The sequence below is a fragment of the Aliarcobacter lanthieri genome, from assembly GCF_013201625.1.
Taxonomy (GTDB): Bacteria; Campylobacterota; Campylobacteria; order Campylobacterales; family Arcobacteraceae; genus Aliarcobacter; species Aliarcobacter lanthieri.
In genome coordinates this window covers 692,059-749,239 of sequence record NZ_CP053839.1, presented here as the reverse complement: position 1 = coordinate 749,239, position 57,181 = coordinate 692,059, and the positions used below count along the sequence as shown (strand labels likewise).

The following is a 57,181-nucleotide window of genomic DNA, read 5'->3' as shown; positions in this document are numbered from 1 at the left end:
AATAATAGTACCGTACCCATTTTTAAAGTTTTTAATTTCAGAAGCTGGTTTATAAACTCTTCTTCCTGGTTTAGAAACTCTTACAATTTCATTAATTACTGATTTTTCATTTTCATCATATTTTAATTCAACTTGAATTGTTTTTTTATTATTTGTTCCATCGATAACTTTGAATCCAGTAATATACTCTTTTTGTAAAAGTACATTCATCACACCAACAACTGTATTTGAGTGTAATAATGTTGCAACTTCTAATCTTCTCATTGCAGCATTTCTAATTCTAGTCAAAGCATCTGCGATTAAATCATTCATCATAGCTTTTTTCTCCTACCAACTAGCTTTTCTAACACCTGGTAATAAACCTTCGTTAGCCATTTTTCTTAAACAAACTCTACATAAACCAAAATCTCTGTAAACAGAGTGTGGTCTTCCACAAACAGAACATCTAGTATATGCTCTTACAGCAAATTTTGGAGTTCTTTGTTGTTTAGCGATCATAGATTTTTTTGCCATTACGCTCTTCCTTTTGTAAATGGAATTCCAATTAATTCAAGTAATCTAAAAGATTCAGCATCACTTGTTGCACTTGTAGCAATTGAAATATTCATCCCGTGTGTTTTAATGATGTTATCATAAACTACTTCTGGGAACATTAATTGCTCATCAAGTCCAAAGTTAAAGTTTCCTCTACCATCAAAACCATTTTTATTTAAACCTCTAAAGTCTTTAACTCTTGGTAATGCAACATTGCATAGTTTGTCTAAGAAATGATACATATTTTCACCTCTTAAAGTAACTTTAACACCAACAGGCATTCCTTCTCTTACTTTAAATCCTGCAACAGATTTTTTAGCAATAACTTTAACTGCTTTTTGTCCAGCAATTAGAGAAATTGTATCTTGAATATTTTGAATTAACTTAGTATCTTTCATAGCTTCACCAGCACCAACAGAGATTACAACTTTTTCAACTTTAGCTGTTAAAGTTTTGTTTTTTGGAAACTCTGTTTCAAGTACAGGCTTGATTTCAGCTTTATATCTTTCTAATAATCTTGATGCCATATTATTCACCTTCTACTTTTGCCACATTTGAAATATCAATTGGCATCTCTTTGTTTACAAATCCACCATCTGGATTTCTTTCTTGATCAGGTTTAACAGTTTTTTTAGCAACTTTGCAATCTTTAACGATTACTTTGTTAGCTTTAGGTAATACTTTTAAAACTTCTCCAGTTTTACCTTTATCATCACCAGCGATGATTTTTACTGTATCACCTTTTTTTATTTTTAATTTAATAGCCATTATAATACCTCCGGTGCAAGTGAAACGATTTTCATAAAACCTGAATATCTAACTTCTCTGGCAACTGGTCCAAAAATTCTAGTTCCAACAGGCTCTCTTTTTGCATCAAGAATAACTGCTGCATTGTCATCAAATCTGATTAATGAACCATTTTCTCTTTGAACCTCTTTATGAGTTCTAACAATAACAGCTTTTACAACTTGACCTTTTTTAATTTTACCAGTTGGTAAAGCTTTTTTAACAGAAGCAACAATAACATCACCAACAGTTGCATATCTTCTTTTAGAACCACCTAAAACTTTGATACACATAATCTCTTTAGCACCTGTATTATCAGCTACATTTAATCTTGTAAAACTTTGAATCATTATTTAACTCCTGTAGCAACGATTGTCTTTAATCTAAAAGATTTAGTCTTTGACAATGGTCTACACTCAACTGCAATAACACTATCACCAACATTTAATTCATTTTTTTCATCATGAACTAAATATTTTTTAAATCTTTTTACAGTTTTGTGATATTTTGGGTGTAAAACTGATCTTGTAACTAAAACAGAAGCTGTTTTATCACCTGATCTTTTTACTACTACACCTTGAATCTCTCTTTTATGTGTCATACTAGATCCTTAGTTAGCTTTTGATGCAGTAATAGCTGTTTGAATTCTAGCAATATCTTTTTTTGCTACTCTTAATTCAGATGTGTTAGTTAACTGCATAGTTTTTAGCTTAGCTTTTAATTCAAAAAGAAGCACCTTTTTCTCTTTTAATAACGCTTGTAATTCACTCAAGCTTTTATCTTTAATATCAGTATAGTTCATTTTCGCTATCTCTTGTTACAAATTTAGTTTTAAATGGTAATTTATGCATAGCTAAAGCTAAAGCTTCTCTTGCTAACGCTTCATCAACACCAGCCATCTCAAAACAAATTCTTCCTGGCTTAATGTTCATAACCCATTTATCTACAGAACCTTTACCTTTACCCATTCTTGTTTCTAATGGTTTAGCAGTAAGTGGTTTGTCAGGGAATACCATAATCCATACTTTCGCTTGTCTTTTTACTTTTCTAGTCATTGCAACCCTAGAAGCTTCGATTTGTCTAGAATCTACTCTTCCATGTTCAACAGCTTTAATTCCGAAATCTCCATAAGCCAAAGAGTTACCTCTATGAGCTTGACCTCTATTTCGGCCTTTCATCATTTTTCTAAATTTTGTTCTTTTAGGCATTAACATAATTATTTACCTCTTTTCTTAGCTGGTCTTCTTTTTGGTTTTGAAGCAGTATCTTCTGATTTCTCAGCAGGAATTCCTTTAGCTAAAACTTCACCTTTGAAAATCCAAACTTTTATACCTATACAACCATAAGCTGTATGTGCCTCAGCAAAACCATAATCAATTCTAGCTCTTAAAGTATGTAATGGAACTCTTCCCTCTAAATACCACTCAGTTCTAGCCATTTCAGCTCCACCAAGTCTTCCAGAAACAGATACTTTAATACCTTTTGCTCCACCTTTTAATGCATTTTGCATAACTCTTTTCATAGCTCTTCTAAATGCAACTCTTCTTTCTAATTGTTGAGCAACATTTTCAGCAGATAATTGAGCTGATATTTGAGGTTTTCTTTCCTCTTTAATATTAACTGCAATCTCTTTTCCTACTAATTTTGATAAAGAATCTTTTAGTTTTTCAACATCTGCACCTTTTTTACCAATGATAATTCCAGGTCTAGCAGCAACTACTGTAACTCTTACTTTTTTAGCAGTTCTTTCAATAACTGTTTGAGCAATTCCAGCATAATATAACTCTTTCTTAACAAATTTTCTAATTTTGTCATCTTCAGCTACATTTGCAGGCATTGTTTCAAATTTTGGGAACCATCTTGAATCCCAATTTCTATTAATACCTAATCTTAAACCTATTGGATTAACTTTTTGACCCATTATTTGTCTCCTTTTGTTGCAGCAGCTACTTCAATCATAATATGTGCAGTTGGTTTATGCTTTGGTGAAGCTGAACCTCTTGCTCTTGGAGTAAATCTTTTAAGAACTGGACCTTTATCCACTCTAGCCGATGTGATAACTGCATCAACAGGATCTAAACCAGAATTTGCAACAGCAGAAGCTATTACTTTAGAAATAATTCCAGCAGCTTTATTTGGAGTAAATTGTAAAGATGCAATAGCATACTCTGCATTCATTCCTTGAACTTCTCTTGTAATAAGTCTTGCTTTAATTGGAGAAACTCTAATAAATTTTAATATTGCTCTTGCCATTATTACGCCTTTCTCTGAACAGAACCTTTATGGCCCTTAAATGTTCTAGTTGGTGCAAATTCACCTAATTTATATCCAACATGATTTTCTGTAATATTAACTGGTACAAAATTTCTTCCATTATGTACATTGAATGTTAATCCAATCATATCTGGTAATATTGTCGATCTTCTTGACCAAGTTTTAATTGGTTTTTTGTCTTTTGAACTATTAGCAGCTACAACTTTTTTTAATAAGTGTGCATCTATAAATGGTCCTTTTTTTACTGATCTTGCCATCTTAAACCCTTACTTCTTTCTTCTTGAAATGATTAGTTTATCACTAGCTTTTTTCTTTCTAGTTTTATAACCTTTAGTTGGCATACCCCATGGAGTAACAGGATGTCTTCCAGAGTTAGTTTTACCTTCCCCTCCACCGTGTGGGTGATCAATAGGGTTCATCGCAGATCCTCTAGTTTGAGGTCTAACTCCTAAGTATCTATTTCTACCAGCTTTTCCAACTACCATATTAATATAATCTTCATTACCAACTACACCTATTGTAGCCATACAAACACCAAGGATTTTTCTCATTTCTCCAGAAGGTAATCTTAAGATAACATATTTGTCTTCTCTACCCATAATTTGTGCATATCCACCAGCAGATCTAGCAAACTGTGCACCTTTACCTGGTTTTAACTCAACATTGTGAACCATTGTTCCAACAGGGATGTTACTTAATCTCATAGCGTTACCTGGTAAAATATCTAGTCCAGACTCAGCTGATTGAACTTTATCTCCAACTTTTAACCCAGATGGTTGAATAATATATCTTTTATCTCCATCTAAGTATGAAACTAAACAAATTCTGCAGTTTCTATATGGATCGTATTCAACAGTTGCAATCGTACCTTCTATTCCAAACTTATCTCTTTTAAAATCGATAATTCTATATAGTTTTTTAGCACCTGCTTCTTTGTGTCTTGATGTTATTCTACCATTATTATTTCTACCAGCATTTGCTTTTACTCTTACAAGTAAAGATCTTACTGTTGGTTTTGAAGTAATATCAGAACTCTCAATAACTGACATAAATCTTCTAGCAGGAGTTATTGGTCTAAATTTTTTAATTGACATTCTTTACTCCTTATGCTGATAGGTTCGCAATAGCTGCGCCTTCTGGTAATGTTACATAGAATTTTTTGAAATCAGCTCTTTTACCAATTTTTCCTCTAAATCTTTTAACTTTACCATCTTGTCTTAAAGAATTAATTTTTGATGGAGTTACTCCAAAATATTCTTTAAACACTTCTTTTAAACCGTTTTTAGTCATTTTTGGACTAGTTTGAACAACGATTACACCATTTTCTTGAAGCTCAATTGTTTTTTCTGTATATAAAATTGATTTAATATCTGTAATATCTGCCATCTTAAGCCTCTTTAGTTAATACTTCTAGTACTGATTTTTCAATTAGTACAGAGTGGTAAACTGCAATTAAGTAAGCATTTACTTCTTGCTTTTCAACCATATAACAGTTTTTAATATTTCTAAATGCTAAATAAGTTTTTTCATCAATTGTATCAACAACAATTAATGTATCTCTTTTATTTAATTTATTTAAAACTGCAACTGCATCTTTAGTTTTACCTGATTCAACTTTAAATGAATCCACAACAAAAAGTGAACCATTATTAGCTTGTGCATTTAAAGCATATTTAAGTGCTAAAGCTTTTTGTTTTTTATTTACTTTTTGATCATAGTTTCTTTTAGTAGGTCCAAAAGCTTGTCCCCCACCAACAAATAAAGGAGATCTTTTAGAACCCCATCTAGCAGCACCACTACCTTTTTGAGCTTTAGGTTTTTTACCACCACCACTCACTTCAGCTCTAGTTTTTGCTCTAGCAGTATTTGCTCTTAAAGAAGCTAAATATGATTTAACATATAAATATAAGTTATGTTTATTAATTTCTTCATAACTTGCTGGTAAAACTACTTCACCATTATTTTCAAATTTTTCATTTAATACTATTGCTTTACTCATTTAGCAACCTTTACTTTACCTAATGTTCCATTTGCACCAGATACTGAACCTTTTAATACTAAAATTCCAGTTTCAGCATCAAATGAAAGAACTTCATTTTTTACAGATACATTTGTATTTCCGTATTGTCCTGGCATTTTTTTACCTGGTTGAACTCTTCCTGGAAATTCACAGTTACCAATTGAACCTGTTCTTTTTCCCATTCTATGTCCGTGAGAACTTCTACCACCAGCAAAATTCCATCTTTTTACAGCACCAGAGAAACCTCTACCTTTTGTTTTAAAAGTTGTTTTAACTACTTTTGCTTCACCTAAACCAGAAACATCTAAATCTCCAGCTTCTGAATTAGCTACACTAATTGTTGCAAATCTATTAAACTCTTTTGATAGATTATATTTTTTTTGTTGTCCCTCGATAGCTTTGTTAAATTTTTTACCATTGCTATAAGATACAAGTGCTACACCTTCAGTAACTTGACATACCTTTGTATCAAGAACTTTTAAAAGTGTAACCGCTGTACTTGGAACAGATACTGTTCTACTCATACCGATTTTTTGAACTATAAATTCCATCTTGTATTACCCTTTCTTAATTATTCTTGACCCATTGATCTTACTTCAACATCAACTTCAGGAGCTAAGTCTAATTTCATTAAAGAATCAACAGTATCTGCAGTTGCAGAGATGATGTCAATCATTCTTGAATGAACTCTAATTTCAAATTGCTCTCTTGAATCTTTGTTTACGTGAGGACCTTTGATAACTGTATATCTTCTGATTTTTGTAGGAAGAGGGATAGGACCTCTTAAATCAGCACCAGTTCTTTTAACAGCTTCAACAATTGAAGCAACACTTCTGTCTAAAACTCTATGATCATAAGCTTTAAGCTTTAATCTGATTTTTTCCATATATTTTTTCCTTTAAAGAACTCGTTAGACACCAAAAAAATGGCTCTAACCACATTAAGTGGACGCGGATTATAACTTAATTCATCTAAAATGTCAATATTTATGGTAGTTTTCAGAAAATATTCTAAAATTTATTTCCTTACAACAAGGAATATATTCTAATATAATCATATAAATAAGTATTTCTTAAGATTATACATTTTAAAGATAAATAAAATGATTTTATGTATAAATATTGTATATTGCTTATTAATTTTGCTTCAAAAAGGAGTTAATAATGAAACGAGATATTATTGTAATTGGTGCTGGAATTATGGGTTTAACTACAGCTTATGAGCTTTTCAAAGCAGGTAGAAAAGTTACAATTATAGATGAAAGCGATATTACAAATTCAACATCTTTTGGAAATGCTGGTTTGTTATCTGCTTTTGACAAAGGTCCACTTGCAAATCCTGGGATTGTATTTAATACATTAAAACTAATGATTAAAGGTCAATCACCTGTAAATATACATCCTACTTTAGATATAACAATATATAAATGGTTATGGAAATTTATTAATAGTGCAAATAAAGATAGATTAAAAAGGACACTTGCATTATTTGAAAAATATGGGGATATTTCAAATAATATTTATGAAAATATGCAAAGTGTTGATAGTTTAGATTTAGACTTTCACAGAAATGGAATGCTATCTATTTTTACAGAACAAAAAAGTTATGATAAGAAGCTAATTGATTATTCAGTCAAAAATGATGATATTTTTGAAATTATTGAAAAAAATAAAATTAAAGATTTTATTCCTTGTGTTACAAATGATATTAAAGGAGCCATTCATTTTAAAAGAAATACACATTTTGATCCTAAAAAAGTTATGTTAGAATTAAAAAGATATTTAAAAGAAAATGGAGTTGAATTTATATTAAATGAACGAATTTCAAATATTGTATATTCTGATAAAAAAATAGAATCAATTAGTTCTGCTCTAAATACTTATGAAGCTGATACATATATATTATCAACTGGTTTTCAAACTAATTTAGTAGATAAATTAAAACAAAGTCTTATGATGACTCCAGCAAAAGGATATAGTTTAACTTTTAAAATGCCTAAAGAATTACAACCTATTACTTCAACACTATTTTCTGATTTATTTATTGTTATGACACCAAGAAGAGATGATGTAAGAATTACATCAAAACTAGAAATAGGTTCTACTAACCATAAAATAGTAAAAAAACAAATAGAAAGTATAAAAGAGAATTTTAAAAAATATACTATTCCTTTTGAAATGGAAAATATTACTGAATGGACAGGATTTAGACCATTAACCCCTAATGATATGCCACTAATAGGAAGAGATGAAAAGTATAAAAATTTAATTTATGGAATGGGATTAGGATGGTTAGGAATGACATTTGGTCCAGCACTTGCTTCTATAATAAAAGATTTAATTGTAAATAACCTAGAAAATAAAAATTGTGATGATATACTTTTATTTTCAGGATTTTATCAAGGTAAATACTAATAAATGTAGGTTATTTTCCTACATTTATTCCACAATTTAGGCAATACTCTAAACCTTTTATACTACTTTTATGACAATTTTCACACTCAATTTTTAACTGATGTTGGCAACAAGGACAATAATTCATAACATTATAATCTACTCTATTAGCACAATTATTACAAATATTTTTATTATAAGATTCTATTTTTGTTATTTTATTATCTTTTAATTTTTCATTACTCTCTTTAAATCTCTTTTGTATTTTAATTATAATAAATACAAAAATTACAACAAAGACTACAATTAAAAGATAGTAAACAACAAATGGTATTTCAATATTATAAAAAAATTCAATTAATTTTGCTATAAATACTTTCGGTAAGAATTTATAAATTATCATAAATATTGTATATAAAGTTGGTATAAGTGTAACAATTAAAAGATTTTTAAATACAATATATAATATATATTTTTCATTTTTTATAAATCTTTTCATTAAATAAAAGAATATAAGAAGCATTGGTAGTAAAAATAATAAAGTTACAATATCAATTTTATAATAATACATTTTGTATGTATCTTCTTCATCTTTTAAATAATTTTCTTTTATATTATTTACATATGAAAAAAGAGATTGAATACTTTTCGAGTTTTCAAAAGAGTTTAAAAGTTCAGTTCTTTGTTGCTTAATATTTTCTAATATTTTTAAATTATTTTCATAATTTTCTTTAATATTTTCACTATTTATATTATTTTTAATAATAGATTTATCACTATCTTGTGTAGCTATTTTCTCAAATAAAACCGTATTATAATTATTTTTTATATAGCTTATTTGTTCTTCAATGTTATATTCTTCTCTTGCGAGGTCTCTATCTTTTTTAATAAGTTCTTCAATATCAAACTCATCTTTTATATTTTTTATTAAGATAGATAACTCTTTACATCTATTATCTAATAACTCATTATTTCTTTTATATTTATCATACCTTGAATAGTAATAATCAGATTGTATACTATAATTTTTACTATAAACATAAGAATTGAAACTTTTTAAATCTCCTCTTATAGCATTTGAACAAGAACTAGAAAAAACTTGGCTTGGATGATTTACAAAATTTGTTTGAAAACTTATACCTTCAACAAGTATATAATATACGATAAGATTAAGTACTAAAATAGCTAATATTGTAATTTTTGATAATTTCTCTTTTGTACCATAGACAAAATTATTTTTATAAAATTTTTTAATAAAGTTTTTCATAATTTTCCTTACTTTGTTAAATTAGGAAGATTATATCATATAAAATATTGATTTATATTATTTTTTAATTTATTGAAAATATCTTTAAAATTAGCTGGATAAACCCTACTTCCACCAATAGTAGAGATAAAGTTAGTATCACCTATCCATCTTGGAACTAAATGGTAGTGAATATGTTGTTCTATTCCAGCTCCGGCTGCTTTACCTAAATTCATACCTATATTTACACCTTCACAAGGCATCACATCTTTTAAAAGTTTAATTGACTGTTTTACTCTTATACTCATTTGTATCCATACAATCTCATCCAAATCTTCAACATTACAAGTATGAAAGTGTGGTATCACCATAAAATGTCCAGGACTATATGGAAATTTATTCATTACAATAAAACAATATTCATCTGAAAATAGTACTTCTAGTTTTTCATCATTTAAATTTTTACTTATATGACAAAAAATACAACCTTCAATTTTTTCTTCACTTACATAGTTGTATCGCCAAGGTGCATATAAATGTTCCATAAAAAACCTTAAATAAAGTTAGGTGCATCATTTGCAAAAAGAATTAAATCACCACTTCTTGTCGTTCTTGCTAGAGTTGTTTCAAGCATTGTTTTATCTTTTAATACAAAAACTTTTTCTTCATCTATATTTGCTTTTAAAATATTTGCATTTAAACTTCCAGTTATTATAACAAAATCAAAAACTTTATCAATTTGTTTTGCCAAAAGAATATTTGCACTATCAGTTGATTCTACAAGTCCTGGAGTTATGATAACTTTTCTTCCAATATAGTTTGAACAAATATTTATAGCTTCTAGCATTCCTTCTAAATTTCCATTAAAAGAATCATCTATTATTACTTTTCCATTTGCTTCAATTCTTTGTAATCTATGTTCAACTTGAGGTAAAGTTGTAAATGCTTCATTTATTTCTAAAACACTCATTCCTAAGTAATTTGCTGTTAAAACAACTGCAGCTAAATTTATAGCATTAAAGCTTCCTAAAATAGGTGCATAAAAATGCTCAATTTGTCCATTTAGTTCCATATCAAACCAAAGTCCAGACAAATCACTTTTTACTATATAAAGATTATTTGGAAACTCTTCTATTCTTTCACTTAATACAGCATTTGCGCTACTATGTACAAATGCTTTTTCAAGCCTAGGAGACAATAAAAGTTCTTTTTTTGTATTTTTAATATTTTCTAAAGTCTTAAAATACTCAATATGTTGTTCTCCAACACTTCCAATAATAGAAATTTGTGGTTCTAAAAAGTTTGCTATAGTTTTTATATCTCCCTTTACTCTTGCTCCTGCTTCAGCTATATAAATTTTAGTATCAATTGGTAAATCTTTATTCACATCTAAAACTAACCCAGCAATAGTATTTACACTTCTTGGTGTTTTATAAGTCTTAAATCTATTTTTTAACACATGATATAAAAAGTTTTTTATTGATGTTTTTCCATAAGAGGCTGTAATAGCAACTATTTTTAAATCTTTATTTGAAGCTAATTTGCTTTTTGCTTTATTTTTATATATTAAAAAGAATATTTTTTCTAAGCTATTTGCCAAAACCAAAGCTATAAGAAGAGTAAAAAACAAAGATACATTTGAACAAAAACTATCATCTAGACAAAATAGAATTTGAATAAATAATATTATAAGTAAAATAGCTAAAAATCTTTTAACTCTTGAAGTTAATACCAATTGTCTATCTAGCTTTTTATTCCATAAAATAAAACTTACTAAATATATAACAAAGAAATATATCTCAAAGTATGGACTTGGTATTAAAAAAAATAGAACTATTGGAGATAGAAAAAATGTTAAATGCCACTGCCATTTATGATGTTTAAATATAACTCTGCTTAATTTATAATTGTACCACTGTAAGTTGGTAATCAAGTACCAACCCAAACTCATAACTAAAACTATTTTTGTAACAATATTAAGATATTCCATTTTCTATTCTCTCACAGATATTTTTTGAATGCTTTAAAAAAAAGTAGTGGTCACCACTATAAGAAGTAAATTTTGAATTTTTTATCAATCTTGATATTTTTTCTCCAGATTTTAAAGAAGTTGCATTATCTTTTTCTCCCCAAAAAATCAAAGTGTTATTTTTAAAATTTGAAAAATATGTTGAAAAATCTTCATCTACAACATTTTTAAAAGTTGCATACATATTTTCACTCATTTTATCTACATCTTTGCTTCTAAAAACTTTTGTAAAGTTTTTTAAACCTAAACTATTTAAAAGTTTTGCAAAAAATATTTTTAATTTTACACTTAAAGGTTTTTTTTCTAAAATACCTGCACTACTAAGCAAAACTAGATTTTTTGGATTCAATAAGGTTGCCACTTTTCCACCAAAAGAGTGTCCAACAATAATATCTTTTGAACTATCAAGCAATCTTAAAAATTCATCACAAATTTTTGCATAATCTTTTGTTGTTAAAATATAGTTATTTGGACTCTTCCCAAATCCAGACATATCCAAATAAATATGTCTAAAATCTTTTAAATAGTTTGAAAAAGCATTTTTCATAATTTCTTTATTTGAACCCCAACCATGTAAAAAAACTATATCTTTTTTAGAATTAGGATTTACAATATCGTAAGAAATTTCAAAGTTTTTATTATCTAAAGTAAAGCTTTTTAGTGCCAAAAGACTATTTTCCCTTACTTGCTTGGATTTTATTTACATATTCATAAGTTATAGGGATATGTTTTTTTATTGGTAAATTCTTTGCTAAATCATTAAATATTTTATTGAAATCTTCAAATAAATAGTTTGCCATAGAACCTGGAATTGAGTTAATCTCATTTAGATAAACTTTATTATCAATCACAAAAAAATCACATCTAATTATAGAGCCTTCAAATAAAGTATTGTAAAGTTTTTTGAAGCTATCTTTTATTTCATTGTTTAGTTTTTCACCTAAATCAACCTCTTTTGCTTTTGAAGTTCTTGAGAAATCTAAATATTTTTTATCAAAATCTAAAAATTCAGCTTTTTGTGGTTCTTCTATAATTGAAAAAATAAACTCTCCATTTATCTTCGTTCCAGCTAAGTTATACTCTTTTACTCCACTTACAAATGGTTCAATAATAATTGCATCATCAAACTCAAAAGCTACATCTAAAGCATATTGTAGCTCTTCTTGATTTTTTACAATAGATACTCCAATAGAACTTCCCAATTTTACGGGTTTTAAAATAACTGGGAACATATCAACTTTTATATTATCATTCTTTGTAAAATATTTATAATCAAGTGTATTTACATCAACACTTGAAGCATAGCCTTTTGTTAAAAATTTATTTGAGCTAATAACACAAGCTTCTGTTCGAGGAGCAATAAAAGGAATACTATAAAAATCTAGAACTGAAGATAAAATACCATCTTCTCCATCTCCTCCATGAGAAAGATTTAAAACGATATCAAAATCTATATTTTGCTCTTTCTTAAATAATCCAGAAATTTTATAAAAGCCACCTTTTTTTAAAAAAACTTTATCAAATTTTTTATATTCACTACTACTAAAAAGTTTTGAATTTATTTTTGAAGCTGGAATTTCATATAAATCTCTATCTTTATCTATAAAAATATATGCTAATTCATTTTTTAAAACATCTTTCATTGCTATTGAACTAACTATTGAAATTTCATGTTCAAAGCTCAAACCACCAAAAACTATTGCTATTTTCATTAATTTCCCTTTTATAATCTATTTTTGTAATTTTTTTAAAGCTTCTCGTACAAGTTCACTTGTAGTTGTAGAACTACAAGTTTTAAGTACATTTGCAACTAAATCTTTTTTAAATCCTAATGACTCTAAAGCCAAGGCAGCTTCTAAATTCGTATTAGAAGAATCATCATCTAAGTTATTATCAACTATAAATCCACTTAATTCAACTAAAATCCTACTTGCACCTTTTGGTCCAATGCCAGGAACCCTTTTTAACATATTAACATCATTATTACTTACAATTTGAGCAAAAGAGTTTGGAGTAAAAGTTGAACAAATAGCAAGTGCTACTTTGGGACCAACTCCATTTATTTTAATAACTGTATCAAAAAGTTTTTTTTCATTTATATCTAAAAAACCATATAAGTTTTGTGCATCTTCTCTTATTATATGAGTAATTTCAAGTTGTACATCATCTGAAACAATTTTTGAACTACAATTTAAAGAAACAAAAACTTCATAAATAACACCATTAACATTTATATTAAGATGTGTTGGTTCTTTTTTTACTATTTTACCTATTAATCCTACAATCACTTTGTTATCTTCCTAAAAAAATAATTTAATTAAATTTATACTGTTTTCTTAATATATTTTAAATAAAGTTCATTATATAATAAAACCACTTAAAAAATAAGGGTAGGAAATGTTTAACTTTATAACAAAAAGAATTAGCAATAAAATAATCTTTGCGCTATTTTTATTAATGTCTGTTAGTAGCTCGATCATTGTATATTCAACAACTACAAAAGTTACAAAGGACTCTATAGCAAATGCCAAGGAAAGTTTAGAAATGCTAAATGCATCCATATTCCAAACCTTAAGAAACACTATGAATACAGGTGATCCAGCCTTAATTGCAAAGGCAGAGGAAGAGGCACGACAGATAAAAGGAGTAAGTAACCTTACTGTTGCAAAAAGTAGAGCTTTACTTGAACTCTACCCATCTGATATCCCATATACAGATAATAAAGAAATTTTAGATAGTTTTGACTCAAAAAAACCTCAAATAATTCAAAAAAATGATACAAATGGTCATACTATTAGAATGATTAAACCAATGATTGCTACTACTGAATGTATGATGTGTCATGCAAATCAAGAAGTAGGTGATGTTATTGGAGTTATGGATTTGACATTTTCTTTAGAAGAAACAGATAATAGAATAGCTGGTTTACTAAAAGAAATTTCACTTGCTTCAATTATTTTAGGTCTTATTACTATTGGACTTATTTTTATAATTGTTAGAAAAGCTACAAGCCCTATAGAAAAACTAAAAGATGGATTTGGAAACTTATTAAATTCAAATGATACAAATATAACTTTAAATGTAAAATCTAATGATGAGATAGGAGAAGTTGCTGACTTATTTAACTCATATATGGATAAAGTTCGAGAAGGTTTAAAACAAGATGAAATAGTAATAGATGAAGTAAATGATGTTATAGAAAAAACTGCAAATGGATTCTTTATATATAAAGTTCATAAAACTGCTTCAAATCATCATGTTGAAGATTTAAAAAATAAACTTAACGTTATGATAGAAAAAACAAAAGAAACGCTAGATAAAATAAATGATACATTAAGACATTATGCTGAATCTAAATATGACTATATTTTAAAAGATGATAATATTTTTGGTAATTTAGGATCTTTAGCAAATGGAATAAAACTTGTTGGAAACAATACTTCTGAACTTCTAGCTATAGTTATGAATACAGGAAATGCTTTAAAAGATAGTACACAAACTCTTTCAGATGCATCTGGTAAATTAGCGAGTTCTTCAAATGAACAAGCAGCTTCTTTAGAAGAAACAGCTTCAGCACTTGAAGAAATAACAGCAACTATTCAAGCTAATACTAAATCAACTATTCAAATGTCCAAATTAGCTCAAGATTTAAGTGATTCTGCGAAAAGAGGTCAAAACTTAGCACAAGAAACTGCTAAATCTATGGATGATATCAATGTACAAGTAAGCTCTATAAATGATGCTATTGAAGTAATAGACCAAATAGCATTCCAAACAAACATCCTTTCATTAAATGCAGCAGTAGAAGCAGCAACAGCAGGAGAAGCAGGAAAAGGATTTGCAGTTGTAGCTCAAGAAGTGCGAAATCTAGCTTCAAGAAGTGCTGAAGCTGCAAGAGAGATAAAAGATATCGTTGAAAAAGCTACTTTAAAAGCGAATGAAGGTAAAAATATTGCAAACAATATGATAGAAGGTTATTCAGAATTAAACACAAATATATCAAATACTTTAGTAACTATTGAAGGGGTTGCAAATGCTTCTAAAGAGCAAGAAGTTGGTATTTTACAAATAAATGATGCTATTAGCTCTTTAGATTCTTCAACACAAAAGAATGCTCAAGTTGCTGATGAAATATCTAATATGGCAACATCAATTGCTTCAATGTCAAGTTCTCTTGTAACAGCAGCTTCAAGAGCTTCATTTATAAAAGATAGTTTAAATAAAGTTTCTGATGTTGATTTAGTATTCGATACAGCATTATTAAAAGTAAATCTTTTAAAAAATAAAGATGAAATATATTCAAAATTAGGAAATTATAAACCATTTACCATAAATGATAATAGCTTTATAAAAGAATGGTTAAATAATAATCAAAACTCTAATAAAATAAAAGATATTGATACTATAGAAAATATTAAAAATTTAGATGGAATATTACATAAGAATTTACAAGAACTAGTAAATTCTAACTCAAATAGAGATAAAAATGAGATTCTAAATTCAAAAGCTAGTAAAGTTGAAAAAAGTACAAATGATATTTTTGATAGTTTAGATAGTATAAAACTTAATAATAAAAAAGGGTAATTCCTTTTTTATTGTTGCATACTTTTTATAAGCTCTTCTAACTCATCAGAATTTAAACTATCTTCCCCAGCATAGATTGTTTTTGCACTTGGTGCAAAATTATATTGTGATTTATCTATATCATTATTATCACATACAAAATTCACAACTTTTTCTAGTGTTTGTCTATGAAAGTCTTGTCTTTGTAAAACTCCGTAAATATTTGATATAAATTCTAGAATTTTATCTTTTTTATGTATTGGTATTTTTAAGTTTTCAATAACATTTGAAATATTTTCTAGATTATCAAATATTTCTATAGAATCAGTTTCTGTTTCTTTTATAACTTCACAAAGTTCTGTGATTAGTTCTTCATATTTCATATTATATCCTTGTGTTAAAATATAATTTCATATTAACTAAATATATCTTAATTAACTAATGTAAAATCTCAGCAATTAATTCTGTTGCATAAGAACCTTTTGGAAGATAAAATTGCAATTCAATCCAATTTTTATCTTCTTTATAATTACTTTGTAAATTTTCAGGGAAAATCCAAGCAAATCTTCTAGCACCATCTTCAGGTATATCAACTTGGAATTCTTTTTCTATATCAAAAGCAATATTTTCAGAAACTTTTACTCGTTTTCCACTTAAAAGACCTGTTGGTACTCTATCTCTTACCAAAAACTTTTCACCCTCTTCTTCTACATTATCTATTGTAAATATTTTCCCAAATGGATAATGAGATAATAAATCTCCATTTAAAAGTTTAAAAGGATGTTTTTGAATTTTTGCTTTTTTTATATCTTCTAAAGGTAATTTTAATTTTTCATATATTTCTTTTGGTTCAAAAGTATCTATTAATTTTGAAATCTCAATTCGTTTTGATAGCCAAGAATTAAAAAGATAACTTTGATAAGCATTAATATACATCTGTTTTAGATTTCTATTTCTCTCTTTTAATTTACCATCAATTATATCTTTCCCTTTTAGGTAATTGTTTCCATCAATTCCAAATCTTTGAAATCCAAAATAATTTGGCATACCAAAATTTCCAATTTGACTTAAAACTTCTTCAATTTTTCTTTTTTCTACAAGTCCAACTCTTTTAAGTCTTATAAAAAAATTATTTCCTTTTAAGTGACCTATTTTTATCTTATTATTATGATATGTTGTTTCAAGAATTTTTATATTTTCATGAGAAAAATCTTTTAAAGAATCTTCAAATTTTCTATGTATTGAAATATGTTGAATTGTCATAGCATTTTTATCTTTCAGTCCAGCATATCCAAATTCTCGTGTACTACAATTTAAAAATCTAGCTAATATTTCTATTGCATCCCAAGTTGCCAAATCTTTTTTTCTAAGCTTTATTATTAAATGCTCTCCACTAGCACTAAATTCGTAAAGTGGTATTTCTGTAACAACAAAATCATCTTTACTTTGTTTAAAAACAACATCTATTTTTGAATGATTTAAATATCTTTGTAACTGCAATTTCTTTCCTTAATCTTTAAAATGGTGATTTTTATACTCTGTTTTAAACTCTCCATTTATTGCTTTTGCAAAAATATTGAGTTTTACATTATATTTTTTAGCTATTTTTTCTATTTTTTCTTTGTTTTTTTCATCAAAAGTAAAAAGTAACTCATACTCTTCTCCTGATATTCCTATATCTTCACTTATATTTTCAAAAAATTCAAAACCTATTTTTGAAGATTTTGAAAGCTTCTCTAAATCTAAAAAAAGTCCATCTGAAATATCCATAGAAGCATTAACATATTTTGAAATATGATAAAAGAACTCTGGATTTAAAATAGGTTTTATAAACTTTGAATTTTTAGATATCTTATCATTTTTAAAAAGCTTCTCTAAATCTTTTCTTGATTCTCCCAATGTCCCAGTATAACAAACTAAATCACCATTCTTAGCTCCTGTCCTAAAAATCGGATTTGAAGTTTTTGAAACTATTGTGATACTAATATCTAACTTTTCATTTTGTATAGTATCTCCACCAATTATTTTTATATCAAACTCTTTACAAGCTTTCTTAAAACCTTTTGTTAAACTTTTTAAATCTTTATTTGTATAAGTCTTGGGGATTGCGACACTTAAAAGTGCATATTTTGGCTTTGCATTCATAGCTATTGCATCTGAAATATTTACAATCATAGATTTATAAGCTATTTGTTTTAAACTCATCCACTCTTTTTTAAAGTGTACATTTTCAAAAAAAGCATCCATAGAGTAAACAAATCCATCTATAAAAGCTCCATCATCACCAATATACTTACTATTTGAAATATGTTTTATAAAAAAATCTTCTTTATTCATAAAGAGGATTATATCAAAGCTAAACAAAAATTTGGGGATTAAAAAGAGAGAAAATAAAATTTAATAGAAACCTACTTTACAATGCGACTTTTCGCATTGTTAGGTAAGAATATTAATCTTTTATAAAAGAGCAACAATAATCAACTAGGCTATGAACTCTTAACTTATATTTTGTATTTACAGGAATCTCAAATGATGCAGGTCCTTCAAACATTTGCCAATCTTGTGCAGGTAAAAGTAATTCCAAATTACCTCTTTGAATATCAATAACTGCTTTATTTACAGTATTTAATTCATACTCTCCAGCAAGCATAATTCCTAAAGTTTTTTTAGAACCATCTTCAAATGTTATAGATCTGCTAGTTATATTTCCATCATATAAAATATTTGCGGCTTTAGCTATTGAAACACCTTTGAAATCTGACATTTGGTCTCCTTAATTGAATTGCGAATTATTATATCACATATATTATACTAAAATATTAAAAAAGTAGCATTCTTTTGTTATAATCAAAAAAATAAAAAAAGGTGTAACTATGAGTATCCAAAAAGAATTAGAAAAGCTAATAAAAAATGATGTATTAGTGGAAATTGAAGAGTATATTGATGATTTATTTGAAATTATTGCTTCAAAAAAAGATGATCATGAAATCAAAGAAGAACTAATAAATATGCAAGAAATGAAAAAAGAGTTTGAATCTTTACTTATTGAGTTAGAAAACGATGAATTATCTGATGAAGAGTGTGAAGAATTAATTGAAGAGATAAATACTATGAAAGCAGATAGTTTTGTAGAAGAAGAATAAAATTATGCAAGGCTACATAATTGATATAAAACCTGTAAAGGATGATGATTTAATAGTTACAATTCTATGTGAAAATGAACTTATTACTTCTTATAGATTTTATGGAGCAAGGCATTCTAATATCAATATAGGCTATAAAATTGATTTTGAATTAGAAGTTACAAAATCAAATATTGCTAGGCTTAAAGATGTTATGCAGTTAGGGTTTCCTTGGATATTAAATATTCAAAAAATGTATTGTTGGCAAAGATATTTAAAACTTTTTTATGCTCATTTAAAAGATTTAGAAGAGTTGGATGGTTTTTATTTTTATTTACTTGAAAATTTAGTTAAAAAAATAGAAAAACAAAATGTATTAAGAGCAATAATCGAATCATATATATCTATTTTAGAAAATGAAGGTAGATTACATTTTGATTTTGAATGTTTAATTTGTGAAATAAGAATAGAAGATAAGCTTTGTTTGTTAAGAGGTTTTTTACCTACTCATAAAAACTGTATAAAAGCAAATATATTTAATTTACAAAAGATTAAAGACCTTTTCTATACTAAATCAACTATAGGTTTAAATGATGAAGAGATAGAAAAATTATGGGACATAATATTGCTTGGATTATGATATAACTTCATCTACTCTAGTTTGTAAAATTTTTATAGAATTTTGTAAATTATTTGTATCAAGATTATATAGTTTAGCTTTTTTTATTGCCTTTTCTATACTTTTATCACTTAACGGATCTGTAATAATTGCTACTGTTTTTATAACATCTAATATTTGTGCAATTTTCTTAAATTCATCATGAACACTATTTACATTATCAATAAACTCTATTGAATTTATTAAATTAGAACTAAGCTTCCAATGTTTAAAAACTTGTGCCGTAACATAAGAAGTTGTAACTCCAAAAAATTCACGCTCAATATCTTCTATACTACTTTCTCCAGCCTTTATCTTTTCTCTAAATTCTTCTTCTTTATTTTCACTTTTTATAAAATCAGCTAATATAAATTTTCCTATATCATGTAATAATGCTGGTAAAATTATCTCTTCTTTTAATTTTGGTTCAAAATTATTAAGCCAAAGATTTGCTAAAACAGAAGAAATATTTGATGATCTCATAAAATCATTATTTGTTATACCATAAGGTTCCAAATTAGATTTTAAAAGTTTTTGTGTGCTTGTTGAAATTGCAATAGAAACTGTAAAATTAATTCCTAAAAGACTAATAGCCCTTAATGGAGTTTCCACTTTTGAACGAAATCCAAACATAGCAGAATTAGAAATTTTTAAAAGATTTGTTACTATTAAAGCATCTTTTTCAATAATCTTAAGTAATTCTGTTATTTCTTTATCACTTTTTCTTCTAAATTCTTCAATTTCACTTACAGTTCTTGGTAAAGGAGGAAGAGCCTCTACCCTTGTTAATATTGCTTTTAATTGCAACATATTTTTCCTTTTATTTTATACATTAAATCTAAAGTGCATGATATCACCATCTTGAACAACATAGTCTTTTCCTTCAAGTCTAAGTTTTCCAAGTTCTTTACATTTACTTTCCCCACCATTTGATACAAAATCATTATAAGAAATAACCTCAGCTTTAATAAAACCTTTTTCAAAGTCATTGTGAATAACTGCTGCTGCTTGAGGTGCTTTTGTATTTTTTCTTATAGTCCATGCTCTAACTTCAACTTTTCCTGCTGTAAAATAGCTCATAAGTCCAAGTTTATCAAATGCTTTATGAATAATTTGTTCTAATCCAGATTCTTGTACCCCTAAATCAGATAAAAATTCACTAGCCTCGTCATCTGATAATCCCACAAGTTCTTCTTCTATTTTTGCACAAAGCACTATAACATCAGCATTTACACTTTCTGCATGTTCTTTTACCATTTCTACATATTTATTTGTACCTAGAGCTAATGAATCTTCATCAACATTAGCTCCATAAATAACATCTTTATTTGATAGAAATCTAAGTTCTTTATCTAAAGTTATAAAAGTTTCATTATCTATTTTATCAAAAGTTTTAACTGGTTGTAATTCTCCAATATGAGAATATAATTCTTCAGCAATTACAAGTTGAGAAGCAGCTTCTTTATTACCTTTAGCTTGTTTTTTAAGCCTTTCAATTTTTTTCTCTAATTGTGAGATATCTGCATAAATAAGTTCTGTTTCAATAATTTCAATATCTCTTAAAGGATTTACATCCCCTTCAACGTGAGTAATATTTCCATCATCAAAACATCTTACCATATGTAATATAACTTCAACCTCTCTGATATTTGACAAAAATTGATTTCCTAATCCTTCACCTTTACTAGCACCACGTACTAATCCTGCAATATCAACAAAATCAATAGTTGAATGTTGTATTTTATTTGGATTTACAATTTTTGCTAATTTATCTAATCTTTTATCAGGTACTGGAACTACTGCTTTATTTGGTTCTATTGTACAAAATGGATAATTTTGTGCTTCTGCATTTTGTGCTTTTGTTAAAGCATTAAAAGTTGTTGATTTACCTACATTTGGAAGTCCTACTATACCTACACCTAATCCCATTTTTAACCTCTGATTTAATATTTTCAAAACATTATATAAAATTTATCTAAATAATAAGCTAAATTTGATATTTATACCATTTATTTGGATTTTTTGTACTATTACTCATAACTCATTTCTATTTATTTGTGATATACTAAAGTTTATAATTTTTATTTTATGAGAGGTAGTATTATGAACAAGATTTTTTGGCTTTTTGTTGCGATACTTGGGGCTGTTTGCTTTGGGTATTTAGCACTTCAACAAGGTGAAACAGTTTCAGCTATGTATTTAGTAGTTGCTGCTGTTTGTATTTATATGATTGGATATAGATTTTATGGTAGATTTATTGCTTATAAAGTTTTAGAACTAGATAAGAATAGAGCTACGCCAGCTATGATTCATGATGATGGGAGAGATTATGTTCCTACAAATAGATCTGTTCTATTTGGACACCACTTTGCTGCTATTGCTGGTGCAGGACCATTAGTTGGACCAATCTTAGCTGCACAGCTTGGTTATTTACCTTCTATGTTATGGATTTTAGTAGGTGGAGTATTTGCTGGTGCTGTTCATGACTTTGTTGTTTTATTCATATCATCAAGAAGAAATGGAAAATCTTTAGGTGAAATGATAAAAGAAGAGTTAGGAACTTTTGTCGGTGGTGTTACAATGATTGCTATTTTTGGTATTATGCTAATTATTATTGCAATTTTATCAATGGTTGTTGTAAAAGCACTTGCTGAATCACCTTGGGGATTATTCACAATTGCTATGACTATTCCTATTGCTATCTTTATGGGAATTTATATGAGATTCCTAAGACCAGGTAAAGTTGGAGAAGCTTCAGTTATAGGATTTATCTTTTTAATTTTAGCTATTCATTATGGAAGTATAATTGCAGCAGATCCAGTATGGGCTGCTAGATTTACTTTTGATGCTACAACTTTAGCATTTATTATGATGGGGTATGGATTTATTGCTGCAGTTTTACCTGTATGGTTTTTACTAGCTCCAAGAGATTATCTTTCAACATTCTTGAAAATTGGTGTTATAGTACTTATGGCTATTGCTATTGTTATTGTTGCTCCAGATATTCAAATGCCAAAAACAAACTCTCAATATTTTGATGGAACTGGTCCAGTTTTTGCAGGAGCAATATTTCCTTTCTTATTTATTACTATTGCTTGCGGAGCTATTAGTGGTTTCCATGCTTTAATTTCAAGTGGAACAAGTCCAAAAATGTTAGAGAATGAAACTCATGCACTTCCTGTTGGATATGGTTCAATGTTAATGGAAAGTGCAGTTGCTATTATGGCTTTAATATGTGCTACTATTTTACACCCTGGTTTATACTTTGCTATTAACTCACCTGCCGCATTTATAGGTACAGATGTAATTCAAGTTGCAAGTACAATTTCTAGTTGGGGATTTAGTGTAACTCCTGAAGAGATTATTAATCTAACAAAAAATATTGGTGAAGAAACTATTCTTTCAAGAACTGGTGGAGCACCAACATTTGCTATTGGAGTAGCTATTGTTCTTCATGAATTATTTGGTGGTATAGATATGATGGCATTTTGGTATCACTTTGCTATTTTATTTGAAGCTTTATTTATTTTAACTGCAGTAGATGCAGGAACAAGAGCTTGCCGATTTATGGTTCAAGATATTTTAGGAAATGTTTATAAACCTTTAGGAAATACGAATAATTATTTTGCTGGTATTTTAGCAACATTTTTAAGTGTTGCAGGATGGGGTTATTTCTTATATCAAGGAACGATTGATCCAAGAGGTGGTATTTATTCATTATGGCCACTATTTGGAGTAAGTAATCAAATGCTTGCAGGTATGGCTTTACTTTTAGGTACAGCAATTTTATTTAAAATGGGTAAAGGAAAATATACTTGGGTTACAATATTACCTGCTACATTCGTTCTTATTGCTACTATGTATGGTGGTATTCAAAAAGTATTACCTTATAAAGAAGGAGATAGAGTTCACAATGCAGTAAGTCACGTAGCAACAGCTCAAATTCAAGCTAAAAAAATTGCTGATTTAGAAGCTAAACTTCCTACATTGACAGAACAAGCAGACATTGATAAAGCAAATACAGATATATCTATTGCTAATAAACTAAAAAATTCAAATATTGTTAATGCTATTTTAGCTATTTTCTTTATGTTTGCAACAACTTTAGTTATTATTGCAACTTTAGGAGTTATCTTTGGAAGAATTAAAATTCCATTAAAAGAAACACCTTATGTAAGCTTAGATAGTCTTAAAAAGGTTTAAAAGTGTTTAATAAAATAAAAACACTTTATGAAAAATCTGAAAAGTTTTTTCATCCCCTTGTGGGACTTTCTAGCTATGAAAAATATCTAGAACATATGCAAAGAAATCATCCAGATAAAGAAGTTTTAAGTAGAGGTGAATTCTTTAAAGAAAGTTTAGATAGAAGATATAATAGTGGTGGTTTTAAAAAGTGTTGTTAAATCATTTAGGATAAAGTTTTATCAAACAAATATAACTCTTAAATATTTATATTTTAAGAGTTATATTATTATAAAGAGTAGTTTAGAACTAGCCTCTTAATTTTTGTTCTTTAGCTTTTTTCTTCTTATATCTATCATAATATAACATATATCCTGTTATTACAAATAAAGACATAAGTGCAGAAGATATAAAGAATATTAGTTGACCAATCCATCCAAAAAACTCTCCACTATGTACAGGGAGCATACTACTCATAATTTTTTCATTTAGTTTTTTATCAGAATATTTTGCTTCTTTTAAAACTTCTGATTTTGCAATATTAATCTCCATAGAGTTTGTTTCTCTAAAATGCGTTGCATCTACAAATCTATATGAAATTGTATAAATAGTATCTTTTGTTGGTGATAGTCTAATGCTAGCATTTGTATAATCTTTTTCAACTTTTTGGTTAAAAATATCAACAGCTTGTTGTACATCAGAGAATGAAAATTGTTTTGGAGCAACTCTTTCTTGTTGCCCTTGACCTCTTTGTCCTTCTTGACTTTGTTTAGCTTGTTGATTTTGTTGAGGCGCTGGAGCTGTATTTCTTTGTGGTTGTTCAACTCCCATAACAGAAAACATTGCACTTCTATACCAATCATAAGACCAATAAAGTCCAGTTAAACACATAAGCAAAAATGGAATAATAAGCCATAAACCAATAGCACTATGCATAGTTGATAAAAAAGCTCTTTTTTTAGTTTTGAAACTAAATGTAAAGCTTTTAAAAAAAGCATATTTTATTCTTGGCCAATAAACAATTATCCCACTTATTACTAAAAGAATACAAGCAATAGTTGAAATAGCAACTACATTTTTACCAATATATTGAATATCTCCAGAAAATGTAAGCCATCTGTGAAGTCTAAAGAAAAAATTAAAGAAATCACCACCTACTAATTCTGGTAAAACTTCAGCTGTATACGGGTTCAAATATATTGTTTCACCTCTTCTATTGTTTGGATCTAGAGAAGCAAGACTCATAGAGACACTAGAACTTTTATCAGTTGAGAAAGATATACTATTTATTTTTCTATCTTTATTTTGCTCTTGATATTTTTCTAAAATCTCTTGAACAGTCAAAATTTCCTGATTTTGAGGGATTTGTACTGTATAAGTATCTGAATTTATTAATCTCATTATCTCTTTTTGGTAAGACCAAACTGCTCCTGAAATACCAATAAGAATCAAAGTTATACCAAATACTATCCCTAAAAGCCAGTGAATTTGAAACCAAAGTTTTTTATGCATAAATTACCTTTATTTTTTTACTTCCCAAGGTAATCCTTGTTCTATTGTAATATTAAGTGATAATGCATGAACTGTTTTGTCGAAAGCTACACCATTTTCTTCACCTTTTGTTTCATCTTCAAAAGTTGTTTGTAAAAGATATCCACCTTTCCATGGTGTTTCAACAGTAAATTCACCTTTTTCATTTGTTAAGAAAGTTTTTGTCCAACCTGTTGGAGATATAGCTGTTACTTTAATTTTTTCTAAACCTTTGTTATCAAAAACTAATTTAAAAACATTTTTACTTGCATCAACTGGAACTATATCAAATTTTGCTATAGATTCTTTACTTGAAACTCCTGCTTTTGAATAAGAAATTCTTTTTGTTGTAATACCTTCTGCTCTACTTTTTCTTGGAGCATCTTCTCTTACAACTACAACATCAGTAGCTTTTGAGAAAGTATAAGTAATATTGTCATCATTTCTTTTTACTTCTTTTAATAAATCTTTTGGATAAGCAACACCTTCTTTAATTTTTGCAAATTTTTCACCACTTTCTTTTTCTTTTACATCAAAGTGTCCGAAAAATAACTTAGCTTCATTTTTTTTACCATCTAATTCTAACCAAATTTCATGTGCACTTGCACCTACAACAACTGCTGATGATAGCATCATACCATAAACAAATTTTTTCATAGATTACTCCTAGTTTTATTTTAAAAATAGAATATTACTAAACCAATCTTAATGCTATATTAACAAATTAGAAATTATTATCAAAATTAGACTTCTTAAGGTTAATTTTGATAATCTACAACCATTTAATTTAAGGAATACAGTATGGAAAATATTTTTTTAGTGATTATTGCATTAGTAGCAGCATATTATTTATATAGAAAACTTTTTAAGAGTAGTGGTTGTAATTGTGGAGATGGAAAAGGATCTTGTAAGAATGACGATAAATAAAAATATTGTTGTAAATATACAAGATTTATCATATTCATATAAAGATAAGAATATTTATTCAAATCTAAATATCCAAATAAAAGAGGGAACAATTTTTGGATTATTAGGTAAAAATGGTGTAGGAAAATCAACATTAATAAATATTTTGATGGGATTTTTAAAACCCAAAAATGGAAAATGTGAGATATTTGGAGAAGACTCTCATAATCTAAGTTCTCAAAGTAAAAAAAATATAGCTTTATTATATGAGGGGTTTATTTCTTATGATTTTATGTCTATAAAAGAAGTTGAAAACTTTTTTTCAAGTTTCTATGAAGATTGGGATAAAAAAATATTTTATGATTTAATAGATCTTATGGATTTAAATTATAATCAAAAATTATCAACTCTTTCTTTTGGTCAGAAATCTCAAGTTGTTTTAGGACTTTTATTTGCTCAAAATGCAAAGCTTTTAATTCTTGATGACTATTCTATGGGACTTGATGCTGGTTATAGAAGACTTTTTATAGATTATTTAAAAGACTATGTAAAAGGGACAAATAAAACTGTTCTTATTACTTCTCATGTAATGAGTGACTTAGTGGATTTAATACATGATATTGTAATTATTCAAAGAGGTGGAAATATTCATAAAAGTAGTATGAAAGATTTTATATCAGATTTTAAATGCTACAAAGCACCAAAAAATGAAAAATTAACTATAAACAATATTCATAGAATAGAAACTTTAAAAGAGTATCAAAAAATCTATACATTTGATACTTTTAATAATCTAGAAGAAATCGATATAGATTTTGAAGATAAATTTCTAGGATTTGTAGGTAAATATTAATGATAAAAGCAATACTACAAAAAGAGTTAATAAAACTCAAATATTTCTTATTATTATCTACAATATTTTATATTGTTTTATTAGCTTATTACTATTTTAATTTAAACTTTAGCTTTTCAACAATAGAACCAGAAAGTATGATGTGGTATAAATTTGCACAACTAGAAGATAAACCTTATTCTTATTTTCTATATTTTTATATACTTTATGGAATATCTTATGCTTTTACTCAATTTTTACCAGAAGTTATACAAAAAAGAGTAAAATTAACAATTCACTTACCTTTGAGCCTTACTAAAATAGTACTTTACCATACTATTATTACAATAACTATTATGTTATTTTTTAGTTTTATTTTTTCTATTTTTCTTTTAATAATAAACTCACAATATTATCCCAAAGAACTACTATATATTATGACAAAAGATAATATTGCTTTCACTTTAATAGGTATTGTTTCATATATTTTAGTATCATCTTTAATAATTGAACAAAATAAAAAAGTATTGATTTTAAAACTATTAATTTTTATCTTATTTATATTTTTATCTATAAAATCAAGATTTTTTTTAGAAGATTTTAGTTTATATTTTGTTTTAGTTATGTTTTCACTCTTTATGCTTATTGATAGTTTTTATAGTATCAAACACCAAAGATTAGGAGTTATTTACAATAGTTCATTTACTATAATTCTTATAATATTCACATATTTATCATATATAAACTACGACAAGAACTATCAAAAAGAGTTTTATAAATACTATATTTTCTATTCAGATATTTTAGAAGATTTTGTATATCAAAAAAACTTTGGAGCACACAGATTTGAGTATGGAGTAAAAGATAAAAGAACTTTTGACCAAAAAGAGTATGAATCAACTCTACCTTTTGTATATTACAGAGATTTAGAATTACAAAATAAACTTCCTATCACAATAAACAATAAAATTTTTACTAAAAATGAAATACGTGATTCAAAATTAAGCTTTGATTATCAAGTAAAATATTTAGAAAAAAAAGAAATAGATTTTTTTCCACTATTTAATCCTCAAAGTAATGTTGCTATGATAAAGTTTGCAGAAGAGTTTTTTGGTTTTTTTGAAAATACTATAAAAATATATGACTTTGATAACAAATATTTAGAAAAATCTTCAAAAGAGCTAAATGAAATATTAAAAGAGAAAGATTTTTCATTCCCAGCTAAAAAAATATTTGGAAAAGCTACAAATATAAAACCTTTTGATTTAGGTTATTTAATATTAGATAGTAAAAACAATCTATTTAATTTAAGAAAATATGATAATAACCTAATTTTAAAAAAGATAAATCTAGATAAAAATATAGAGATTGAATATATTCATATTTCAGAAAATAGACAGAAGAATTTTAGTGGTTATGCAATAGATAGAAACTCTAATTTCTATCTTTTGACTTGGGATTTTGAATTAAAAAAACTTGATTTAGAATTGTTTGATTATAAAAATATGAGATTAAGATTTATATCTGAACCTACACATTATCTTGTGCGTTATGACGATGGTAATAATTATTTTGCTGTAAGATTTTCAAAAGACAACTTACAAAAATTAAATGATATTAAATTTGAAGAATAAAGGAGAACTTGTGTTACTAAATGAAGTAAAAGAGAAAAGTAAAGTTAAAGTTATAAAACTAAATGCTGAAGGAAAATTACTATATAAACTTCTCGATATGGGCTTTGTAGAAGGTGCTATTTTAGAAGTTATAAGAGAGGCCCCATTATATGATCCAATGGAATTAAAAATACATAATTATAATTTAACACTTAGAAAAAGTGAAGCAAATTTAATAGAAATAGAGATGATATGAAAAAAATAAGAACAGTATTAGCCGGTCAACCAAACTGTGGTAAATCTACAATATTCAATCTTGTAAGTGGGATTGAACAACATATTGCAAACTATCCAGGTGTAACAGTAGATAAAAAAACTGGTTTCTTTAGATATGAAGATTATAAAATAGAAATGGTAGATTTACCAGGAACTTACTCTTTTAGTTCATATTCATTAGAAGAAAGAGTAGCAAAAGAATTTATAATACATGAAAAACCAGATATTATAGTAAATGTTATTGATTCTTCAAATTTAAAAAGACATTTATATTTAACTTTTCAACTTTTAGAAATGGGTTTACCTGTTGTTGTGGTATTAAACATGATAGATGTTGCCCAAAGAAGAGGAATAAAAATTGATAGTAACAAAATCTCTTCAATGCTAAAGTGCCCAGTTATAGAAGCTAATGGTGCTAAAGGCATTGGTGGTGATGATATAATGAAATCTATTGTTAGTATTTATGAAAAACAAGAGAAATTTGAAAAATTTGAATTAAATTATGAAGAATTAGAAAGCTATATACAAGAAATAGAAGCGGAAATACAAACTTCAGATTTAAATATTTCAAAAAGATGGCTAGCTATAAAAGCTTTAGAAAATGATACAACAGTTGTTGAACATTTAGAAAAAGAAATCCCTAATATATATGGCAAATTAGAGAATGCAAAAAAAAGTTTTGAAGAAAAATACAATAAAAACATAACAACATTTCTTGCAACATTTAGATATGATAGTGCAGAAATAATATATTCAAAAAATGTAAAAGAAGAGAAAAAAGGAAAAGAAACCTTTACAGATAAAGCTGATAAAATCATATTAAATAGATTTTTAGCCTTACCTATTTTGTTTGCTTTGATGTTCTTAGTTTATCAAATATCTATTGTTTATGGATATAAACTTACAGATTATACATGGCCAATTTTAGCTAGTATAAAAAACTTTGTAATAGATATTGTACCTGATGCTGATTTTACAGATGTACCAATGATAAGTGATTTTGCCATTTGGATGGTAAATAGTGCAAATGCTTTACTTAACTATATTCCTATATTTTTTATACTTTTTGCACTAATAGCTATAATGGAAGATGTTGGATATATGCCTAGAATGGCATTTATTCTTGATAGAGTATTTAAAAAATTTGGACTTCATGGACAATCAACTCTCCCACTAGTTCTTGGTGGAGCAATGGTAGGAGGTTGTGCAGTTCCAGGAGTTATGGCAACAAAAGGAATAGCTGATGATAGAGCTAGAATGGCTACAGTTTTAACAGTTCCTTATATGAACTGTTTAGCTAAAGTTCCATTTTACACATTACTTCTTGGGGCATTTTTTAAACCGGATATGGCTTTAATGATGTTTTTCATTTCTACTGCAACTGTATTTACAGCACTAATTGTTGCAAAAATTTTAACTACTACTGTTTTAAGAAATAGAGAAACAGCACCATTTGTAATGGAGTTACCACCATATCACTTACCAACTCTAAAAGGAGTTGTAATTCGTTCATCTCAAAGAGTTTGGATTTATATTAAAAAAGTTGTAACTATTGTTTTAGCAGTAGCTATTGTACTTTTTGCATTATTACAATTTCCAGGTCTTAGTGAAGAATCTCAAATAAAATATGATGATATGTCTAATAAAGCTTTAATGGACTTTGATTCAAAAATGAAAAACTCTGTATATTATGAACATATTAACTCAAAAGAAAAAGTATCAGAACTTTTAAATATGTATGATAACTATAGAACAAAAAAAATGACAAGTTCATCATCTAGTATAGATGATAATTTCAAAGCTAAAAATGAAATCTTTTACTCATTTATAAATGTCCAAAATGATCCAGAAGCTAGAAAAATCAATGCAGCATTAAGAAAACTATCAAATGATAGAAAAACTATTCTTAGAGAGATAAAGAATGAAAAAGTTGAAAATTCTCTTTTAGGAATGGCTGGTAAAGCAATAGAACCAATAAGTCAATATGCAGGATTTGATTGGAAAATAAATGTAGCATTTTTAAGTTCATTTGCAGCAAGAGAAAGTGCTGTTGCAACCTTAGGAAGTTTATATGAGAATAATAAAGCAGATAATCAAAGAGCAGAAGAAGCAATGGCAGAGAATAGTGGATACACACCACTTCATGCAGCTTCAATTATAATTTTTATGCTTTTAACTCCTCCTTGTATAGCAACTATGATAGTTGTAAAAATGCAAACTAATAGCTTTAATTGGATGTTATTTGCTACATTTTTCCCTATAGGTCTTGGACTTATTATATCATCATTTATTTTCACACTTGGAAATATATATCTATGGAGTGGACTTGAAGCTATGGCTTATTTTTATTTTTCTGTACTATTTATAACTTTAGTTCTAGGACTTTTCCCTACTAAATTTATAAACTGGAAAGGAGGATTGCATAAATCTTAAATACAATTTGAAATCATAAAAATTAAATTTAATAAAAGGATAAAAAAATGATTAAAAAAACTATATTTTCAGTTGCTATTTTAGCAGCAAGTTCAGCTTTTGGACACTCAGCTTTAATGAGTTGTTTTGATAATGGAGACAACACTATCACTTGCGAAGGTGGTTTTAGTGATGGGAGTAGTGCTAGTGGAGTAAATTTCAAAGTAGTACAAGATGGTAAGGTTATTCTTCAAACAAAAATTGATGAAAATAGTGAAATAACTTTTGATAAACCAGCTGGTGATTTTAATGCCGTTTTAGATGGTGGAGAAGGTCATGAAGTTATTGTAAAAAGTAAAGATATTAACTAAGGCTAATTGCCTTAGTTATTTATTTTTTAGTTAAATTTTGAGTGCTTCAGAAGGTTTACATACCAATCTTCATTTATATCTTCATCTTCCAAATCTTTTAATACAATTTCCAATTCATTTTCAATCATATTTAATTCATCAATTTTATCATCTGGAATAAATAAAACTTCTGTACAATAATCCAATAGTTGTTCTTCACAAACATCTATTGCTTCCATTCCCCAACCATCTTCAAATTCATCAACTAAAAAAACCTTTTCTAATTCTTTCATGTATATTGTTTTCCTTAATTACAAACTAGGTTTAATCATATTTTCTGGTTTTACGTAAGAGTCAAACTCTTGCTCACTTAAAATTCCAAGACTTAGAGCTTCTTGTTTAAGTGTAGTTCCATTTTTATGTGCAGTTTTTGCTATAAGTGCAGCTTTCTCATATCCAATATATGGATTTAAAGCAGTCACTAACATAAGAGAATCTTGTAAGTACTTATTAATATTTACTAGATTTGGCTCAATACCAACAGCACAATTATCATTAAACGCCAACATTGTATCACTTAAAAGTCTAATTGACTGTAAAAGATTTAAAGCAATTACTGGTTTAAATACATTTAATTCAAAATTTCCTTGACTTGCAGCTATACTAATTGTTGAATGATTCCCCATTACTTGTACTGCAACCATTGTCATAGCTTCACTTTGTGTTGGATTTACTTTTCCTGGCATTATTGAACTTCCTGGTTCATTTTCTGGAATATTTAACTCCCCTATTCCACATCTTGGTCCTGATGAAAGCCATCTAATATCATTTGCAAATTTCATTAAATTTGAAGCAAGTGCATTTAAAGCTCCACTTAAAAAAACTTCTCCATCATGAGATGTTAAAGCATGAAATTTATTTGGATGAGATTTAAAAGCATATTTTGTTTTTGTCAAATCATTTAAAGCTTCACAAACCATAGGAGAAAAATCTGGATGAGAATTTAATCCAGTTCCAACTGCTGTTCCACCAATAGCAAGTTCAACAATATATTTCATAGCATCATCAACTTGAGCTAAAGCTTTATCTAACATATCAACATAAGCTGAAATCTCTTGACCCAAAGTAAGTGGCGTTGCATCTTGAAGGTGTGTTCTTCCTATTTTTACAATATTTTCAAAATCTTTTACTTTTTTTTCTAAAGTAGATTTTAGGACATTTATTGCTGGAATTAATCTTTTTTGTACATCAAGTACAAAAGCAACTCTCATAGCAGTTGGATAAGTATCATTTGAACTTTGTCCTTTGTTTACATCATCATTTGGATGAACAATTTTCTTAGTTCTAAAATCTTCTCCTAAAATTTCACTCGCTCTTGAAGAAACAACTTCATTCACATTCATATTTGATTGTGTTCCAGAACCAGTTTGCCAAACAACTAAAGGAAATTCTCCATCTAGTTTTTTTTCTATAATTTCATCACAAGCTTGAGATATAGCTTTTGTTTTAACATCATCAAGTCTTTTTAACTTATTATTTACAATTGCACAAGCTTTCTTTAAATATGCAAAACCTTCAATAACCTCTTTTGGCATTTTTTCATCACCAATTGGAAAGTTTTCTAAACTTCTTTCTGTTTGTGCTTGCCAATATCTATCTTTTGGAACCTTAATTTCACCCATCGTGTCTTTTTCTATTCTGTAATCCATAATTCTTCCTATTAATTATAAGTTGTAATATACATTATCATTATTGTATATTTTTTCTTAAATCTTTATTATTTTTAATAAACTTCATATACTTTAGAAATCAATCCACTATCTCTTATTTTTTTACAAATAGATGCTTCTTTTAAATTATCAATTTGCAAGTCAATAACTATATTATTTGATACATTTTTAACTTCCAATGTAATGCAAGAGTTTTTATCACTCATCTTTAATTTTTCTATATCCCAATTTGTACTATTTAAATTCATAGTATCATTAATATCTTCAATTTTTTGATTTAATAAATAATAACTGTGAATAGAATTTATAGCAGTATTAACATCTCTTTTTAAGGTAGAGACTAATGCACTATCTTTTGTATCCATCAACTTTGGAGCTGCAAAAGATACAATTATTCCTAGAATAACTATAACAAAAATTATTTCAAGTAGAGAGAATGCCGTTTTCATCAATTTATCCTTGTGTTAAAATGGCATTTTTATTTTAGATTATTATTTCTTAAGAGAATATTATTCTAAATATCAATCATAGGCATTTCAATATTTGTTTCTTTTTGAGAATCTGCTACATTTTGAAACACTATTTCAATTGGTGCTTCTCCACCAAAATTATCTTTATCAATAAATTTTGTTAAAGATTTATGGAAATCTAATTTAACAGTACCTATTGGACCATTTCTTTGCTTTCCTATTATAATCTCAGCTTCCTCTATAGGTCTATTTTGGAATTTAGATTTATAATCTTCTCCCTTATCTTTTGCCTCTTTTTCTTTTCTAGCTTCTTCTCTTTCTTTATAAACATCATCTCTATAAACAAACATAATAATATCTGCATCTTGTTCAATAGCACCAGACTCTCTTAAATCACTTAACATTGGTCGTTTATCTGGACGACTTTCTAATCCCCTATTTAATTGAGATAAAGCTACTATTGGAATTTTCAACTCTCTTGCTAGCATCTTTAATCCCCTACTAATATCTGAAACTTCTTGGTGTCTATCTTTATTTCCAAGTCCTTGCATAAGTTGTAAATAATCAATAATTACTAAACTAATATTATTATCTTCATTTTGTGCTAATTTTCTAACTCTCGCTCGAAGTTGGTTTATATTTATACTTCCACCATCATCAACAAAAAGCTTTTTTGAATTTAAATCTTCAAAAGCAGCACTTAAATTTGTCCATTCTCTATCATCCATATCACCTTTTCTAAGATTTTGTAAAGGAATAGAAGTTTTAGCAGATAACATCCTAAGCATTAGTTGTTCTGCTGGCATTTCCAGAGAAAAGAATATCACGCCCTTACCTCTTTCAACATTTTTTAATGCCATATTTAATACAAGTGCTGTTTTACCCATAGCAGGACGAGCTGCAATAATTACTAAATCACCTTCATTAAAACCTGTTGTTTTTTTATCAAGTGAGTCAAAACCTGTTGTTTGTCCTATTAGATATTTATTTCCAAGTTTTTTCATCTTTTCAATATATGCCAAAGTATCATTTGTAACTGTTTGCATATCTTTTAGTTCACTTGTAGCACTATTTGTAGAAATTTTATATAATTCACTTTGAATAGTATCTAATGCTTCATTTGCACTAACTTCTTCTTCAATTGCAACTTTTTTTATAGTTGTTGCAAGAGTTGCTAATTCTCTTTTTACTGCACTATCTTTTATCTCTTTTACATATGCTTGAGTATTTGTAATAGGATTTGCAGATAAAATTTCAAGTAAAACTGAATCATCTACATCTTTTGAAGTTACTTTATTTCTTATAAAATCTTCATCAATTGGCATACCATCATCATGAAGTTTTATCATAGCTTCAAAAATAGATTTATGTGCAGGTAGATAAAAATCTTTTGGTTTTAAAACACCTAAAATATCTTCAAGTTCTTCTGGATTAAAAAAGATTGAGCTTAAAACTGCTCTTTCAATATTTATACTATAAATACTATCCATTATGATTTTCTTTTTGCTTCAAATTCAACTTCTTCAATAAACTTATTTATTAGAGCATCTCCACTTAATTTTGCAATTATCTCACCTTTTTTCATCACTAAACCACTTCCTTTTCCAAAAGCGATAGCAACATCAGCAGATTTTGCCTCACCAATAGCATTTACAACACATCCCATAACAGATACATCAAGTGGAGTTTTTATATGTGCAGTTCGTTTTTCAACTTCAGAAACAGCATTTACCAAGTCAGCTTCTATTCTTCCACAAGTTGGACAAGATATTATATTTAATCCCTCTTTTGAAATCCCTACATCTTTTAAAATTGCTCGTCCAACTTTTATCTCTTCTTCAAGTTCTCCTGTCATAGAAACTCTTAAAGTATCTCCTATTCCATCAAGTAATAAACTTCCTAAAGCAATAGACGATTTTATTGTAGAGTGAAATTGTGTTCCAGCTTCTGTTACTCCTAAATGAAATGGATAGTTATTCATAGGTCGTAAAGTTCTATATGCTTCTACTGTTCTTTGAACATCAGAGGCTTTTAGTGAAATTTTTATATCTGTAAATCCCAAATCTTCAAGATATTTTATATTATAATCTGCACTTGCTACCATTCCTTGAGGAGTTTGACCATATTTTTGTTCAAACTGTTTTTCTAAACTTCCACTATTTACTCCAATTCTTATTGGAATATTTCTTTCAGTACAAGCCTTTACAACTTCTTGAACACGTTTTTTATCTCCAATATTTCCTGGATTTATTCTTATACAATCTACAACTTCAGCAGCAATAAGTGCTAGTTTATAGTGAAAATGTATATCTGCAACTATAGGCAAACTTACTTGTTTTTTTATCTCTTTTAATGCATTTGCATCTTCAATATGTGGAACTGCAACTCTTACAATATCTGCTCCAGCAAAATGTAATTTTGTTATTTGTTCAACAGTTGCTTTAACATCTGATGTTTTTGTAAATGTCATTGATTGAACACTTATTGGTGCATCTCCACCAATTAGGACATTTCCTACTTTTATTTGTTTTGTTGGGTATCTTTTTATCATAAATGGGATTTTATCTAAAATAAATTAAATAAAAGTGAAGTTTAATTTATTAATTTTATGTTATTCTATGTGCTTATAGGTGGAATAAAAAAATTTATTATAAGAGAAGCACAAATTTGGGGAAAAAGAATTTTTATTTAATTGGCTTAGCCTTTATTATATCTACTATAGTTGCAGTATTTTCAACAAATATTTATATAAATAATAAACAAAAAGAGATCTTAAAAAAAGTATATGACTCAAGACATAAAACTATATTTGAGAAAACTCAAAGTTTAATAAATGATAAACAAAATACATCTTTAGCTATTGCTATATCTCTATCAAAAGATGAAAATTTATACAATAACCTCAAAAATAAAGAATTTGACAAATTAAATTATAAAGAAATTGCCAAATTAATAGAAACTAATTCAAAATATAAAAATATTTGGATTCAAATTTTTGATGAAAATAGAAATAGTATATATAGATCTTGGACACAAATAAGAGATGGGGTTCAATTTAGAGGTGATTTAAAAAATATCTCTGCTTTAAAGAATATCTCAACCTCAATCAGTGCAGGTTTATTTAATGTAGGAATAAAAGCTAGAACACCAATTTTTGATGAAAACAATAATTTTTATGGAGTTTTAGAAGTTGTTACACACTTTGATTCTATTTCAGATGATTTACAAAAAAATGGAGTTTATACAATAGTAATTGGGGATAAAAGAATTAGAAAAAATCTAAAATATCCTTTATTATCACAATTATTCATAGATGATTACTATATTGTAAATGAAAATGTAAATAAAAAGCTATTTGATTATATAAAAGAGAATGGTATTGAACACTATATAAATATAAAAGATTATATTGTTGAAAATAACTATTTAATTTCAAAATATCCACTTTTTGATGAACAGAACAAAGAGTTAGCTTATATTTTAAATTTTATTGAAATAAGTAGTATTGATTTAAACAATATAAAATATATAAAAATTCAAAGTATAATGGCATCTGTTATAGCATTAATTATAATCTTTACATTTATTCTAGTATATTATATAAAACAAATAAAATATCAAGATACAAAAAATAAGGTATTGTTAGATTCTCAACCAAATATCATTATTATAACAAACGGTGAAAAAATTGTTGATGCAAATAAACAACTTTTTAAATTCTTTCCCTCGGCAAAAAATATAGAAGACTTTATAAATAAATATGTATGTATTTGTAGTTTTTTTGAAGTAATGGATAATGAAGAATATATAGAAAATAAACTTTACGATGGAAATAATTGGTGTGAACATATCTTTTTAAATCAAAATAAAAATTTTAAAGTAGCTATAAAAAACTCTAATAATGAGCTAAGACATTTTAATGTAAAAACTTCTAAAGTCAAACTTGGAGCAAATCTTATAGTAACTTTCATTGATATTACAAATGAGATTTTACAAAAAGAAAAAGAGATAAATACTCAAAAAGCTATATTTCAACAATCAAAAATAAATGCTGTTATAAATACTTTAAATAATATTGCTCATCAATGGAGACAACCTTTAGGAATTATATCTACAATTGCAAGTGGTATAAAACTAAAAAATAGTATAAAATCACTTACGGATAAAGAATTTGATGAATCTTGTGATAAAATCATTTATAATACACAAAAATTATCAAATACAATAGAAAATTTTACAGATTTTTTTACAAAAGATTCTAGTTCTTCTAGTATTTCTATTATTGAATCAACTAATCAAATAATAAAATTTTTATCATCTGTTTTTGAAAAAAACTCAATTATTTGTAAATTTAATTATGACAAAGATTTAATGATAGAGTGTAATAGTGGAAGTTTTACTGAAGCAATTTTAAATCTTCTTGATAACTCAATTTACTCTTTAATTCAAAATAATAAAGAAAATAATAGATTTATTTTTATAGATTTTAAGGATAGTAAATTATCTATAAAAGACAATGCTGGTGGAGTTGACGAAGCTATTTTATCAAAAATACTAGAACCATATTTTACTACAAAACATCAATCTTTTGGTACTGGTTTAGGATTATATATAGTTCAAGAAATATTTGTACGAAATCATAACTTCAAAAGTGATTTACGAAATGAAACTTTTATATATAACGATAAAGAAAATAGAGGTTTAAACTTTATTATAGATTTTAGTTAAACTTCTCTTTTGATTTTTTTAGATAAAATATTCGAATTATTGAAAAAAGGACTGTTTTATGCAAGATATTGCAATTTTTGATTTACTTATTATACTTTTTACTTTATTACTTGGTATCAAAGGGCTTTTTAAAGGTTTTATAAAAGAAGTTTTTGGAATATTAGGACTTGTTGGTGCTGTTTTTATAGGTTCAAGAATTTCTGGTGAAGTTGGTGGACTTATAGCTCCTATTTTAGCTTTAGAAAATCAAGCAACTATAAAACTTATAGGATTTATATTAGGTTTTGTAGTTATTTGGCTTATAGTTTATTCAGCAGGAATTATTGTAAGTAAGATATTTAGTGCTAGTGGTTTAGGGATTATAGATAGACTTTTTGGTCTTATTTTTGGAATGCTAAAAATATTTTTAGTTTTTTCAATCATAGCTTATGCTTTATATCAAGTTAATTCATTTAAAAAGCTAATAGAAGAAAAAACAAAAGATTCTATTGTTATGCCTTACTTATTAGATGTTGGTTCATATATTATAAAGCTTGATACTAAAGCTTTAGTAAATAATATTGATCAATCTATACAAAATGCAACTGATGGTGAAGTTGATATATCTACAACACATGAAGAGTTAAAAGAAAGTATTGATTCAAATTTAAATGATATAAAAGAAACAACTCAAGAAATGATTCAAGATGGTATTCAAGAAAATATTGAAGAGAATATTGATAATACAAAAGATAGATTAAAAGAGATTACAAATCAAAATGAAAGAAATGAATAAAGGATTATAAAATTGTTTGAAAATAGATTTATACAACAAAGAATAGAAAAAGCTCAAAACTTAAAAGATATGGGAGTAAATCCATATGCAAATAATAGTAACAGAAATTGTACTATATCAAAATACATAAATGTAAATAGTGATATTTTTAAAACTGAAACTAAAAGAGATGAAAATAGAAATTATACAATATCTGGAAGAATTAAGTTTTTTAGACTTATGGGAAAAGCTAGCTTTTTAAAACTTGAAGATGAAAGTGGATTACTTCAAGTATATATAGCAAGAGATAACCTTCCTGAAGGATTTTATAATGATGTTTTCAAAAAATATATAGAAGTTGGAGATATAATTGAAGTTAGTGGTTATCCATTTGTTACAGGACAAGGAGAATTATCTCTTCATGTTCATGATCTAAAAATCCTTACAAAAGCTATTTCTCCTCTTCCTGAAAAATATCATGGAATTCAAGATAAAGAGCTTAGATATAGACAAAGATATTTAGATTTAATCATGAATAGTGAAGTTAGAAAAACATTTCATATAAGAAGTAAAGTTATAAGCTTGACAAGAAGATTTTTTGAAAATAAAGGATTTTTAGAAGTTGAAACTCCTATGATGCACCCAATAGCTGGAGGAGCAAATGCGAAACCATTTGTGACTCATCATAATGCATTGGGTGTTGATAGATTTTTAAGAATTGCTCCTGAACTATATTTAAAAAGATTAATAGTTGGTGGATTTGAAGCTGTTTTCGAGATCAATAGAAACTTTAGAAATGAAGGAATGGACGCAACACATAATCCAGAATTTACTTCAATAGAATTCTATTGGGCATATAAAACTTATAAAGATTTAATTGAACTTACAAAAGAGTATTTTGATTATTTATTTGAACATTTAAATCTTCCAACAACATTACCTTATGGAGATTTAAAAGTTGATTTTACAAAATTCAATGAGATTCCATTAATTCAATCTTTATATGAAATTGGTGGTGTTCCAAAAGATATAGTTGAAAATAAAGAAAAAATTTTAGAATTTTTAAAAGAGAATAAACTAGAAGCGAATGTTAAATTAAATTTAGGACAACTACAAGGTGAGCTTTTTGATGAATTTGTTGAAGGTAAACTTATAAATCCTACATTTATTACAGAATATCCAGTTGAAATTTCACCACTAGCTAGAAGAAGTGATGAAAAACCTCATTTAACAGATAGATTTGAATTATTTATTGCTGGTCGTGAAATAGCAAATGCATTTAGTGAATTAAATGATCCACTAGACCAACTACAAAGATTTGAAGGTCAAATGGCAGCAAAAGATAGTGGAGATGATGAAGCACATGAAATGGATGAAGATTTTGTAAATGCATTATCTTATGGTATGGCTCCAACAGCTGGACAAGGAATAGGTATAGATAGACTTGTAATGATGCTTACAAATCAACACTCAATAAGAGATGTTTTACTATTCCCAGCAATGAAGCCAATAAAACAAGAAGTAGATCTTTACGCAGAAGATGAATAGAAATTTAATTCAAGGATAGGCTATGCAAATAAGTGGAGATGATTTTTTAAAAAAAGTTCAACTAAAACAAGAAAAAGATGAACTAGAAAAAAAATTAAATGAACTTGATGAAACAAGGATATCTATGGGAAATATAAATCTTACAAACAATTTAAACAACGCTTATAAAGGTATGAATAATAATGATGTTGATGAGATGAATAGACTTCAACAAAATATTGAATTTGATGAAAATCACCATGAGTTTGATAATATTATGTTAAATCAACCACTAAATCAAGAAGATAACAAGAAAAAATATCTAATTTTAGGTATTGTACTTGTAGTATTATTTTTACTTACAATTATTATTATAAGATTATTATCAGGGGATAGTAAAAAACAAGACTCTTTTACATCAAATAGTTCAGATTCTGCACAAATGAGAACACTATCTGAAAATAGTAATAGTATAGAAGATAGATATCAAAGAATTCTTGATGATAGAGCAAAAAAAGATGGTGATAATATCACAGCAAATACTTCTTCAACTGATAAATTAGATGCTATGAAAGAACAAAGTGAAGATACACCATCATCTTCTATTCAAGGGCCTTTAAATGAAATAAAATCAGATGATGGAATATCTAATGAAGCTATAGAAGATACTATTAAAAAAATAGAAGAAAAAAAAGCAGCAACTCCAAAAGTCGTAGAGCCAACAAAACAACCTGTTTCAAAAACTACAACTGAACCTAAAAAATCTATTAGAGATTTAGTTGAGGGGAAAGCTGGATCAGAAGTTTCTTCTACTGCAAGTGGTTTTTTTGTACAAATTGGAGCATTTTCAAAAAGACCAAATGATACTTATTTACAAAATATTTCTAAAAATGGTTTCTCATATAAAATTGTACAAGACAATGTAAATGGAAAAACTTTTAACAAACTTTTGATTGGACCATACAATACAAGAGCAGCAGCACAAAGTGATGTTTCATCTATAAAAAGTAGATTAAATATACAAAATACTTTTATAGTAAATTATTAAGAAGGTTTTATGAATTTTTATAGCAAAACTCTATTTTTAGATCAATTTACTCCAGTATCTATATATGAAAAAGTGAAAGATATTTATAAAGATGATATTACATTTTTATTTGAAAGTACAATAAGTTCTTCTAATAATGGAAATTTCTCTTATATTATTGTAGGTGCAAGAGAGAGAATTTGGTATAAAGATAATACTTGCTATTTTTTAAATGAAGATGGTAAAACTAATATTGTTGAAAGTAATCCATTAAGGTTCTTACAAAAATATTATAAAAAGTTTGATAAAGAATTTTATAAAAATAAAGCCAATGAACTAGGAATTGGTTTAATTGATGGATTTATTGGAAATGTAGGATATGATATAAGTAAAGAATTTGAACAAAAACTAAAAAAATCTATGCAAAATTTAAAGGATGAGTTTAATATCCCTGATTTAGATTTAATCCGTCCAAATATAATATTAGCCTACTCACATAAAACTTCAAAATTAGTTATTCTAACTTCTGTTGAAAAGTATAAAAATGATATTCATACTATTGAAGATGAACTTTTAAAACCGTATTCTTACACTTCATTAAAAAAAGCAAAAATTTTAGATGAAGGTAAATTTAACTACTCAAAAGATGAATTTTTCTCTATGGTTGAAAAATCAAAAGAGATGATAAAAAGTGGAGATGTTTTCCAAATATTAATGTCAAATCGATTTATACAAGGTGCAATTGTTGACCATTTTAGTTTTTATAGAGCATTAAGAAGTAAAAATCCTAGTCCTTATTTATATTTTCTTGAATTTGAAGATTTTAGTATTGCTGGAAGTTCTCCAGAATCAATGGTTAGACTAGATAATGGTCAAATATTATTAAGCCCTATTGCAGGTACAAGAAAAAGAGGTTCTACTCCTAAAAAAGATTTAGAAATGGAAAATGAACTAATAAATGATAAAAAAGAAAGAGCAGAACACTTAATGCTTGTTGATTTAGGAAGAAATGATGTAGGAAGAGTTGCACTTGCAGGAAGTGTAAAAGTAACAGATTTGATGAGAATTGAAAGATATTCTCATGTGATGCATATAGTTTCAGATGTAGAAGCAGTACTTGATGAAAAATATGATATGTTTGATTTGTTTATGGCAACATTTACAGCAGGAACTATGACTGGAGCACCAAAAATAAGAGCAATGGAATTGATAGCTCAGTTTGAAGGAATAAAAAGAAGTTTTTACTCAGGAAGTGTAGCTTACTTTGGATTTGATGGAAATATGGATAGTGCTATAACTATCAGAACAACTATGCTTATGAAAGACAAAGTTATTTTCCAAGCTGGAGCTGGTGTAGTTGCAGATTCAAAAAATGAAGATGAATATTTGGAAGTTCAAAATAAACTAGCAGCAAATATAGCTACTTTAAAAGATTTATCATAAAAGGAATGAAATGTTACTTGGTGTAAATATAGATCATATTGCAGTTTTAAGAGAAGCAAGAAAAATAAATGATCCAAATCCACTTGATGCTTTGAGTATTTGTAAACTTAGTGGAGCAGATCAAATAACTATTCACTTAAGAGAAGATAGAAGACATATTCATGATAATGATGCAAAAGCAATAATTGAACAATCAAATCTTCCAGTAAATTTGGAATGCTCAATAAATGAAGATATTATTGATATAGTTTGTAAATTAAAACCATTTAGAGCAACTTTAGTACCTGAAAATAGAGATGAAGTTACAACAGAAGGTGGACTTGATTTAGAAAAAAATTTTGATAGAATAAATGAAACTATAGAAAAACTAAAAAAACATGAAATAGAAGTATCTCTTTTTATAGATCCAACTACTAAATCAGTTGAATTATCAAATATGCTAGAGGCTGATTTTATAGAACTTCATACGGGAACATTTGCAAATGTTTATGCTATGCTTTACTCAAATTTATCTAATACTCACCATACTATAAAAGAGTTAGAATTAAGTAAAGAAGAATTAAAAAATAAACTAGATAAAAGCTTAGAAAATTTAAAAAATGCTTCAAACTTTGCTTCAAATTTAGGTTTAAAAGTTGCTGCTGGACATGGATTAAACTATCAAAATATTGATTTAATTTGCCAAATTCCAGAAATTATAGAACTAAATATAGGACAAAGTATAATAGCAAGATCAGTTTTTACAGGTTTAAGTAAAGCAATAACTGATATGAAAGAACTTATTTCTAAATGAATTTAAAAGAAACTTTACCAAGAATTGCTATAAGTATTGGTGATTTAAACGGTATTGGAATAGAAATAGCATTAAATTCACACGAAGAAATAAGTAAAATTTGTACTCCTATTTACTGCTTAAATAAAACACTTTTAAATCAAGCTTCAAAACTTCTAAATACTAAAATTCCTAAAAATTTCGAACTTTTTGAAACTTTAGGAGACTTTGATATAAATCCATCACAAGTTTGTAAAAAAACTGGACTATATTCATATAATTCTTTTTTAGATGCAATAGTTTTAGCAAAAACTAAAAAAGTAGATGCAATTTGTACTCTTCCTATAAATAAAGAGTCTTGGAGTAAAGCAAAAATATCTTATAAAGGACATACAGAAGTATTAAGAGATATTTTTAAAAAAGATGCAATTATGATGTTAGGTTGTCCTAAAATGTATGTAGCACTTTTTACAGAACATACTGCTTTAAAAAATGTACCAAAAATGATAAAATCTAAAGCTCTAAAAAGCTTTTTAATAGACTTTTATTCTTGTACAAAAACAAAAAGAATAGCAGTATTAGCTCTAAATCCACATGCTGGAGATGGTGGAGTTTTAGGAAAAGAAGAAAAAGCTATAAAAAAAGCTATAAAAAAAGCAAATAAACTTTTAGGTGAAGATATTTTTTCAAATCCTCTTGTTCCAGATACTGCTTTTAGTCCAAATACAAGAGAATACTATAACTATTATGTAGCTATGTATCATGATCAGGGATTAGCTCCATTAAAAGCTTTATATTTTGAAGAAAGCATAAATGTAAGTTTAAACTTACCTATTATAAGAACAAGTGTAGATCATGGAACAGCTTTTGATATAGCATATAAAAATAAAAAACCATCAAATAAAAGTTATATCAATGCAATAAAAGAGGCTATAAGACTAAGTACAAAATGAAACTTTTGGAAGAAAACTATGAAATAAACTTCTCAAAAATTAACTTTTTAGAAAGAAAAGAGAAGATAGTAGAGGCAAAAACTATCATTTCTGGAGCCAATAAAACTGGTAAAAGCTACTTAATTTATGATTTTTTATCAAACTTCAAATCAGAAGAATATTTATATATTGATTTTCTAGATTTAAGAAATGCCTATATAAAAGATGAATTGTTTTTTTTGCAAGAATTTATTGATAAAAAAAATATAAAAGCTCTAGTTTTAGAAAATATAGAAGATTCTATTATTTTACCAAATTGTGAGAATATAATAATTTCATCTCTAAAAAACATAAAAATTGATGGTTTCTCAAATCTGAGTTTATCTGCTTTAGATTTTGAAGAATACTTATTATTCGATAATAAACACCAAAATATAACTCAAAGTTTTAATAGCTTTTTAAAATATGGAAATCTTGCAGAACTTATAAATATAGAAGAGAATAAAAAAAATCAGAGGCTTCAAGAAATACTCAAATTAAGTGTAAAAGATAGTGTTGATTATGATATTTTAAAGATTTTAATAGAAAATATTGATGAAAAAAAATCAATTTTTCAACTTTTTAATTCATTGAAAAATAGAATAAAGATTTCAAAAGATAGATTTTATGAAACTTGTAAATACTTTGAAGAATCAAACACAATATATTTTATTCCAAAATATAATCAAGAAAAATCATTAAAAAAAATATATTCTTATAATCATGCTTTTTTAAGTGCTTTAAGCTTTACAAAAAAGTTTAAAAATGAATTTACAAATATGATTTTTTTAGAACTTTTAAAAGAAAAAGATATTTATTATTTAGATAATATAGATTTCTATATAAAATCCAAAAATCTTTTTGTTGTTGCTATACCATTTTTTAACTCAAATTTAAATACAAATCTTTTAAAAAAGATTATAAAAACTGCAATAGAATTAGAAGTAAGAAAAGTAGAGATAGTAACTGTTTCAAATAGAGATAGTTTAAGAAATAGTAATATACAAATAGATATTCTTCCATTTTATGAATGGGCTGTAATATAAAATTAAGATGTATTTTAAAATATTTTGATACAATCCAAACATAAAAAGCAACTCTTTGGTTAAGGGTTGCTTTTTTTATACTAAAAATTATCTTTTTAAGTTAATAAGTGTACTTAGAAGTTCATCTGATGTTGTAATTGATTTTGCATTTGCTTCAAAAGCTCTTTGAAAAACCATCAAATTTACTAAACTCTCACTCAAATCAGCTTTACTAAGCTCTAAGGCTTGTCCTTTTACACCTGAAGTGTTATTGTTATTTGTACTAAATATTGCATTTCCTGACTCTTGAGTCGCTTTAAAGTTATTATTTCCAACTGCTTCAAGACCACGATTATTTGTAAATCTTGCAATTGCCAATTGACCAACTGCATACTCAACTCCACCATCTTTTATAGTTATAAGTCCTGTTTCATCTACTCTAAATGATCCAAACTTACTATCTGAAATATCTAATTTATCAAGTCTTAACTGTAAACTATCATGAGTTGAAGATTGATCTACTCTAGTAGTTATCTCCATAAACTCTGCCCCTGCTCCTTTTCTTCCAGAGTAATCAGGGTTTACTTCTATAAATTTCTTATCCAAAGGCCATTCAGGTACAGGTAAAGCTGCATATGTAATTGCTGGTGTATTTGTAAATTGAGTATATCCAGTTTCTCCAGCTTTTTCACTTACTCTAATAGTATCTGTACCAGATATACTAATTTTATATCTAGCAGATAAATTACTATTTTTATCCAATTCAGCTTGTAATTTACTAGCAATTTCACTAGCAGTTGCATTTTCGCTAGTAGTTATAGTTAATGGTATTCCATCTAGAGTTAAAGAAACCTCTGTTTTAGATTTATTTGCTCCTAAATTTAATTCAAAATCTATTCCTTGTGGATCTCCAACATCATATGGATACCAAATACCAGTAATTGGATCCATCGCTACTAAGTCATTAGTAAAAGAACCACTACCACTTACTGTTATTGGAGTTAAAAATTGTGTAGTATTTACAGGATCAAATGGTGCTTGTATTCTTACTTGATTAATACTAATAGTATCTGCTCCACCAGCAGTTACAGTAATCAAATTTGATAAAACAGTATCAGCACTTATTCTTGAAATAAGATTATCTCTTATATCAGTAATTCCTCCTGAATATGCTGGTGTTGGGACAACTGTTCCTGTATATGGTGGTGTTGTATAAGTTATAGTTCTTCCTGCAAAAGAGAATGAATATGTTGTATTCCATTGTTCAGTAGTAGTTATTTGAAAATCTCCTCTTGGTAAATCTGTTTTATATAATGGACCATTATTTACAGGAGTTGTATTTAAAGTATTTATTATATTTGAAGGCGTTGTAATAGCCAAATTACTCTCTAATTTTCTCTCTTTTAAAGAAGTTATTGTAAAGTTACCATTAGTATCCATTGCACCTAGTTCTAATTCAAATCCTACATTATTTGGATCAGTATTAAAATTATCTATTGCAGTTTGAAAATCTTGATAAATATTAGCCATACTTCCACTAACAGTATTTCCTACATTAAAAGGTATTGTTACAGTTTTTCCACTACCAGCATCAATAGTATATTGATAACTTGTATTATCTACTAAAGTATTTAAACTTACTGTTGGTGTTACAATTATCTTTGGATCAAACTCTATATCATAGTTTTTATCATTTGTTTCAATAACTAAATATTTATCATTTAAAACTTTTGCTGTTATATAATCACCCAATTGAACACCTGTTGTCGTTGTACTATTATTTATAGCTTGAGCTATTTGTTCTATTGTAGAACCTGCTGGAATTGTTATAGGCATTGCATTTGGTGGTGTATTTCCATCATTTGGTACTGGAATAATTTGCTCTAAATCTTTATCATATATATCAATAGTAAAAGTAAAGGCATTTCCAGGGACTCCAGCACTTCCATATAAATCCTGTGTTGTATATACACTTTGTTGTTTTCCACTAAGCAATTGAGAAAGAGCATCTCTTGCATTTTCAAGAGCTGCTTTTCCTGAACCTTCAATAGCTAATGCTGTTGATTGGAATGTTCCTCTTACTGTTGTTTTTGTACCACCTAATATCTCACTAACAGAAGTTATTTTGAACTCTTGTCCTGGAATTAAACTCTCAATTTGTATAACACCTTGAAGCATATCTGATATTTTTGTTGATTCATCATATTGTGCATTTATATCCAAAATATCTGATGTAGGATCTGTAGTATTTTTAGCCATATATGCTACAAGTCCACCATTTCCAGAATTTGATATTTTATCTGCTAAAGCTTTATATGTCTCTATTTTACCTGCAACTTTATCATAATAAGATATTGCAGTTTCTTGATCCAAACTAGGTAATGAATCTATAGTAGCAGGATCTACTAAATTGTGAAGAGTTCTCTCATCAGTACCTAAAGAATTCCAAATTTCTTGTCTATATGTTTCTGTTGTTTTTGTTAATACAAAAGGTTGATTATATACATTTCCATCTATAGTAACCTCTATAGAATCACCTTGTTTTCCTATAAGAGATGTTGGAGGAAGTCCTGTCCTAAAGTTTACTTGTGATATTTGTGAAGATGATCCTTTTGATAATGCTTCTGGATCTTCTTGATATTTTTGAAGCCATTTATTATAATTTTCCTGTGCTAAAGAAATATCTTTTAGTTTTGAAGCTTTTGATTTTTGCCCTGCTCCATTAAATACTGCAACAGCATCTGATTTTGCCGTTTCACTAAAATTTGTAGATTTTGCTGCAATAGTTTCTATATAATCTTTATGTCTTATAATAGTACTTCCTATATTTTTTATATAATCATCTGTAAATCTTGAGATATTGTGGTTTGTACTTTTTACATCATTTTTTGAGTCTATCTTACTCATAGCCCAACCTTGAACTTCATAGCCATCTGCTGTTTGAAGTGTTCCACTCTCTCCCATACGAAGATTTCCTGCTCTTGTATAAAAAGTTTCTGCTGTTCCTAGAGTATTTTTATTTTTAACTTTAAAAAATCCATCACCTTGCAGCATAACATCATAAGCAGCTCCTGTAATCTTCATAGAACCTTGTTCAAAAAGTTTCTCTGCATCTTGTACAAAAGAACCTTTACCAATACTATTTTGGTAAACTTGATCTGCAAAAGAAACTCTTCCTGATTTATATCCAACAGTATTAACATTTGCAATATTGTTTGATTCATTATCTAAAGCTGTTTGATGAGAAGCTAATCCTGATATTCCAGTCCATAATGCACCTATCATAATCTATCCTTTTAGTTTTTTATATATTTATAATCATTGCAAAATTGATTGGATGATAAAGCAAATTATATTTTATTAACAAGCAAATTTATTTTATTAATATACTTAGAAAAATAGGGTAAAAAATGGAAGTTTGGGAGAGATTAAACAACATTTTAAAAGAGCAAAAGCTTACAAAAAGAGAATTTTCACAAAAATTAAGAGATATAGAACCAAAGCTAAAGTCAACTGGTGAAATACCATCTGAAAATACAATTTACAGCTACTTATCTGGAAGAATAACTATTCCTATTGAACTAATACCTTATATAGCTGAAACATTAAATATTTCAGAACAAGAACTTTTTGATACTTCAAGTTATTCAAAAAAAAGATATATAAACTATCTTATAAAAAATATTCAAAAAACAGATTTTGAATATATCAAAAATTTGATTGATAAACCAAATACAGATATAAATATTCATTTGAAAGAGTTAAAAGATCTTTTAAACTATGCTCCAAATAGTTTTATAAAAAAGCTAATAGAAAGACTTAAAGAGTATAAAAAACTAGATAATTTAGATTTCTAGTACATAAAGAATTTTAATTTCTAATAGTGATTCTTTTATACTGATATAAAATTCCATCATCAAAAGCTACCCATTTTGCAGAAGGAAGATTTGCTTTTTTTAAAACTTTATTTGTCCAAGTATTACAAGTATGAAAAATACTATAACTTCCAATAGCTTCATAAAAAGAGTCATTTTCTCCATATTGTGAAGTTGTTTTTATATTTATTGGTTTATTATTTTCATATTGTAATGAGGCAATTATACTTTGAACTATTGATAAGTATTGTTCTCTTGAAATATTTATAGGATAAGTTAAATCATCTTTAATTATATCTTTATAATAAGTAATATGTAATGCTGCATTTCCAAGTCCTGTACCAGCAATAAGTGCTGTTGAAACTTTTAGTTCAGACCAAGTTGGTGTATCCAAATAAAAGCCTTTATCTCCCCAACCAATAGATATATATTCAAAATCTTTATTCTTACTTTTTGTATCTTCAAAAGGAAAAAATTCATTCCATTTAATTATATTGTTTTCTAGAGGTAATACTATATCTGTGTGCACACCGTTTGATTTTATGTAAATCATATAATCATTGCTAGTTAATTCATAATTTTGACTAATTCTTGATAAAAAGTATTCAGCTAAAATATAAAAAAATAAGAATAAAAATACTCCGAATAAGATATAAAATAGACTTTTTATTATTTTCTTCAATATAATCCAACTTTCTAATAACTTTTTTTATAATTTTATATTTTATTTATAAAAGTATGGTTAAAATTCGAAAATATTGAGAATAGTTAAATCTAAAACAATCTTATATCAAAAAACAACAATTAAAAGAATTATTTTATTAAAGAGGGGAAAATGAAAAGACTTTTTATTATAAGACATACAAAAAAAGATAGAGAAAGTTCAAATGAGTATGACTATGATATAGAACTTACAGAAGAGGGAAAACAAAAAGCTAAAGACATGGCAAAAGAACTAGCAAAATCTAATCCAAATATAGATTTAATAGTTTCAAGTCCAGCTATAAGGACTAGACAAACAGCTGAGATCTTTGCAAAAGAATTAAATTATGATAAAACTATTATGTTAAATGAGGTTTTATATATGGCATTTGTAAATGAGATGATTGAAACGATAACTTATACTTACGATACAGTAGATAGTATGATTTTAGTAGGACATAATCCATCTTTAACAGCCCTAGCTATAACTTTAGTAGGACTTAAAGAGAAGTTTGAGGAAGGTGCAATAATGCAAATAGATTTTGATTGCAATAGTTGGATAGATATAGATAAAACTAATGCAACAATGGTAAGCTATAAAAAATAGCTTACTTTATATTTTTATCCATTAAAGCTGTTGTTGCTAAATTTGTTAGCTCCATTAAAGTCTTTGAATCAAGTTGTCTATCTCCAATAACAAAAGAAAAGATCTCAATAAAATTATCTTTCCCCCAATTTCTTAATTCTTTTACACTTAAGAATTCATTTGTAGATAAAACTTCACCCTTTTTATTTTTAATAGTTACTTTTGCACTATCATTGTTTTCAAAGTTACCTTTTATACCATCATTATTTTTTATTTGATAAGTAATAACAGCATCTAAAATTTTACCAGTTACTAAACTTCCATCATCAACAACTTTTTTTGGGAAACCACTATCTTTTAAAAATTCATCCCATTTATCTGCAAATAGATTTGTAGATATTAAAAGCAATACTAAAATTAAAAACTTTTTCATACTATTTTCCTAAACAAAATTCACCAAACATTACATCTAACATCTCATCATTTTCATAAGGACGAGTTATAGAAGAAATCTCATATAATGCTTCTGTTATATAGTGAGCAAAAAACTCTAACTCTCCGCTATAAAGTGGATTCTTTGCTAAATTTATATTTCCTAAACAATTTTCTACACTTATAATTTGTCTTTTTGAAACTAAAGTTAATTCATCTTCTTGTGTATTTTCATCTAAGATTTTTTCAACTTTTTTTATAAGTAAATTAATATTGTCTTTTGTTGAAATCTCTATAAAATCACCTAATATATTTTTATCAAAATAATTATCTAAATCTGATTTATTTAAAACTTTTATAATATTTTTATCACTATTTTCATCTAAAAGATTTAATATTTTTTCATCTTCATTATCAATAATTTTACTATTATCAAATAAAGCAACTACAATATCAGCTTCATCTACTGCTTGAATAGATTTTTCTATTCCAATTTGTTCTATTATATCACTTGTATCTTCTCTAATACCAGCTGTATCAACTATTTTTATAATATGAGTTCCTATTTTGACACTTTCTTCAATAGTATCTCTTGTAGTTCCTGCAATATCACTAATTATTGCTCTATCATAGTTTAAAAGTTTATTTAAAAGGCTTGATTTACCAACATTTGGTTTTCCAATAATAGCAACTTTAAATCCAGTAATCATACCTTCTCTTCTACGACTAGCTTCCAAAGTATTTGTTAACTTAGAAGTAATATGTTCTATCTTTTGTTCTATTTTTTCAAAGATATCTGTAGGTAAATCCTCTTCTGCATAATCTATGCTAACTTCAGTATAAGCTAACATAAAGAGTAAATCTTCTCTTATATCTTCAACAAAATCTTTTAATTCACCCTTTAACTGTCTAGCTAAAAGTTTTACAGCATCACTACTTTTTGCTTCAATTATTTTAGATATAGCTTCAGCTTTACTCAAATCAATTTTATTATTTAAAAAGGCCCTTTTAGAAAATTCTCCAGCATTTGCCATTCTAGCACCAAAGTCTAAAACAGTGTCAATAACTAAATTTGCAATAGCAACTCCACCATGACATTGAAACTCAACAATATCTTCTCCTGTAAATGAAAAAGGTGCTTTAAAATATAAAATTAGAGCTTCATCTATTAGTTCGTTATTTGAATCATATAAATAGGATAGCGTTGCAAAACGAGGAGTTAAACTCTCTCTTTTTGAAATTTTTAAAGCTATTTCAAGAGCTTTTTCTCCTGAAACTCGCACTATTGAAATAGAACCAATTCCAGAAGCAGTAGCAATAGCTACAATAGTATCGTCAAAAGTAAAATTACTCATCTTTTTGTTTGTACTCATTCACAAGTACATATTTTTCACCTTTTATATTTGTCTTAACGGCAACATATTTATTAGGGAATTCTTCTCTTAATCTTTTTAGTGCAATATGTACTAAAATACCATCTAAAGGTTTTGTTTTAAAACTACCTTTATCTTTTATCAACTCAATCACAGGATTTAGATATATACCTATAGCTTCTTCTTGGTTTTTAAGAAATTCTGCAACTTCAAGTCTTAACATAAGTCCATATTTATCATTTATCCAATTAAATAAAATATATGATAAAGCCTTATATCTATATCCTTCTTTTCCTATTAATAAAGCAGAATCTTCACCTAAAAATTCTATGTATAAAGTTTCATCATCATAGAAAGATACTTTTATATCATCTAATTTAAAGCAAGTTCTATCAAATAAAAGATTTAACCCCTCTTTTACTTCTTTTAAAATATCTTCTCTAGATTTTTTTATAATAATCTTTGATATTTCATTTGAATTATTATCACAATAGAAATTATCAAAAATTTTCTCTTTTGATTCAACTTTTGGAACTTTTGAGATAATTTCTTCAGTTTTTACATCTTTTTCTTCTTCAAATATACTTTGATTAGAGTTCTCTATTCTTGAACTTACATCTTCAATTTTTATATTTTTATTTTTATAAGATTTTGTACCAAAACCATCTTGTTCTTTTTGTGTTTTACAATAAGCACAAATAATAGCTTTTTTCTTTCCAAAACCTAAAAATCCACTACTTGGTTGTTGAATTACTTCAATTACAAGTTCTGTAATTGAGCAATTAAACTCTAAAGTCGCTAATTCATAAACTTTTTCTAAACTTTCAGCTTCAAACTTTTTCATAAACTTTTCCTACTTAGTTAGCTTTTGCGACTCTTTTTCTCTCAAATATTCTATTCATAGTATATTGTTGAGCAATAGTAAATAAGTTATTTACAAACCAGTATAAAGTTAATCCTGCTGGGAACCATATAAAGAAGAATGTGAAAATAATCGGTAACATTTGGAATATTTTCTTTTGCAACTCATCTTGTACTGCTGTTGGTGTAATTTTTTGTTGGATAAACATTGTAAGACCCATCAAAATTGGTAAAACAAAGTATGGATCCATCTCAGCTAAATCATGTATCCATAAAATCCACTCTGCACCTTTTAACTCAATAGCATTAATTAAAACTCTATATATCGCAAAGAATACTGGAATTTGTAAAAGTAATGGTAAACAACCACCCATTGGATTAGCACCATGTTTTTTATAAAGTTCCATCATATGCATAGATTGTTTTTGTTTATCATCTTTGTATTTTTGTTGAATTTCTTTCATTTTTGGTGCTAATTCTTTAAGTTTTTGCATAGACACCATACCTTTATATGATAAAGGATATAAAACAAGTTTAACTAAAATTGTTAAGATAACGATTGTCCAACCCCAATTTCCAACATAACTTTGTATAAATTGAAGAAGAGTAAACATTGGTTTTGCAATAAATGTAAACCAACCATAATCAATTACATCAATCAATTCTTTATTTAAAGCTTCTAAATCTTTATAATTTTTTGGTCCCATAAATCCACTAAAATTTATACCACTATTTGCATGAATAAATGCTTGAGGATTATTGTTCTCATCTGGCATAAGTGTAATAGCTAAAGATTTTTGGAAGTTATAAATAACTGTTGCATAATATCTATCAAAGTTTGATATGAACTTAAGTCCAATTAAATCTTTATTATTTTTTAAACCTTTGTCTTCTGTTACTTCTAAAACATCATCACTTAATTTTGCCATAAATCCATGTACTGCATACATATCTGCAATTACATCTGGTCTAAAGCCATTTGTGATAAAAAACTGTTCATTATTTGTAGAACTCACTTCTAAATCATAGTGCCCATCTGGATAGAAAATAAACTTTTTAGTTAAAACTGTATTACTTAAAGTTTGTGTTAAAGTTAATTCTTGTTTTTGTGATGTTGCATCAAGATTTGATGAACTTGCTATCATATCTACTTTAAAAGCTTCATTATTTACATTTCTATTACTAAATCTAACTTCTAATGGTTTTAATTGATTAGATTTAAAAAGCTTTATTTGATTTCCATGGTCATCTTTATACTTTTCTTCCATTAAAGTTACTTGTGCAACTCTTCCTAAATTATCTATTTCAATAATATTTTTTGCTGTTTTTATCGTAGTGATGATATTTTTACTTGTTTGATCTTCAACTACTGGAGCATTTGCACTATTTACTTGATTTGTTTCAATATTTGTGCTAACTACTTCGGGGGCTGCATTTTGTTCTTTTTCTTGCTCAATTTTAGCTTGAGCCATACGCTCTTCTTTTTGTGGTTTTAAAACCAAAAACTCATATGCTATAAAAAATACAAAAACTAATACTGTCATTAAAATCAGTCGCTTTTGCATACCATTACCTTGATTATAATTACTCATTCTATTTATTCCACTCCCTGTTTTTTACTACTAAATACTTTCCATTATTTAATGGAATATACCAATATATTATTTTTATTTTTTTATAATTGATATTTTTATTTGCTCTCAACTTATTTATAACGGGATAATCAAATCCACCATCAAAAAGTTGGTTGCACTTTAAAATGCGTAATATTGTAAAATAAAATGCCTTAAAAAACCCATTATTGTCAAGTTGCCATAATGCATATTGTGAACAAGTTGGATAATATCTACACGAACCAAAAGATATTACAGATAAATATTTTTGATAAAATCTTATTAAGTACTTAAAAAAAGTTCTCATTTAAGCAATTCTAATCTTCTTATAGCAAAATCAAAATCTTTTTTTAGTTCTAAAAAACTTCTATTTTTTATTGATGCTTTTGCAACGAAGATATAATTACCATTTTTTATTTTATTATCAAAAGTCAAAAGTATAGCTCGCATTCTTCTTCTTGCAAGGTTTCGCTCAACAGCATTTCCTATTTTTTTTGAAGCAACAAAAGCTATTTTTATTGTAGGTTGTAAATCAAAAAAAGCGACAAAGCTAGCAGTATGCCAACTTTTGCCGCTCTTATATAGTTTTGAAAAATCTTTTTGAGTATTTAATCTATACTCTTTGCTTAAACAGCTAATCTTTTTCTACCTTTAGCTCTTCTAGCATTAATTACTCTTCTACCATTTTTAGTAGCCATTCTTACTCTGAACCCGTGAGTTCTTTTTCTAGGAGTATTATGTGGTTGATATGTTCTTTTCATCTTAGTCTTTCCTCAAAATTGCGAAATAAGTTGTGGATTATAGGTAAATTTTACTTAAATTATCTTTAGATTTAAGATATTTTTACAACAACTTCATCATCTTTTATATCAAACTCTACTTTACTTCCTTCAGAAATATTATCTTCTAAAATTAAATCTGCAAGTTTATCTTCAACAATTTCATAAATTGCTCTTTTTAATGGTCTTGCTCCATAAACTGGATCAAAGCCTATTTTAGCAATATATTCTTTTGCTTTTGGTGTTAAAGATATAGTTATATCTTTCTCTTTAACTTTCTCTTTTATATTATTAAATAATATATCAACAATATTTGTAATAGCATTTAAATTTAATTGTTCAAAAATTACAATATCATCAAGTCGATTTAGAAATTCTGGTCTAAAATATGCTTTTAATTCATCTAAAACTGCTTTTCTTCTCTCTTCTTTATCACTAATTTCTATAATTCTTGCACTTCCAATGTTTGAAGTTAAGATAATAATTGTATTTTTAAAATCAACTGTTACACCTTTATTATCTGTTAATCTTCCATCATCAAGTACTTGTAAAAGTATATTAAATACATCTGGATGTGCTTTTTCAACCTCATCAAATAAAATTACACTATATGGTTTTCTTCTCACTGCTTCTGTTAATTGCCCACCTTCTTCATATCCAATGTAACCTGGAGCTGCTCCAACAAGTCTTGAAACTGCATGTTTTTCCATATATTCACTCATATCAAATCTTATAAGAGATTTGGGATCATCAAATAAAAACTTAGCTAAAGTTTTTGCACTTTCAG

The 57,181-nt window shown here is 27.0% G+C and carries 67 protein-coding genes (2 of these 67 running past the window's edge); 22 read left to right on the top strand and 45 right to left on the bottom strand.

From position 1 onward, the window contains the following. The 16 genes in view from rpsH to rpsJ are tightly spaced (at most 20 nt apart) and all read right to left on the bottom strand, a layout consistent with a single transcriptional unit that may run on beyond the window. Window positions 1-315, bottom strand: partial view of a 30S ribosomal protein S8 gene (rpsH, locus tag ALANTH_RS03805; RefSeq protein ID WP_026803528.1) — the 5' portion only. The gene continues 84 nt to the left of window position 1, outside the view; 315 of the gene's 399 nt are visible here — the first part of the coding sequence; it begins with the start codon at window positions 313-315; its stop codon lies off the left edge, out of view. A gap of 12 nt (window positions 316-327) precedes the next feature. Beyond that, window positions 328-513 (bottom strand): type Z 30S ribosomal protein S14, encoded by a 186-nt coding sequence (locus ALANTH_RS03800; protein ID WP_004510833.1) that lies wholly within the window; start codon window positions 511-513, stop codon window positions 328-330. Further along, window positions 513-1,061, bottom strand: coding sequence for a 50S ribosomal protein L5 (gene rplE / locus ALANTH_RS03795; RefSeq protein ID WP_026803527.1), 549 nt, complete (start codon window positions 1,059-1,061; stop codon window positions 513-515). The genes ALANTH_RS03800 and rplE overlap by 1 nt, the downstream gene beginning before the upstream one ends. 1 nt (window position 1,062) lies before the next feature. After that, window positions 1,063-1,302, bottom strand: coding sequence for a 50S ribosomal protein L24 (gene rplX, locus ALANTH_RS03790; protein WP_026803526.1), 240 nt, complete (start codon window positions 1,300-1,302; stop codon window positions 1,063-1,065). Then, complete coding sequence (gene rplN / locus ALANTH_RS03785; RefSeq protein ID WP_024776088.1) at window positions 1,302-1,670, bottom strand: 50S ribosomal protein L14; 369 nt, start codon at window positions 1,668-1,670, stop codon at window positions 1,302-1,304. The genes rplX and rplN overlap by 1 nt, the downstream gene beginning before the upstream one ends. Next, entirely contained in the window at window positions 1,670-1,921 is a 252-nt protein-coding gene (gene rpsQ, locus ALANTH_RS03780; RefSeq protein WP_026803525.1) for a 30S ribosomal protein S17, read from the bottom strand. Before rpsQ ends, rplN begins: the two co-directional genes overlap by 1 nt. A 9-nt stretch (window positions 1,922-1,930) precedes the next feature. After that, window positions 1,931-2,122: a 50S ribosomal protein L29 gene (gene rpmC / locus ALANTH_RS03775; RefSeq protein ID WP_026803524.1), complete on the bottom strand. Its 192-nt coding sequence runs from the start codon at window positions 2,120-2,122 to the stop codon at window positions 1,931-1,933. Next, window positions 2,109-2,534, bottom strand: a complete 426-nt coding sequence (rplP, locus tag ALANTH_RS03770; protein WP_026803523.1) for a 50S ribosomal protein L16 — start codon at window positions 2,532-2,534, stop codon at window positions 2,109-2,111. Before rplP ends, rpmC begins: the two co-directional genes overlap by 14 nt. Before the next feature lie 2 nt (window positions 2,535-2,536). After that, a complete protein-coding gene (gene rpsC / locus ALANTH_RS03765) occupies window positions 2,537-3,241 on the bottom strand; it encodes a 30S ribosomal protein S3 (RefSeq protein WP_026803522.1) in 705 nt (234 codons plus the stop codon). Next, the gene (rplV, locus tag ALANTH_RS03760) at window positions 3,241-3,573 is read right to left on the bottom strand and encodes a 50S ribosomal protein L22 (protein WP_026807542.1); all 333 of its coding nucleotides are present in this window, start codon (window positions 3,571-3,573) and stop codon (window positions 3,241-3,243) included. The genes rpsC and rplV overlap by 1 nt, the downstream gene beginning before the upstream one ends. Before the next feature lie 2 nt (window positions 3,574-3,575). After that, complete coding sequence (gene rpsS, locus ALANTH_RS03755) at window positions 3,576-3,851, bottom strand: 30S ribosomal protein S19 (RefSeq protein WP_026803520.1); 276 nt, start codon at window positions 3,849-3,851, stop codon at window positions 3,576-3,578. Window positions 3,852-3,860: 9 nt separating this feature from the next. Continuing rightward, on the bottom strand, window positions 3,861-4,688 hold the full coding sequence (gene rplB, locus ALANTH_RS03750; RefSeq protein ID WP_026803519.1) for a 50S ribosomal protein L2: 828 nt from the start codon (window positions 4,686-4,688) through the stop codon (window positions 3,861-3,863). A gap of 10 nt (window positions 4,689-4,698) precedes the next feature. Further along, complete coding sequence (locus ALANTH_RS03745; RefSeq protein WP_026803518.1) at window positions 4,699-4,980, bottom strand: 50S ribosomal protein L23; 282 nt, start codon at window positions 4,978-4,980, stop codon at window positions 4,699-4,701. A gap of 1 nt (window position 4,981) precedes the next feature. After that, window positions 4,982-5,593 carry a 50S ribosomal protein L4 gene (gene rplD, locus ALANTH_RS03740; protein WP_026807541.1) on the bottom strand — a complete coding sequence of 204 codons (612 nt, stop codon included), beginning with the start codon at window positions 5,591-5,593 and terminating at the stop codon, window positions 4,982-4,984. Further along, the gene (gene rplC, locus ALANTH_RS03735; RefSeq protein ID WP_026807540.1) at window positions 5,590-6,165 is read right to left on the bottom strand and encodes a 50S ribosomal protein L3; all 576 of its coding nucleotides are present in this window, start codon (window positions 6,163-6,165) and stop codon (window positions 5,590-5,592) included. Before rplC ends, rplD begins: the two co-directional genes overlap by 4 nt. Window positions 6,166-6,185: 20 nt before the next feature. Then, on the bottom strand, window positions 6,186-6,500 hold the full coding sequence (gene rpsJ, locus ALANTH_RS03730) for a 30S ribosomal protein S10 (protein ID WP_026803515.1): 315 nt from the start codon (window positions 6,498-6,500) through the stop codon (window positions 6,186-6,188). Between the two features lie 277 nt (window positions 6,501-6,777). Between rpsJ and ALANTH_RS03725 the strand changes: the two genes are divergently transcribed. After that, complete coding sequence (locus tag ALANTH_RS03725) at window positions 6,778-8,028, top strand: NAD(P)/FAD-dependent oxidoreductase (RefSeq protein ID WP_026807539.1); 1,251 nt, start codon at window positions 6,778-6,780, stop codon at window positions 8,026-8,028. A gap of 10 nt (window positions 8,029-8,038) precedes the next feature. Here ALANTH_RS03725 and ALANTH_RS03720 read toward each other — a convergent pair whose 3' ends face one another. From ALANTH_RS03720 to ruvA, 6 genes are read right to left on the bottom strand one after another with little or no spacing between them, the layout of a single operon-like run. Beyond that, on the bottom strand, window positions 8,039-9,274 hold the full coding sequence (locus ALANTH_RS03720) for a zinc ribbon domain-containing protein (protein ID WP_026807538.1): 1,236 nt from the start codon (window positions 9,272-9,274) through the stop codon (window positions 8,039-8,041). A gap of 35 nt (window positions 9,275-9,309) precedes the next feature. After that, on the bottom strand, window positions 9,310-9,798 hold the full coding sequence (locus ALANTH_RS03715; protein ID WP_026803512.1) for an HIT family protein: 489 nt from the start codon (window positions 9,796-9,798) through the stop codon (window positions 9,310-9,312). 8 nt (window positions 9,799-9,806) lie between these two features. Continuing rightward, window positions 9,807-11,243, bottom strand: coding sequence for a Mur ligase family protein (locus ALANTH_RS03710; protein ID WP_026807537.1), 1,437 nt, complete (start codon window positions 11,241-11,243; stop codon window positions 9,807-9,809). Then, window positions 11,230-11,949 (bottom strand): alpha/beta fold hydrolase, encoded by a 720-nt coding sequence (locus ALANTH_RS03705; RefSeq protein ID WP_026807536.1) that lies wholly within the window; start codon window positions 11,947-11,949, stop codon window positions 11,230-11,232. The genes ALANTH_RS03710 and ALANTH_RS03705 overlap by 14 nt, the downstream gene beginning before the upstream one ends. A gap of 4 nt (window positions 11,950-11,953) precedes the next feature. Then, on the bottom strand, window positions 11,954-12,994 hold the full coding sequence (locus ALANTH_RS03700; RefSeq protein WP_026807535.1) for a D-alanine--D-alanine ligase: 1,041 nt from the start codon (window positions 12,992-12,994) through the stop codon (window positions 11,954-11,956). A gap of 18 nt (window positions 12,995-13,012) precedes the next feature. After that, window positions 13,013-13,570, bottom strand: a complete 558-nt coding sequence (gene ruvA, locus ALANTH_RS03695) for a Holliday junction branch migration protein RuvA (RefSeq protein ID WP_026803508.1) — start codon at window positions 13,568-13,570, stop codon at window positions 13,013-13,015. Between the two features lie 109 nt (window positions 13,571-13,679). Between ruvA and ALANTH_RS03690 the strand changes: the two genes are divergently transcribed. Next, entirely contained in the window at window positions 13,680-15,866 is a 2,187-nt protein-coding gene (locus ALANTH_RS03690; protein ID WP_026807534.1) for a methyl-accepting chemotaxis protein, read from the top strand. Between the two features lie 8 nt (window positions 15,867-15,874). On the opposite strand, the gene ALANTH_RS03685 is transcribed toward ALANTH_RS03690, so the two are convergent. From ALANTH_RS03685 to ppnP, 4 genes are all read right to left on the bottom strand, one after another. Further along, a complete protein-coding gene (locus tag ALANTH_RS03685; protein ID WP_026807533.1) occupies window positions 15,875-16,228 on the bottom strand; it encodes a hypothetical protein in 354 nt (117 codons plus the stop codon). 55 nt (window positions 16,229-16,283) lie between these two features. Further along, window positions 16,284-17,345, bottom strand: coding sequence for a tRNA pseudouridine(13) synthase TruD (gene truD, locus ALANTH_RS03680; protein ID WP_026807532.1), 1,062 nt, complete (start codon window positions 17,343-17,345; stop codon window positions 16,284-16,286). A gap of 9 nt (window positions 17,346-17,354) precedes the next feature. Next, a complete protein-coding gene (locus ALANTH_RS03675; protein WP_026807531.1) occupies window positions 17,355-18,182 on the bottom strand; it encodes a thiamine-phosphate kinase in 828 nt (275 codons plus the stop codon). A 112-nt stretch (window positions 18,183-18,294) separates the two neighbouring features. Beyond that, the gene (ppnP, locus tag ALANTH_RS03670; RefSeq protein WP_026803503.1) at window positions 18,295-18,609 is read right to left on the bottom strand and encodes a pyrimidine/purine nucleoside phosphorylase; all 315 of its coding nucleotides are present in this window, start codon (window positions 18,607-18,609) and stop codon (window positions 18,295-18,297) included. A gap of 109 nt (window positions 18,610-18,718) precedes the next feature. On the opposite strand from ppnP, the gene ALANTH_RS03665 reads away from it, so the two are divergent. Beyond that, window positions 18,719-18,988: a hypothetical protein gene (locus ALANTH_RS03665; protein WP_026807530.1), complete on the top strand. Its 270-nt coding sequence runs from the start codon at window positions 18,719-18,721 to the stop codon at window positions 18,986-18,988. 4 nt (window positions 18,989-18,992) lie between these two features. Continuing rightward, window positions 18,993-19,607, top strand: coding sequence for a recombination protein RecO (gene recO, locus ALANTH_RS03660; protein ID WP_026807529.1), 615 nt, complete (start codon window positions 18,993-18,995; stop codon window positions 19,605-19,607). Here recO and ALANTH_RS03655 read toward each other — a convergent pair. Then, entirely contained in the window at window positions 19,602-20,435 is an 834-nt protein-coding gene (locus ALANTH_RS03655) for an HDOD domain-containing protein (RefSeq protein WP_026807528.1), read from the bottom strand. The genes recO and ALANTH_RS03655 overlap by 6 nt on opposite strands. A gap of 15 nt (window positions 20,436-20,450) precedes the next feature. After that, window positions 20,451-21,554, bottom strand: a complete 1,104-nt coding sequence (gene ychF / locus ALANTH_RS03650; RefSeq protein ID WP_026807527.1) for a redox-regulated ATPase YchF — start codon at window positions 21,552-21,554, stop codon at window positions 20,451-20,453. Between the two features lie 159 nt (window positions 21,555-21,713). Between ychF and ALANTH_RS03645 the strand changes: the two genes are divergently transcribed. Continuing rightward, entirely contained in the window at window positions 21,714-23,828 is a 2,115-nt protein-coding gene (locus ALANTH_RS03645) for a carbon starvation CstA family protein (protein WP_228133183.1), read from the top strand. Between the two features lie 2 nt (window positions 23,829-23,830). Next, window positions 23,831-24,028, top strand: coding sequence for a KCU-star family selenoprotein (gene kcuS / locus ALANTH_RS03640; protein ID WP_026803497.1), 198 nt, complete (start codon window positions 23,831-23,833; stop codon window positions 24,026-24,028). Window positions 24,029-24,116: 88 nt separating this feature from the next. Here kcuS and ALANTH_RS03635 read toward each other — a convergent pair whose 3' ends face one another. Then, the gene (locus ALANTH_RS03635; RefSeq protein WP_026807525.1) at window positions 24,117-25,319 is read right to left on the bottom strand and encodes a PepSY-associated TM helix domain-containing protein; all 1,203 of its coding nucleotides are present in this window, start codon (window positions 25,317-25,319) and stop codon (window positions 24,117-24,119) included. A 9-nt stretch (window positions 25,320-25,328) separates the two neighbouring features. Further along, window positions 25,329-25,994, bottom strand: coding sequence for a hypothetical protein (locus ALANTH_RS03630; RefSeq protein ID WP_026807524.1), 666 nt, complete (start codon window positions 25,992-25,994; stop codon window positions 25,329-25,331). A 144-nt stretch (window positions 25,995-26,138) separates the two neighbouring features. Here ALANTH_RS03630 and ALANTH_RS03625 point away from each other — a divergent pair, with 144 nt between their 5' ends. Genes ALANTH_RS03625 through ALANTH_RS03600 form a run of 6 tightly spaced genes read left to right on the top strand, consistent with a single transcriptional unit; the run spans window position 26,139 to window position 31,747 of the window. Beyond that, window positions 26,139-26,264 carry a FeoB-associated Cys-rich membrane protein gene (locus tag ALANTH_RS03625; RefSeq protein WP_113871291.1) on the top strand — a complete coding sequence of 42 codons (126 nt, stop codon included), beginning with the start codon at window positions 26,139-26,141 and terminating at the stop codon, window positions 26,262-26,264. Next, window positions 26,251-27,096 (top strand): ABC transporter ATP-binding protein, encoded by an 846-nt coding sequence (locus ALANTH_RS03620; protein WP_029888293.1) that lies wholly within the window; start codon window positions 26,251-26,253, stop codon window positions 27,094-27,096. The genes ALANTH_RS03625 and ALANTH_RS03620 overlap by 14 nt, the downstream gene beginning before the upstream one ends. Then, on the top strand, window positions 27,096-28,709 hold the full coding sequence (locus tag ALANTH_RS03615) for a DUF4857 domain-containing protein (protein WP_026807522.1): 1,614 nt from the start codon (window positions 27,096-27,098) through the stop codon (window positions 28,707-28,709). The genes ALANTH_RS03620 and ALANTH_RS03615 overlap by 1 nt, the downstream gene beginning before the upstream one ends. A 10-nt stretch (window positions 28,710-28,719) precedes the next feature. Next, the gene (locus ALANTH_RS03610) at window positions 28,720-28,944 is read left to right on the top strand and encodes a FeoA family protein (RefSeq protein WP_026803492.1); all 225 of its coding nucleotides are present in this window, start codon (window positions 28,720-28,722) and stop codon (window positions 28,942-28,944) included. Next, entirely contained in the window at window positions 28,941-31,397 is a 2,457-nt protein-coding gene (feoB, locus tag ALANTH_RS03605; RefSeq protein ID WP_026807521.1) for a ferrous iron transport protein B, read from the top strand. The genes ALANTH_RS03610 and feoB overlap by 4 nt, the downstream gene beginning before the upstream one ends. Before the next feature lie 47 nt (window positions 31,398-31,444). Further along, window positions 31,445-31,747 (top strand): hypothetical protein, encoded by a 303-nt coding sequence (locus tag ALANTH_RS03600; protein ID WP_026803490.1) that lies wholly within the window; start codon window positions 31,445-31,447, stop codon window positions 31,745-31,747. 26 nt (window positions 31,748-31,773) lie between these two features. Here ALANTH_RS03600 and ALANTH_RS03595 read toward each other — a convergent pair whose 3' ends face one another. From ALANTH_RS03595 to ispG, 5 genes are all read right to left on the bottom strand, one after another. Further along, the gene (locus tag ALANTH_RS03595; RefSeq protein WP_026803489.1) at window positions 31,774-32,019 is read right to left on the bottom strand and encodes a hypothetical protein; all 246 of its coding nucleotides are present in this window, start codon (window positions 32,017-32,019) and stop codon (window positions 31,774-31,776) included. Window positions 32,020-32,037: 18 nt separating this feature from the next. Continuing rightward, the gene (gene fumC / locus ALANTH_RS03590) at window positions 32,038-33,435 is read right to left on the bottom strand and encodes a class II fumarate hydratase (protein WP_026803488.1); all 1,398 of its coding nucleotides are present in this window, start codon (window positions 33,433-33,435) and stop codon (window positions 32,038-32,040) included. A 74-nt stretch (window positions 33,436-33,509) separates the two neighbouring features. Then, window positions 33,510-33,905, bottom strand: coding sequence for a type II secretion system protein (locus ALANTH_RS03585; protein WP_026807520.1), 396 nt, complete (start codon window positions 33,903-33,905; stop codon window positions 33,510-33,512). Between the two features lie 65 nt (window positions 33,906-33,970). Next, window positions 33,971-35,416, bottom strand: coding sequence for a replicative DNA helicase (locus ALANTH_RS03580; protein ID WP_026807519.1), 1,446 nt, complete (start codon window positions 35,414-35,416; stop codon window positions 33,971-33,973). Then, a complete protein-coding gene (gene ispG / locus ALANTH_RS03575; protein ID WP_026803485.1) occupies window positions 35,416-36,477 on the bottom strand; it encodes a flavodoxin-dependent (E)-4-hydroxy-3-methylbut-2-enyl-diphosphate synthase in 1,062 nt (353 codons plus the stop codon). Before ispG ends, ALANTH_RS03580 begins: the two co-directional genes overlap by 1 nt. 116 nt (window positions 36,478-36,593) lie before the next feature. Between ispG and ALANTH_RS03570 the strand changes: the two genes are divergently transcribed. The 8 genes from ALANTH_RS03570 to ALANTH_RS03535 are packed head-to-tail and all read left to right on the top strand — an operon-like array spanning window position 36,594 to window position 46,194. Continuing rightward, on the top strand, window positions 36,594-38,654 hold the full coding sequence (locus ALANTH_RS03570) for a PAS domain-containing sensor histidine kinase (protein ID WP_026807518.1): 2,061 nt from the start codon (window positions 36,594-36,596) through the stop codon (window positions 38,652-38,654). A gap of 58 nt (window positions 38,655-38,712) precedes the next feature. Next, the gene (locus ALANTH_RS03565) at window positions 38,713-39,429 is read left to right on the top strand and encodes a CvpA family protein (protein WP_026807517.1); all 717 of its coding nucleotides are present in this window, start codon (window positions 38,713-38,715) and stop codon (window positions 39,427-39,429) included. A 12-nt stretch (window positions 39,430-39,441) separates the two neighbouring features. After that, window positions 39,442-40,956 (top strand): lysine--tRNA ligase, encoded by a 1,515-nt coding sequence (gene lysS, locus ALANTH_RS03560; protein WP_026807516.1) that lies wholly within the window; start codon window positions 39,442-39,444, stop codon window positions 40,954-40,956. A 22-nt stretch (window positions 40,957-40,978) separates the two neighbouring features. Then, window positions 40,979-41,983 carry an SPOR domain-containing protein gene (locus ALANTH_RS03555; RefSeq protein ID WP_026807515.1) on the top strand — a complete coding sequence of 335 codons (1,005 nt, stop codon included), beginning with the start codon at window positions 40,979-40,981 and terminating at the stop codon, window positions 41,981-41,983. 9 nt (window positions 41,984-41,992) lie between these two features. Beyond that, window positions 41,993-43,405: an anthranilate synthase component I family protein gene (locus tag ALANTH_RS03550; RefSeq protein ID WP_026807514.1), complete on the top strand. Its 1,413-nt coding sequence runs from the start codon at window positions 41,993-41,995 to the stop codon at window positions 43,403-43,405. Between the two features lie 10 nt (window positions 43,406-43,415). Then, window positions 43,416-44,198, top strand: a complete 783-nt coding sequence (locus ALANTH_RS03545; RefSeq protein WP_026803479.1) for a pyridoxine 5'-phosphate synthase — start codon at window positions 43,416-43,418, stop codon at window positions 44,196-44,198. Next, the gene (gene pdxA, locus ALANTH_RS03540; RefSeq protein ID WP_026807513.1) at window positions 44,195-45,130 is read left to right on the top strand and encodes a 4-hydroxythreonine-4-phosphate dehydrogenase; all 936 of its coding nucleotides are present in this window, start codon (window positions 44,195-44,197) and stop codon (window positions 45,128-45,130) included. Before ALANTH_RS03545 ends, pdxA begins: the two co-directional genes overlap by 4 nt. Then, the gene (locus ALANTH_RS03535; RefSeq protein ID WP_026807512.1) at window positions 45,127-46,194 is read left to right on the top strand and encodes an ATP-binding protein; all 1,068 of its coding nucleotides are present in this window, start codon (window positions 45,127-45,129) and stop codon (window positions 46,192-46,194) included. The genes pdxA and ALANTH_RS03535 overlap by 4 nt, the downstream gene beginning before the upstream one ends. Window positions 46,195-46,281: 87 nt before the next feature. Here ALANTH_RS03535 and ALANTH_RS03530 read toward each other — a convergent pair whose 3' ends face one another. Then, window positions 46,282-49,458 (bottom strand): flagellar hook-basal body complex protein, encoded by a 3,177-nt coding sequence (locus ALANTH_RS03530; protein WP_081801309.1) that lies wholly within the window; start codon window positions 49,456-49,458, stop codon window positions 46,282-46,284. A 125-nt stretch (window positions 49,459-49,583) separates the two neighbouring features. On the opposite strand from ALANTH_RS03530, the gene ALANTH_RS03525 reads away from it, so the two are divergent. Beyond that, window positions 49,584-50,030, top strand: a complete 447-nt coding sequence (locus tag ALANTH_RS03525) for a helix-turn-helix domain-containing protein (RefSeq protein ID WP_026803476.1) — start codon at window positions 49,584-49,586, stop codon at window positions 50,028-50,030. Between the two features lie 13 nt (window positions 50,031-50,043). Here the strand turns inward: ALANTH_RS03525 and ALANTH_RS03520 are convergent, their stop codons facing one another. Next, on the bottom strand, window positions 50,044-50,730 hold the full coding sequence (locus ALANTH_RS03520) for a TIGR02117 family protein (RefSeq protein ID WP_228131103.1): 687 nt from the start codon (window positions 50,728-50,730) through the stop codon (window positions 50,044-50,046). A 153-nt stretch (window positions 50,731-50,883) separates the two neighbouring features. Here ALANTH_RS03520 and ALANTH_RS03515 point away from each other — a divergent pair, with 153 nt between their 5' ends. Continuing rightward, window positions 50,884-51,357, top strand: coding sequence for a SixA phosphatase family protein (locus ALANTH_RS03515; RefSeq protein ID WP_026807511.1), 474 nt, complete (start codon window positions 50,884-50,886; stop codon window positions 51,355-51,357). Window position 51,358: 1 nt separating this feature from the next. On the opposite strand, the gene ALANTH_RS03510 is transcribed toward ALANTH_RS03515, so the two are convergent. The 8 genes from ALANTH_RS03510 to ALANTH_RS03475 all read right to left on the bottom strand — a co-directional run. Continuing rightward, window positions 51,359-51,769 (bottom strand): hypothetical protein, encoded by a 411-nt coding sequence (locus ALANTH_RS03510; protein ID WP_026807510.1) that lies wholly within the window; start codon window positions 51,767-51,769, stop codon window positions 51,359-51,361. Between the two features lies 1 nt (window position 51,770). Further along, entirely contained in the window at window positions 51,771-53,141 is a 1,371-nt protein-coding gene (mnmE, locus tag ALANTH_RS03505) for a tRNA uridine-5-carboxymethylaminomethyl(34) synthesis GTPase MnmE (protein WP_371317624.1), read from the bottom strand. Further along, a complete protein-coding gene (locus ALANTH_RS03500) occupies window positions 53,116-53,985 on the bottom strand; it encodes a Jag N-terminal domain-containing protein (RefSeq protein WP_026807509.1) in 870 nt (289 codons plus the stop codon). Before ALANTH_RS03500 ends, mnmE begins: the two co-directional genes overlap by 26 nt. Before the next feature lie 13 nt (window positions 53,986-53,998). Then, complete coding sequence (yidC, locus tag ALANTH_RS03495; protein WP_026803470.1) at window positions 53,999-55,594, bottom strand: membrane protein insertase YidC; 1,596 nt, start codon at window positions 55,592-55,594, stop codon at window positions 53,999-54,001. 1 nt (window position 55,595) lies between these two features. Further along, window positions 55,596-55,922 carry a membrane protein insertion efficiency factor YidD gene (gene yidD / locus ALANTH_RS03490; protein ID WP_026803469.1) on the bottom strand — a complete coding sequence of 109 codons (327 nt, stop codon included), beginning with the start codon at window positions 55,920-55,922 and terminating at the stop codon, window positions 55,596-55,598. Next, complete coding sequence (gene rnpA, locus ALANTH_RS03485; protein ID WP_026803468.1) at window positions 55,919-56,254, bottom strand: ribonuclease P protein component; 336 nt, start codon at window positions 56,252-56,254, stop codon at window positions 55,919-55,921. The genes yidD and rnpA overlap by 4 nt, the downstream gene beginning before the upstream one ends. Beyond that, the gene (gene rpmH, locus ALANTH_RS03480) at window positions 56,242-56,376 is read right to left on the bottom strand and encodes a 50S ribosomal protein L34 (RefSeq protein ID WP_004509857.1); all 135 of its coding nucleotides are present in this window, start codon (window positions 56,374-56,376) and stop codon (window positions 56,242-56,244) included. The genes rnpA and rpmH overlap by 13 nt, the downstream gene beginning before the upstream one ends. A gap of 71 nt (window positions 56,377-56,447) precedes the next feature. Beyond that, a protein-coding gene (locus tag ALANTH_RS03475; RefSeq protein WP_026807508.1) for an ATP-dependent Clp protease ATP-binding subunit crosses the window boundary here: on the bottom strand, window positions 56,448-57,181 show its 3' end. 1,846 nt of this gene lie beyond the right edge of the window; the window shows 734 of its 2,580 coding nt (coding positions 1,847-2,580); its start codon lies beyond the right edge, outside the window; its stop codon occupies window positions 56,448-56,450.

What these genes read in the sequence shown, in the direction of transcription:
- rpsJ (WP_026803515.1), bottom strand. Translation starts at nt 6,500, where the DNA reads ATGGAAAAAATCAGATTAAAGCTTAAAGCTTATGATCATAGAGTTTTA.
- ALANTH_RS03600 (WP_026803490.1), top strand. Translation starts at nt 31,445, where the DNA reads ATGATTAAAAAAACTATATTTTCAGTTGCTATTTTAGCAGCAAGTTCA.
- ALANTH_RS03545 (WP_026803479.1), top strand. Translation starts at nt 43,416, where the DNA reads ATGTTACTTGGTGTAAATATAGATCATATTGCAGTTTTAAGAGAAGCA.
- ALANTH_RS03555 (WP_026807515.1), top strand. Translation starts at nt 40,979, where the DNA reads ATGCAAATAAGTGGAGATGATTTTTTAAAAAAAGTTCAACTAAAACAA.
- rplV (WP_026807542.1), bottom strand. Translation starts at nt 3,573, where the DNA reads ATGGCAAGAGCAATATTAAAATTTATTAGAGTTTCTCCAATTAAAGCA.
- rplB (WP_026803519.1), bottom strand. Translation starts at nt 4,688, where the DNA reads ATGTCAATTAAAAAATTTAGACCAATAACTCCTGCTAGAAGATTTATG.
- ALANTH_RS03655 (WP_026807528.1), bottom strand. Translation starts at nt 20,435, where the DNA reads ATGTTGCAATTAAAAGCAATATTAACAAGGGTAGAGGCTCTTCCTCCT.
- ALANTH_RS03595 (WP_026803489.1), bottom strand. Translation starts at nt 32,019, where the DNA reads ATGAAAGAATTAGAAAAGGTTTTTTTAGTTGATGAATTTGAAGATGGT.
- ALANTH_RS03690 (WP_026807534.1), top strand. Translation starts at nt 13,680, where the DNA reads ATGTTTAACTTTATAACAAAAAGAATTAGCAATAAAATAATCTTTGCG.
- ALANTH_RS03645 (WP_228133183.1), top strand. Translation starts at nt 21,714, where the DNA reads ATGAGAGGTAGTATTATGAACAAGATTTTTTGGCTTTTTGTTGCGATA.
- ALANTH_RS03515 (WP_026807511.1), top strand. Translation starts at nt 50,884, where the DNA reads ATGAAAAGACTTTTTATTATAAGACATACAAAAAAAGATAGAGAAAGT.
- ALANTH_RS03675 (WP_026807531.1), bottom strand. Translation starts at nt 18,182, where the DNA reads ATGAATAAAGAAGATTTTTTTATAAAACATATTTCAAATAGTAAGTAT.
- ispG (WP_026803485.1), bottom strand. Translation starts at nt 36,477, where the DNA reads ATGATAAAAAGATACCCAACAAAACAAATAAAAGTAGGAAATGTCCTA.
- ALANTH_RS03620 (WP_029888293.1), top strand. Translation starts at nt 26,251, where the DNA reads ATGACGATAAATAAAAATATTGTTGTAAATATACAAGATTTATCATAT.
- rpmH (WP_004509857.1), bottom strand. Translation starts at nt 56,376, where the DNA reads ATGAAAAGAACATATCAACCACATAATACTCCTAGAAAAAGAACTCAC.
- ALANTH_RS03530 (WP_081801309.1), bottom strand. Translation starts at nt 49,458, where the DNA reads ATGATAGGTGCATTATGGACTGGAATATCAGGATTAGCTTCTCATCAA.
- ALANTH_RS03800 (WP_004510833.1), bottom strand. Translation starts at nt 513, where the DNA reads ATGGCAAAAAAATCTATGATCGCTAAACAACAAAGAACTCCAAAATTT.
- ALANTH_RS03715 (WP_026803512.1), bottom strand. Translation starts at nt 9,798, where the DNA reads ATGGAACATTTATATGCACCTTGGCGATACAACTATGTAAGTGAAGAA.
- ALANTH_RS03700 (WP_026807535.1), bottom strand. Translation starts at nt 12,994, where the DNA reads ATGAAAATAGCAATAGTTTTTGGTGGTTTGAGCTTTGAACATGAAATT.
- ALANTH_RS03615 (WP_026807522.1), top strand. Translation starts at nt 27,096, where the DNA reads ATGATAAAAGCAATACTACAAAAAGAGTTAATAAAACTCAAATATTTC.
- ALANTH_RS03535 (WP_026807512.1), top strand. Translation starts at nt 45,127, where the DNA reads ATGAAACTTTTGGAAGAAAACTATGAAATAAACTTCTCAAAAATTAAC.
- ALANTH_RS03550 (WP_026807514.1), top strand. Translation starts at nt 41,993, where the DNA reads ATGAATTTTTATAGCAAAACTCTATTTTTAGATCAATTTACTCCAGTA.
- rpsS (WP_026803520.1), bottom strand. Translation starts at nt 3,851, where the DNA reads ATGGCAAGATCAGTAAAAAAAGGACCATTTATAGATGCACACTTATTA.
- rplE (WP_026803527.1), bottom strand. Translation starts at nt 1,061, where the DNA reads ATGGCATCAAGATTATTAGAAAGATATAAAGCTGAAATCAAGCCTGTA.
- rplX (WP_026803526.1), bottom strand. Translation starts at nt 1,302, where the DNA reads ATGGCTATTAAATTAAAAATAAAAAAAGGTGATACAGTAAAAATCATC.
- feoB (WP_026807521.1), top strand. Translation starts at nt 28,941, where the DNA reads ATGAAAAAAATAAGAACAGTATTAGCCGGTCAACCAAACTGTGGTAAA.
- ALANTH_RS03500 (WP_026807509.1), bottom strand. Translation starts at nt 53,985, where the DNA reads ATGAAAAAGTTTGAAGCTGAAAGTTTAGAAAAAGTTTATGAATTAGCG.
- ALANTH_RS03725 (WP_026807539.1), top strand. Translation starts at nt 6,778, where the DNA reads ATGAAACGAGATATTATTGTAATTGGTGCTGGAATTATGGGTTTAACT.
- ALANTH_RS03580 (WP_026807519.1), bottom strand. Translation starts at nt 35,416, where the DNA reads ATGGATAGTATTTATAGTATAAATATTGAAAGAGCAGTTTTAAGCTCA.
- pdxA (WP_026807513.1), top strand. Translation starts at nt 44,195, where the DNA reads ATGAATTTAAAAGAAACTTTACCAAGAATTGCTATAAGTATTGGTGAT.
- ALANTH_RS03665 (WP_026807530.1), top strand. Translation starts at nt 18,719, where the DNA reads ATGAGTATCCAAAAAGAATTAGAAAAGCTAATAAAAAATGATGTATTA.
- yidD (WP_026803469.1), bottom strand. Translation starts at nt 55,922, where the DNA reads ATGAGAACTTTTTTTAAGTACTTAATAAGATTTTATCAAAAATATTTA.
- mnmE (WP_371317624.1), bottom strand. Translation starts at nt 53,141, where the DNA reads ATGAGTACAAACAAAAAGATGAGTAATTTTACTTTTGACGATACTATT.
- ALANTH_RS03525 (WP_026803476.1), top strand. Translation starts at nt 49,584, where the DNA reads ATGGAAGTTTGGGAGAGATTAAACAACATTTTAAAAGAGCAAAAGCTT.
- ychF (WP_026807527.1), bottom strand. Translation starts at nt 21,554, where the DNA reads ATGGGATTAGGTGTAGGTATAGTAGGACTTCCAAATGTAGGTAAATCA.
- rplD (WP_026807541.1), bottom strand. Translation starts at nt 5,593, where the DNA reads ATGAGTAAAGCAATAGTATTAAATGAAAAATTTGAAAATAATGGTGAA.
- recO (WP_026807529.1), top strand. Translation starts at nt 18,993, where the DNA reads ATGCAAGGCTACATAATTGATATAAAACCTGTAAAGGATGATGATTTA.
- ALANTH_RS03585 (WP_026807520.1), bottom strand. Translation starts at nt 33,905, where the DNA reads ATGAAAACGGCATTCTCTCTACTTGAAATAATTTTTGTTATAGTTATT.
- rpmC (WP_026803524.1), bottom strand. Translation starts at nt 2,122, where the DNA reads ATGAACTATACTGATATTAAAGATAAAAGCTTGAGTGAATTACAAGCG.
- ALANTH_RS03710 (WP_026807537.1), bottom strand. Translation starts at nt 11,243, where the DNA reads ATGGAATATCTTAATATTGTTACAAAAATAGTTTTAGTTATGAGTTTG.
- rplN (WP_024776088.1), bottom strand. Translation starts at nt 1,670, where the DNA reads ATGATTCAAAGTTTTACAAGATTAAATGTAGCTGATAATACAGGTGCT.
- rplC (WP_026807540.1), bottom strand. Translation starts at nt 6,165, where the DNA reads ATGGAATTTATAGTTCAAAAAATCGGTATGAGTAGAACAGTATCTGTT.
- ALANTH_RS03625 (WP_113871291.1), top strand. Translation starts at nt 26,139, where the DNA reads ATGGAAAATATTTTTTTAGTGATTATTGCATTAGTAGCAGCATATTAT.
- ALANTH_RS03745 (WP_026803518.1), bottom strand. Translation starts at nt 4,980, where the DNA reads ATGGCAGATATTACAGATATTAAATCAATTTTATATACAGAAAAAACA.
- ALANTH_RS03635 (WP_026807525.1), bottom strand. Translation starts at nt 25,319, where the DNA reads ATGCATAAAAAACTTTGGTTTCAAATTCACTGGCTTTTAGGGATAGTA.
- rplP (WP_026803523.1), bottom strand. Translation starts at nt 2,534, where the DNA reads ATGTTAATGCCTAAAAGAACAAAATTTAGAAAAATGATGAAAGGCCGA.
- ALANTH_RS03685 (WP_026807533.1), bottom strand. Translation starts at nt 16,228, where the DNA reads ATGAAATATGAAGAACTAATCACAGAACTTTGTGAAGTTATAAAAGAA.
- rpsC (WP_026803522.1), bottom strand. Translation starts at nt 3,241, where the DNA reads ATGGGTCAAAAAGTTAATCCAATAGGTTTAAGATTAGGTATTAATAGA.
- ALANTH_RS03630 (WP_026807524.1), bottom strand. Translation starts at nt 25,994, where the DNA reads ATGAAAAAATTTGTTTATGGTATGATGCTATCATCAGCAGTTGTTGTA.
- fumC (WP_026803488.1), bottom strand. Translation starts at nt 33,435, where the DNA reads ATGGATTACAGAATAGAAAAAGACACGATGGGTGAAATTAAGGTTCCA.
- ALANTH_RS03565 (WP_026807517.1), top strand. Translation starts at nt 38,713, where the DNA reads ATGCAAGATATTGCAATTTTTGATTTACTTATTATACTTTTTACTTTA.
- yidC (WP_026803470.1), bottom strand. Translation starts at nt 55,594, where the DNA reads ATGAGTAATTATAATCAAGGTAATGGTATGCAAAAGCGACTGATTTTA.
- ALANTH_RS03720 (WP_026807538.1), bottom strand. Translation starts at nt 9,274, where the DNA reads ATGAAAAACTTTATTAAAAAATTTTATAAAAATAATTTTGTCTATGGT.
- ppnP (WP_026803503.1), bottom strand. Translation starts at nt 18,609, where the DNA reads ATGTCAGATTTCAAAGGTGTTTCAATAGCTAAAGCCGCAAATATTTTA.
- rpsQ (WP_026803525.1), bottom strand. Translation starts at nt 1,921, where the DNA reads ATGACACATAAAAGAGAGATTCAAGGTGTAGTAGTAAAAAGATCAGGT.
- ALANTH_RS03510 (WP_026807510.1), bottom strand. Translation starts at nt 51,769, where the DNA reads ATGAAAAAGTTTTTAATTTTAGTATTGCTTTTAATATCTACAAATCTA.